Source organism: Virgibacillus sediminis, from assembly GCF_042643265.1.
GTDB lineage: Bacteria > Bacillota > Bacilli > Bacillales > Amphibacillaceae > Virgibacillus_O > Virgibacillus_O sediminis.
In genome coordinates, this window is sequence record NZ_JBHRRZ010000039.1 from 1 (window position 1) to 57,223 (window position 57,223).

The following is a 57,223-nucleotide window of genomic DNA, read 5'->3' on the forward strand; positions in this document are numbered from 1 at the left end:
ACCGAATGTCTTAGCTTTTGCAGAAGCAATGCTTCTGCTTGTTTATAAGAAAAAACGAGTTGTTTCTTCTTGACATACTGGTTGTTTTGTTCAGTTTTCAAAGAGCAAAGTGTTTTAGTCGTTTTTTTGAAGCGACCTAATTAATATATCATAACGAAAAGTTAATGTCAACAACTTTTTTATTTCGTTGTTTGTGTTGTTAAACTTTCCGGCCCACCTTCTTTATGGCGACCTAATTAATATATCATAAGTCTCATGCTACAGTCAAGAGAAATATTAACAGCCGAATTACGGCTTTCCCCAACTATTATACTCGGGCGCTTAAATAAAGTGCCTGTTTTCAAGAGCGATATCTATATTACATGCCTGTGCTCAAGAAGTCAATAGATATTTTAGGCATGATAATCCAACCAGGAAACAAGAAACACCATCCCTGTAGAAACTCAACAGTAGAAACGAATAACTCACCTCCTTCTTTGAAAAGGAATATTTCTTTCTAAACTACACCTTCCTCTCAGCACTTACCGTTTTCAAAGCTGTTGTGCATCCAGCTTGATGTAGAACAAAAACCAATTGCTTTACAGGCTTCCTGTAACGGTCTCATTTATTAGCCTATTATAAGTTTACATCATCATTTACGCGCCGGAATTATACTGTGATGGGCTACATCTTCCGTACAAACAAAAAATGATAAGCCGCTCTATATTCATATGATAAAAGCCCCAAAGGTTAGATTTTAAATCTAACCTTTGGGGCTGCTTCCATCATCTTATCTCTTTTGTTTTCCTCTTTAGACCGGGGTATCGATGAACAGGGTCAGTACCTGAGCTCCTTCATCATTCACAGGGATGAACAGGTGGGGCTTTGATCCCTGAAAATAAGCGCTATCCCCTTTTTCCATATAATGCTTATCGCCGTCGTAAGATAGATAGATAGACCCTTCCAATATGTAAATGAATTCATCGTGTGAATGGGTGTAGGACTCTTCCCTTAAGTTCGTATGCTTTGGTGTAACATGTACAATAGTAGGCTCTAATCCGCTGAATTGCGAACGGTTAGCCAGCAGTTCATACGAATACCCCATGTTTTCATCGCCGATCTTTGACTCCCGCCTGGATTTTGGAAGCAATACTAGATCTTGTTCATACTTGTCATCCAATACCCAGGAAAGCGGCACCTCCAGCACATCGCTTATCTTGGATAAGGTAGCGATGGCAGAAGCAGTCTGGCCATTTTCTATTTTTGATAACAAACTTTTAGAGATACCGCACGCATCGGCAATCTGTTGTTGTGTCTGTTTTTTCCGCAGCCGCATTTCCTTTATCTTTTTTCCGATATGATTTAGATCTATGGTAACTCTCCCCTATCCGTATAGTCGAATATAAAATAGCATAGAACAGAGTAACGTATCCGTCAAGGAGAGAGAAACCGCTTTAATTGCTGATTAAGCAGTGTGCTGATGACAAGCAAGCGATTTGCTTGGGAGCTTTACTCCCAGCTTATTCTGTATAAAGAAGGAAGCATCCCGAATTTTTTCCTCATTGATCCCTGTGTTTACCCCCAGGCCGTGCAATAGGTAAAGCACATCATTAGTAGCTACATTTCCCGCCGCCCCAGGTGCGTATGGACAGCCGCCAAGGCCTCCTATCGAGGTATCGAACCTGGTGACTCCTTGTTGCAAAGAGGTCATGATATTTGCAATGGCCATCCCTCTTGTATCATGGAAGTGCATGATTAGTTTTTCCTTTGGATAAAGGGCAATCATGGACTCTAATAGGCGTTCTACCTGAGAGGGAACTGCAGTGCCAATCGTATCACCGAGAGAAAGTTCATCAGCCCCCGCTTCCATTAGCCGCTCGCAGACTCGGACAACTTGTTCCGGATCAATACGCCCTTCGTATGGGCAGTCGAACACAGTGGATACATAACCAGTGACTCTTTTTCCTGCCTGCTTCGCCTCCGAAATTACCTTTTCCAGAACAGGGAAGGTCTGATCCAATGTTTTATTTATATTTCTCATATTGTGTGTTTCGCTTACAGACATAAATACGGAAGCACCGTCAATTCCCGTTTCGAGGGCATATTCTAAACCCTTGAGGTTTGGCACCAATGCGGAATAAAACACCTCCGGATTACGTTGGATCCGGCGCCCTACTTCGCGTGCATCTGACAGTGCCGGTATCATTTTAGGATTGACGAAAGAAGAGTATTCAATTTCCTTCACCCCAGAATTTGAAAGCATGTCGATCCAGGCTACCTTATCTTCAGTAGGAATCCATTTTGTTTCGTTCTGCAGACCATCTCGCGGCCCCACTTCTTTCAGTTCCACAAAATCCGGGTAATTGACCATTCTCATCCCTCCTATAGCTGACGCCTTCTTACAATACGAAATTAGACAATCCAATTACCTTTTTATTATTTGTTAGATAACAAAGTATATTCACCTTAGTATATTTATATTCAACATTGTTGAATTAAGTGTAGCGAATAAGGGAAATAATGTCAACGTTATTACAGTATTTTCTGAAAATAAAAAAGCAGGAGAAGATGATCTTCACCTGCTTTTTAGCGCAAATATTTAATTGAACGTGTAGAAGCTAACCTTACTACTAATCCCGTTACCACGCATATCCAAGAAAGGCAGCCAACACACTTATCAAGGCAGAGCTGAATACATAAGCGGATGCTACACCTATCCTTCCTGCACGGAGTAATGCAACCGTCTCTTGGCCAAAGGTAGAAAACGTAGTAAATGCTCCGCAAAACCCTGCCCCTGCTGCCATCCAATGCCAGTCTGACAACTGGCCTTGTGCATGAAAGTTTACCACCACACCCAATAATAGGGAACCCAGTATATTTACCAGCCAGGTACCTAAAGGGTAGTTGCCCCACTTGCCGTTAAATAAACTTCCAAGATAAAAGCGTGCTCCCGCTCCAAGAGAACCACCTATCCCCACCAAGAGAATCATTCGGAATCAGCCCCCTTCCCTACTTCTAATCTAAACCCAGCGTATGCAAGTAGCATACCTAGAATAATACTTAAACCTACATAAAGAACAGCAGTACCAATCGCCCCATCTTCAATTAATCCGACGGTTTCCACCGAAAAAGTGGAGAAAGTGGTAAACGATCCAAGAAACCCTGTACCAATCATCCATATGTATTTTTGCTGAACCTTCTTCTTTACAGAGGCAGTCATGAACCAACCAAGCAGGAAACAGCCTGACAGATTGATCAGAAACGTACCAAGTGGAAACCCGCCGCCAGCGTGTACCCACTCACCAAGAAAATACCTGATCATCGATCCCAAAAAACCGCCAGCCATTACCCAAACCATTCAATTGCCCCGCCTTTCCTAATTCTCTCCTGATAGTATAACATGTCCACGCTCCACGCATTCGCTAATGGAAAGGAACGGTTGTTTCCTATTCGTTTATCATAAAAAGGCCCTGCAGCGAATGCGACTCCGATTGTTGAGGAGATACAAACCTGCAAGGGCCCTTCCATTTATCTTATTTTTCCAACTCACTTAACCTGTTTTCAATATCTGTCATAATGCTCCCAGCTTCTTCCCAATTCCCACTTGAGAGTGCATTTTGGTAGGCATCAAACAGATCGGAAACCTCTCGCAGAATTTCTTCCGATTCCATGATTGGCTGAGTAGGTTCCGTTTCTGCATCAGACTCTCCTTCTTCCCCTTCTCCTGATTCCACATCCGAGTCAATTAATGTAAGCATCCGTTCAAGAGCTTGATCAAAAGTAGCTTCCATTACAATGTGATCTCCATAAGCGAGTATAATCTGTTTTACTTCTGGAAGCGATGTTTCATTCGATGACTCAATATAAATCGGCTCGACATACATCACCGTATCTTCAACAGGAATAGCCAACAGATTACCCCGAATTACTTCGGATCCTCCCTGTGACCAGAGGTTCAGTTGTTGGGAAATGGTGCTGTCCTGATTGATTCGATTTTCAATCTGCTGTGGCCCGTATACGTTACGCTGCTTAGGAAACCGGTAAACAAATGTTTCTCCATAACCCTCTCCGTCGTTACGGACTCCCATCCATGCAATCATATTCTGCCTGTTTCTTGGTGTGAATGGCATCATCAGCACAAATTCCTCTTCCTCGTATTCCGGAAGTCTCATGGTAATGTAATACGGCTCCATTTCTATGTCTTCATTGAAATACTTCTCCGTCGGGAATTCCCAGCGATCCTCCCTATTATAGAAAATTTCCAGATTTGTCATATGATAGGTTCCGTACATAGATGCCTGTGTCTTAAACAGTTCTACTGGGTAGCGGAAATGAGATCTGACATCTTCCGGTACATCATAAGTGAACAGGTCTGGGAAGATTTTCTCATAGGTCTGAAACAGTGGTTCTTCCGGTTCTGCTGGATAAAAATCCACCTCACCTGTATACGCGTCGACCGTTACCTTTACTGAATTCCTTATATAGCTTTCATCACCCTGGTGGGGCTCTGAATAAGGATAATGATCAGCTGTCAGATAAGCATCAATCATCCAGGCAAGACTTCCATCATCCCGGACAAAAATATATGGATCATCATCATAATCAAAGAATGGTGCAATCCGCTCCACCCTGTCCATGATATTACGCGTCTCCAACAGTTGGCTCTCACCTGTCACTTGGTCGGAGACAAACATGCGGAAAGATCCTTCATTCAGTGCAAACAGCAGACGATTTATTCCGGACAAGGGAATACCTGTTTCCGCTTCATACCTTGTCGACATATTTTCATCTCCGGAAGGATAGTCGAATTCATCTACCGAACTGTTGACAATCACACTATCGTAACTCTGTTCGCCAAAATAAATCTGCGGTCGGGTAATCTCTATATCTCCCTGGGGAGGCAGATTTTTCAGCATATATTCCGGCTGCCCCTGTGATGTTATTTCGTTTACGTCACTCATCGCAACTCCATATCCGTGAGTATAGCGGAGATTCTGGTTTACCCAGGTCTGTGCCTGGGATGGAAGATCAGCAGTATTCAGTTCTCTCGCACCAAGGAATACCTGCTGATACTCTCCATCCACTTCATATCTGTCAACGTCAATGTCGTTAAACTGATAATACGTACGGAATGTCTGCAGCTGATTATACACATCCAAGATCGGCCGTGCATCATTAATTCGCACATTATCAATTGTCAATTCATTACGTTCGACCATGTCAGCATTCAGTGACTGCAATCCAGGGTGCTCCCTCTCGTCAATACTGTCTAGATCATAGGCAGCACGTGTGAATGCAAGATTATGCTCCAAATAAGGTGTTTCCCTGGAAAATTCATTCGGAGATACCATGAAGTTCTGTACAACAACTGAAGCACCCTGGGCTATTATTACCAGGCCCACATAAGCAACAACTGGTGCAAGAATCATTCTCATCCTCCCGCGCACCAGGGAGACAATCATCCAGATGCTCCCGATGACAGCTGCGGCTGCCAATACGTAGGATGCCGGTATATTGATAATTCGATCCGTATAACTCAGCCCATGCACTACACTTTCTTGAAACAAATTGACCCGATTGGTCAGCAAGGTTCCATATGGCTCCAGAATATGTATGCCTGCAAGCAGCAGGCCGATGAAACCAAGCGTTACACCCATATGCAGCTGGGCGGTCCTGCTCATCCGGTACATATTGAAAGCCGAATAAAAGCCAATTTCCACCAACAGGAAGAAAACAGCCAGTCCAAGGAGAATGCCGAGAACCAGTTCCAAAAATGGGAGAACATACATATAGAAGGAAATGTCCATATTAAAGTACGGATCCACTTTCCCGAAAGAAGTATGGTTCCATAATTTCAGCCAAGGCTCCCAGCCTATGCCCTGCACTACACTGCTTCCGATGGCCCCGACAATGATCGAGAGGCCTAAAAGAATGGGCCGGCTCTTTTTGCGCTCTTCCAGAAATGGCGGCAGCTGGTTTCTATGAAAATGGCCGACATACGCATTACGGATCCAAGATAACGTAATATATGTCAGTGCCATAAATAGAATAAACCCGATTACCCCCAACAAAATTTTACTTCCCAGGATAGTAGTAAATACATTGGAAAATCCTAAGGTTTCCATCCATATGTAATCTGTAATCCAGTTGAATGACAAAAGAATAAGGATAAAAAATGCTAGTACAATCCCAGCAATAATTCCTGTCTTCTTACCAAAACGCTTCATTTTTTCCAATTGTTCCGGATTGATGTTTCCTGTATTGTCCAAAAATGACCCCCCTCAATGCATTCGCATTTTCTCTAAATCTATGATAACAGATATGGAATGCGGCTGCCTTCATTAATTATACGGGGAAAGGCCAAAAAAGTTTCATAGAATTTCACTTTTAGCCTGACCGGACTTCCAATGACCGGTCAAGCTTCATCACTGTTCCTCTTCTTCCACTGCATTATTTTCACTTTCGTCCTCTTCATCACTCTCCACGTTCTCAAGGTCCAGCCAGGACAGCATCTCCCTCACAACCGTGTTGATCTTTTCATTCACCATGTCGTCTCCATACTTTTTCTTGGCAAGTCCGATATTTTCCAGCACATCGTCTCCAAATTTAATAATCGGCTGATCATCTTCTAAGTTATTGAACAAATCTAAGATCTCATCTACCGCCTTATCAAAGCGCTGACGTTCTTCATCGTTTGCTTTCATAAATCATCACCCATTGTTATCCTGCCCACTTTCCTCGGTTTTTACTTACTGGATAAACCAAGGGAAATCAGCAAAATACATTCCCATATTCGGACAGGCCAAGCATATACTGAAAGAAGTACAGCATAGGAGGGGAAAGGAAAATGTTTACCTTATTGGAGAAAACAGTGGTCGCAATGGCACTTTTGAGACTATTATCCGGGTCGATTGAAATTTTCGCGGCTTTTCTGATGATAAAATTCAATGAGATTGAAAAAGCCCTCATCATCAATAGCTCCCTTGCTTTTACAGGGCCTCTGGTGCTGGTAGCCACGACCACCATCGGTCTATATGGCTTGGCAGATAAACTATCCATAGAAAAGGCGGTCTGGATTGTGCTGGGTGTAACTTTCATCCTGTACGGGGTAAAAAGTTGACCATACGAAAAAGTGAAGAATACATATTCCGTTATTCTTCACTTTTTCACCAATCAAACAAAATTATTATACCACTGTCTCAATACACCATTGCTGCATCGTGATAGTATTTGAATTCTAATAAGTTGTTGGCCGGATCAACCAGGAAAAAGGTCAGATGCTCTTCCCTCTTCCCTTCAAACCGAACCATTGGCTTTTTAAAGAAAGGAAGTTCTTCCTTGATTGCATATTCTAATGCTTGATCATACTCTTCCCTGTTTAAAAAGGTAATGCCGAAATGCCGCGGGTACATCCGTGGCTGTTCATCTATATGATTGGGGCTTAGATGGCATACTACCTGATCCCCAAAAAAATCGAAAGTCACCCGATCATCATACTTCCTTGCCAGTTTGCATCCAAGCTTCTGATAGAACTCTGCGGTTTCTTCCAGATCCTTGCATGGAATTGCCAAATGAAACACTTTATCCGTTTTTCTCATTCATATCTCCCCCTATTTTTTAAAGTGCGTCAGCAAAAAAATGTATCAGACCGTAATCCCAGCCGCAGTGTCTCCAAAGAGATCACATCCGATAGAGCAATATTGGCCAGATTCACTTGAGGACCTAGCCGGTTAATGAATAATGCTTGCATCCTCTTTGTAGGTGCCTCGAAAATCAATTTCTCCAAGGGAATTCTTGATGTTTCAATCCCTCCCAGCACATCTGCGCGCACTTCTCCATCCAAGCCACATATCCCACTGGTACCACTTTCCCTAGCTTCTGTTATTACTTTGTCAGCTCCTGCCTCCAGATCTTCCTCGATACATGCCAGCCATTCTGCCGACTCTAGTTCAGCAGCTGCCTCAGGATTTTTATCCCCTACTTCACTGAATACCGTGAAATCCTGGGAAAAGTCTTGGATGAATTGTGCCTTTTCATAATTGGATAGATTGATGGTCCCATTGGATATCTCCACATGGGTACAGTGGTATTCCTGACAATAGTTGTAATACTGGTCAATTTTATCTTGGCTTAAAAATTTCTCGAAAAGAGTGCCGCCGAAGAAAAATCCGATATTATTGTCTTTCAGGCATTCAATTTTTTGCTGTAGAAAATGCGTAACCAGTGATGTACCCCATCCGAACTTCACCATATCAATATAATCACTAGAACTATTAACAACATCCTTGAATGATTGGACAGGTGCGCCGTTGTCGATTAATATCGTCAATCCATTTTTTCTAGGTTTCGCTTCCCTGACCGGAAGCTCCAGTTCTGTTTTCTTCATAGATAAACCCTCTCTATCATTGGTATCTTTCGGGCCTTGTTGATCTTCATGACAAAATTAGTATCCAATTCATTTATACAATAGGAGATATCCTCACAACGAAAGGTAATATTGCTCGCATCCAAGAATTTTTCAGCCGCTTCCGACCGGATGATTCTGTCTCTTACCTGCCCGGAGGTAATGGAGGCATCCTGTTCAAACAGGCTCTTCATATATTCGGCACATGCAAGATCATCATCGCCGGTCGGATGGGAAGCGATAATATTAACTGTTTCCAGATCGCTCGCAAGATTCTCCTGAATATAATGCACCGTCTTCCGGGCGTTAGTGAAACCCGTCACGAAAACATGCCCGGACGCTAGAGAATTTAATGCTGCTCTTACCCCATTTGTAGTTTTCTGAATGAGTGTTTTTCCGTGAAGATCTCTTCTTGTAATTTGGTATGGAGAATTTTCCAAATCAAATCCTTCTATAGCTTCCCCCTTCACCTCTCCTGCCAAAAGATAATCTTTGTTCTCTTTTTGCATGTGAAATGCCTGTTCCACTGTCTCGGCAAGGTATATTCGCTCTGCCCCCTGCAGAAAAGCATAGTGGGCAACCGTAAAGGCTCGAATTACATCAATAACGATAGCCGCATCAGCAGCAGAAGGGGGGAACGCCCCCTGATAAATTGAAACTTGCAAAATGCTCTCCCCTCCTAATTTTCAACGGCATAAGCTTCATTCGTGTGTCCAGTGGAAAGGATCCTCTCTATATCAATCGCTCACCCTATGTATATTCGCCCAAAAAAATAGCGTGACAAAAACCAAAAATCCTAATTGTCTTACCATGCCCTGAAACGTTGTGTCACCGCTAGGGCTCCAACTTCACCTTTCTTTCACCGTAACACTCCACAAATTGATGAATACATTGATTTAAGGCAGACACCTAGACATTTACGTTAATTAGTACTTGTCAAAAAAAACGTAAAGCGGGGAGAAAATATGGAAAACAGACTGACTTTCTTCCAATGGAACGACCAACTACAGAAAGAGCTTAATACTGGATTCAGCGATTTCATGGATGTCATCAAATGGGCGTTCAGGGTCTACCAGGATAGGATTTTATACGCTTCAAGCTTTGGAGCAGAAAGTATGGTTCTGATTGACTTGATTTCCAAAGTGAATCCGGAAGCATCCATTGTATTTCTCGATACTAATCTGCATTTTAAAGAGACATACCAACTGATTGAAAAAACCAAGCGAAAATATCCAACCCTGAATATCCGTATGGTCCAGCCTTCTTATACACTGGAACAGCAGGCAGAGGAATTCGGAGATAGGCTATGGGAGCGGACTCCTGATAAATGTTGCGGCATTCGGAAAATTGAACCACTGAAAAAAGAACTCTCAAATGTAGATGCATGGATTTCCGGATTGCGTCGAGATCAATCGGCCACCAGAAAAAACACGGAATATGTAAATAAAGATAATAAATTCCAGAAGGTGAAAATCTGTCCGCTAATTCACTGGACTTGGGAGGATGTTTGGAACTATATCAAACTGAATAATTTGCCTTACAATCAACTCCATGACCAGAATTACCCTAGCATCGGCTGTGAAATGTGTACGCTGCCTGTAGGAACGGAAGGGGATTCGCGTAACGGACGTTGGGCCGGCTTTAGCAAAAAAGAGTGCGGTCTCCACCAGGACTAAGGGGTTAACGTGAGTATGATTACTGCTCTTGCATGTTTGATTGCATTCTTTTTCGCTATGAATATCGGAGCAAGTGGTGCTGCAGCCTCGATGGGAGTTGCTTACGGAACAGGTGCTGTTACATCCAGAAAGAAAGCCTTGTTTCTCTGCGGGATTGGCGTTTTCCTTGGTGCTGCTTTAGGCGGCAGCCATGTAGCAGAAACATTAGGGTCAGAAGTAGTTCCAGAGGAAATCATCACCATTCCAGTAGCTCTTATGATTCTCGTATCAGCATCCCTGTCACTATTTTTAGCCAACTTGAGCGGAATACCATTATCTACCAGTGAAGTGACAGTAGGAGCTGTCACAGGAGTTGGCATTGCCTATAATGCATTACACATTGATACACTAATGGTCATTGTGCTGTGCTGGATACTCGTACCAATACTGGGCTTTTCACTGGCTATTGCGGCGAATAAATGGATCAACGTGGCAGAAAGGAAGCTGCCCTTCCTTGAGAAAAGAAAATCGTTCAAGGCAATCGCAGCTATTGTTGTTCTCATCGGCTTCCTTGAAGCTATTTCTGCGGGCATGAATAATGTAGCAAATGCCGTCAGCCCTTTGATTGCTTCCGGGGTGATCGGGCTGGATCAAGGTATAATCGCCGGCGGCCTCATCATTGCCCTGGGAGCATTTGTGCTTGGTGCAAGAGTGATGGAGACAAACGGCAAAAAAATCACTAAATTAAGCCTCCTTCAGGGTGGAGCCGTCTCAGGTATTGGAGCGTCCATAGTCATCACAGCGTCTTTTTTCGGCATTCCAGTTCCACATACACAAATCACAACCTCAAGCATCCTTGGAATTGCAGTATCAGATCAAGGAAAGGAGATCTGGCGATCGAGTATTGTTACGAAACTGCTAAAGACATGGGTTCTTTCCCCTTTCTTCTCACTGGTTATCTCTTATAGCCTTGTTAAATTTTCACTTGGCTGGGACTGGACCGGGGCAGCCCTGGTCTTGCTGCTTTCCGGTATGATTTTTATATTGGGGTGGTGGGAACCATTAACCAAAACTCAGCCTTTATTAAAGAGAAGATATTAATATCAAAGAAAACTTTTATTAAAGCAGTCAGGAGGTTTTCATCATGCTTAATGCTCATGACAGCACCATGATCAACAAAGAGGAAACCGGTTATAAAGTCGATCCAAGTAATATCGAACCCAAAATAGTAAAGATGGATCTCCCAGGGGTTATACAAACACCACGGAATCCAGATACCTGTTCGGGAGAAACAATTAATCAGATATACAGACCTTATCGAGAGAGATTATCCGACCTGCACATGGGTTCAAAGGAAATTCAGGCTATTATGCCACCGTCCAAGGCGGGGTGGTCCTTTTGACAAGAAAACATATTGTATGGCATCCATCTGCTGTTAATAAGAAGGACCGCCAAAAATTGAATAACCATAAGAGCTGTGCCCTTTGGTTTACCGGCTTTTCTGGTTCTGGGAAATCAACTATTGCCAATGAACTCGATACACAGTTACACACAATGGGTATAAGAAGCTACGTACTGGACGGAGACAATATACGGCATGGCCTGAATAAGGGTCTTGGCTTCACTGCAGAAGACCGGATAGAAAATATCCGAAGAGTCGGTGAAGCTGCCAAACTCTTTGTAGACAGCGGCCAAATTGTCATTACCGCTTTTATCTCCCCTTTCCGTGAGGATCGCCAACGGGTTCGCCAGCTTTTTGAAGAAGGGGAATTCTTTGAAGTGTATATTGACTGTCCACTTGATATTTGTGAAGAAAGAGATCCAAAGGGACTTTACCGAAAGGCAAGAAACGGAGAAATCCGGGATTTCACCGGTATTGATTCGCCATACGAACCACCAGTCAACCCTGATTTGACTATCCAAACAGAAAACCGGACAGTCACCGAGTCAGCTAGTCTCCTTATCCGTTATCTTGAGGAGAAAGGTATCATTTGAGCGGTGATAGGGATCGGAATAATTCATCCAGTAACCAGTTCACCCATCTCCCTGCATCGCTGCTAGCCCGAGCCTTGCTCTTCCCAAACCAATACGGCACCAGAGTTTTATCATGTTTATTGAATGTCTTACCTGTACTCCTCCTAAAAACTTTGACATCATGTCAAAAATAGGTTACATTACAAATATACGAACGTTTAACTGTAATTTTTATAAATCATTCGTTTTTAGGAGTTGAAATAATGGATAATGTATTTGATTACGAGGATATACAATTAATTCCCGCAAAATGTGTGGTTAATAGTAGATCGGAATGTGAAACAAACGTTACATTGGGCGAGCACACCTTCAAATTGCCTGTTGTCCCGGCAAATATGCAGACGATCATCGATGAGCATATAGCCCGCTACCTGGCGGAAAACGGTTACTTTTATGTGATGCACCGGTTTGAACCAGAAAAAAGAATCTCTTTCATTAAGGATATGACTTCCCGAGGATTGCTTTCTTCCATCAGTGTCGGGGTAAAAGATGAGGAATATGAATTTATTGAACAACTGGCAGAGAAAAAACTTGCTCCTGAATATATCACGATTGATATTGCTCACGGACATTCCGAGGCGGTTATCCGTATGATTCATCATATTAAACAGCACTTGCCGCAAAGCTTTGTGATCGCAGGGAATGTCGGCACCCCGGAAGCTGTCCGTGAACTGGAGCATGCCGGGGCAGATGCTACAAAGGTTGGGATCGGCCCAGGAAAGGTTTGCATCACCAAAATCAAGACGGGTTTCGGTACGGGAGGCTGGCAACTCGCCGCCCTTCGCTGGTGTGCAAAAGCAGCAAGCAAACCGATTATCGCCGACGGAGGCATCCGGACCCATGGCGATATTGCAAAATCGATTCGTTTCGGTGCCACTATGGTAATGATCGGCTCCCTATTTGCAGGCCATGAAGAGTCCCCGGGTCAAACCGTGGAAAAGGACGGCAAGCTTTATAAAGAATATTTCGGTTCTGCATCCGAATTTCAAAAAGGCGAAAAGAAAAACGTGGAAGGCAAAAAGATGTACGTAGAGCATAAAGGCGCTTTACAGGACACACTGACGGAAATGGAACAGGATCTTCAGTCGGCTATCTCCTACGCAGGCGGAAGAAGATTGGAAGCCATTCGAAATGTGGATTATGTAGTTGTTAAGAATTCCATCTTTAATGGAGACAAAGTTTACTAATATATGGATGAAAGATGAACAGGAGCCCTCCTGTTCATCTTTTTTTACGTAAAGTTAACTAAATAATTTTCTCTATTTCAGGAAAACTAACTATACAAATAATCTCTAGGAGGTCATCTACATGGGCATTATGGGTGAAGCACCACAGAATGAGCCATTGCATTCCGGTGAGGTCTTCCATTTATGGTCCTATTTGCATTCAGCCAAAGAGGCGTTGGTTACTATGCAAGTACTTATCAATCACACGGGAGACCACGATTTGAAAATTCTTCTTGAGGATTTGCTGGAAAATGGATTCGTTCAGGAGGAACAGCAGGTGGAAGCTCTTTTGAAAGAAACAGGTATTCGTCTGCCCCCTGCCCCGCCTGACCGTCCAAATGTCGAACTGCAGGATATCCCGGCTGGTGCCCGGTTCAATGACCAGGAAATTGCCCGGCTGGTCCAAAAGGAACTTTTCAGCGGAAAAATGCTGTGCAGCTATGTAACAGGCATCTCCATCCGGGAGGACATTAAGGCAATGTTCGGGGAGTTCCATACGGAAAGAGAAGAGTATGAATTAAAGTTGTTGAAAGTGACCAAAGAAAAGGGATGGCTTACAGCCCCTCCCATTAATATTAAATAGAAACATTCTTGATCATGTAAAAGGAGTGGAGGAGAAGTGAAACAAAAAAATAAAAATATGGCCATCGCCGCCATTGGGTCCATACCATTAATGATGACACTGGGAAATTCCATGTTGATACCTATTTTCCCACAGATGAAATCTTCATTGGACCTCTCCCAGTTCCAGGTAAGTATGACTATTACTGTATTTTCCATTGCGGCGGCAATCTTCATTCCCATTATCGGCTATTTATCCGACAGGTTCTCCCGAAAGATTATCATTCTCCCCTCCCTAATTTTGTTTGGCCTTGGCGGTTTATTGGCCGGTTTCGGTGCTGCGGTATTTTCTAATTCCTATGTATGGATTTTGATAGGCAGGTCTCTGCAGGGAATTGGTGCAGCAGGAACTGCACCGATTGCCATGGCTTTAACGGGAGACTTGTTCAAAGGTGGAGAACAAAGTCGGGTGCTGGGTATCTTCGAGGCTTCTAATGGGCTGGGGAAGGTCTTATCCCCCATACTCGGTGCTTTAGTAGGCTTGATTGCCTGGTTTTCCGTATTCTTTGTCTTTCCTGCCTTCAGCCTTATATCGGCAATCCTTGTTTGGCTGTTCATAAAAGAAAAAAGCAACCGTCAGGCTCCTCCTCCCTTTCCAAAATATGTACGAGGCCTATTAAGTGTCTTCAAGCACGAGGGACGCTGGTTGTTCACCACGTACCTGGCTGGGGGGACCTGTCTGTTTACATTATTCGGCATCCTTTTTTTCCTATCGGATACATTGGAACAGAAATATTCTATAGATGGAGTCCTGAAAGGCTTTATTCTGGCCATCCCTTTGTTGGTCATGGTAACAACCGCTTATATAACCGGAACCCGGATCGGCAAGAATCTAGAAAGAATGAAAAAACTGGTGGTCACCGGATTAGCACTCATGACTCTTTCTTATGCACTGCTGGTGTTTTTTGAAAAAATTGTCCCTTTTCTTGCCGTTCTCGCAATCAGCAGTGTTGGTGCAGGGCTGGTGCTTCCCTGTGTAAACAGCATTATTACAGGAGCAGTCGGGAAGGAGCGTAGGGGCTTTGTCACTTCTTTATATGGTTCCGTCCGGTTCCTTGGGGTAGCACTGGGACCTCCTGTGTTTTCCAGACTTATGGACTGGTCGAAAGCCGGAATGTTTTTATCCATTGCAGCTTTTACACTGCTGGTTGGCCTTCTCGTGCTGTTCCTGCTTCATGTTAAGGGCAAGGATGGTAAAGAGAAAAAGAATACACCCGTTCGCTATAAATATTTATGAACAAGTTGCTATGTCTTTTTCCTGAATGCCAGGGTGTATACGGGTTGGAAATTGAGCTGGCAAATCAAATCAACCACCTTCGTCGAAATCCATTGGCTGATGAGGGCGAGGAAGATCAGTTTCAAGTCAATAATCAGGGCCGTTATCAAGAAAATGCAAGCATTCAGAAGAAACAGCGGTCTTCCCGGCAGTATATCCCTCCCAGAGGAAATCATTAGAGCAACCACACCTATTCCTCCATTGGAGACGCCCTGACGCATGAGAATCCCTACCCCCGTCCCTAAAAAGACCGATCCGATGATCAGGTCATAAATTAAATGCCGATTGGCAATAAGGTCTTGATGCTGAAAGAAGTTGATTGATAAGGACGTAACAGTAATGCCTACCACTGTCCATACAACAAACCTCTTACCGAAATAGTTGACAGCCAGCAGCAAAAATGAAAAGTTGACGATCCAAAGAGCGGCACCCATTCCCAAACCGAATAAATAATTCAGCAAAACAGCTATCCCTCCTGCACCCCCGGAGGGGATGAAATGAGGAAAAAGAAACAAGCCCATTCCGAATCCCTGTACAGCGCCGCCAAAAATAACTAGTCCACTTTTAAGTATGAATCGATTCATTAGGTCCCCCCTCCCCGTCCTGTGTATGGACAACCTCTGACCATTGTATGTCCGGGGAAGCAAAAACATGAATTAGCAGGGATACCGGAAGCAGGCAGAATGACCTGCGCAGTTAGAATCTTTTCCTTGGGTTTACCAGGGCTTTATCTACCAAATAAAAATGACCATGCACTTGGCGGTGTGGTCATTTTTAATATTCTTTATTTAACTTTCTTTTTCCGCCCCAGCATAAGCAAGAGCGTTCCTGCAGCCAATCCTCCTGCAATTAGCGGTTCTTTTTTCAGCTTATTATCTCTTGTGTAGAAGGTATCTTTTAGGACAAGGTTCATATTCTGCGGACGTTCGGCGAGACGGCGCATAAAATAGCCGAACCAGTCGGTGCCGAATGGAATATATGTGCAGAAATTATACCCTTCCTCTGCCAAGCCAAACTGCATATCGTTCCGGAAACCATAAAGCATTTGAAACTCAAACTTATCTTTAGAGACATTATTCTCTTTGATAAAATCCTTCAACTCACTGATAATCATATGGTCATGGGTCGCGATGGAGGTGAATGCATCTCCAAGCAAGCGCTGTTTGGCAATATTCAGGAAGTTTTTATCGATGTCCCGCTTGTCCTGATAGGCTACATCCGCACTCTCCTTGTAAGCACCCTTCACAAGACGAAGACGTACGTCTTTCAACTCCTCCAAATCTTCCTGGGTACGGAACAGATAGGATTGGATCACTGTCCCAACGTTTTTATATTCTTCCCTGAGCTGTTTCAGCACATCCAATGTCTGTTGATAGTGGGAGTAATCTTCCATATCAATATTGATGAACAAATCATAACGGTCAGCAACTGCGAGAATCTCTTTCATATTCTCCATACAGAATGACTGATCGATGTCCAGGCCGAGTTGGGTCAATTTCACCGACAAGTGACAATCAAGGCTGTCCTCATGAATTTTTTCCAGGATATGAATACATTCATCCTTTGCTTCCAATGCTTCTTTCTTTTCCGTGACAAACTCTCCCAGATGGTCTAATGTGCAGCAGATACCCTGCTTATTCAATTCTTTTACGGTATCAGCTACACTTTCCATATTCGTCCCAGCAACAAATTTATCAGCTCCCAGGCGAAATCCCCATTTTTTTGCATTTTCATTCAATATTCTATTATTTGATAAGCCTATAAAAAAGTTCTTTGTCAAATTAGACATATCCAGCAGCTCCTTTATCTAATTGCTTATAATTATACAAAAAAATGTATAAATACACAATGATATTGTAATAAAAATCCCACTTGCAGTCTCCTGCCAAGTTGGAATAGGCACTGCCAAAGCTGTAACCGCTTACCCAATCTGTATAATATATTAATAGTTGCAGCGGGTTGTTCCACGCCGCAACTATTCATTATCTTATTGTATGCAATTAGAATGCTTGGGAAAGCGTCTTAGCTTCCAGGAAGTGCTGCAGGTAATCTGGTCCGCCTGCTTTGGAATCTGTCCCGGACATCTTGAATCCGCCAAATGGCTGGTATCCAACAATAGCACCAGTACATCCACGGTTGAAATAAAGGTTACCAACATGGAAGTCATAGCGTGCACGGTTCAAGTGTTCACGATTATTGGAAATTACAGCGCCAGTTAAACCATATTCGGTATTGTTGGCAATGTCCAACAGCTCATCAAAGTCGTTTGCTTTCGTAAAAGCAACGACTGGCCCGAAGATTTCCTCCTGCATCAGGCGGGCCTCTGGATCAACATCTTTGAAGATCGTCGGATGGACAAAATAACCTTTCGAGTCGTCAGTTTCGCCACCGAAGACTAGTTCTCCTTCTTTCTTGCCAATCTCGGTATATTCTTTGATTTTGTCGAACTGCTTCTGGTTTACAACAGCCCCCATATATGCATTTTCTTCTGCCGGGTTGCCGACAGTGATTTCTTTTGCCTTGTCGATCGTTTTTTCAAGTACTTCATCATATACATCTTTGTGAATGACGGCCCTAGAACAGGCGGAGCATTTCTGACCGGAAAATCCGAATGCAGAGTAAACAATGGACTCAGCAGCAAGATCGAGATCTGCATTGTCATCAACAATGATCGTATCCTTACCGCCCATCTCAGCAATCACGCGTTTCAAATGCTTTTGTCCCTCCTGTACCTTGGAAGCACGCTCAATAATTCGTGTACCAGTGGCACGGGAACCAGTAAAGTTGATGAAGTGTGTGCTTGGATGATCTACCAGATAGTCTCCGATTTCTGCTGGATCCCCTGGCAAGAAGCTTACAACCCCTTTTGGAAGTCCCGCCTCTTCCAGAACTTCAACCAATTTATAAGCGATGACCGGTGTATTCTCGGATGGTTTCAAAAGAACTGGGTTACCGGCAACAATTGGTGCAACAGTAGTACCTGCAACAATAGCAAAGGCGAAATTCCATGGCGGAATAGTGACACCTGGCCCCATTGCTTGATAGAAGTAAGTGTTCTCTTCACCCACACGGTCATTGATTTCTTTGCCCTTAGCAAGTTCGATCATATGACGGGCATAATATTCCATGAAGTCGATTCCCTCTGCTGTGTCCGCGTCAGCCTGCCCCCATGGTTTGTTGCCGTCGTATACCAGCCATGCAGAGAACTCATGCTTGCGGCGGCGAACAATAGCAGCGGCTCTATATAAAATTTCAGCACGTTCTACAGCTGTCCATTTTCTCCAAGTTTTGAACGCTTCTTCAGCAGATTCCATAGCCTGATCGACATGTTGTTTGGTAGCTTTGGAAACTCTTCCTACGACCTCTTCTTTGTTACCAGGGTTATAGGATACTAGTTTATCATCCGTAAATATTTTCTCGCCATTGATGACCAATGGATAGTCCTGGCCAAGCTGCCCTTTGACTTGTTCCAGTGCTGCTTCAAACTCCTTACGGTTCTGCTCTACAGAGAAATCTGTGAATGGTTCGTGTTTGAATGGTAATACCAAAATAAAAACCTCCTATATTTTTTATGAAAATCCTTCTCACAATCAACTAAGATAAATTATACAAAGAAATTAAATTACCCCCACCACTTATATATAAGCAAAAAATATGCCAACCTCATGCATTTTAACTATTTTTTTCTAAAAAAAATTTGGAACCCCTTATTTGGTAAGGGCTTACAATTTATAAAAAATTTTTTCTAGAGAAAATTAAAGCACATTTATTTCCAATTAACTCGAGTTTTGTTTACAAAATTGTAAAACATCTTTACACTAAGGTTAACACATTAGTTAACAATGTTAACACTATACAAATAAAAGGAGGCCTCTGCCGATGACGAATATTCTTGCCTACTTGGAAGCCGTTCTGGCTGCTGAAGATGACGCTATAACTATAGTAGGGACTGATAAAAAGGTACTCTTCTGGAACGAAGCTGCGGTTCGGACCTACAACATAAATAGCGAGGATATTATTGGCCGCCCTATCCACGAATTCTTTGACAAAGATGATTTAATGATTTTCAAGGTGTTGGAAACAAGGGAACCGGTACAGAGCAATTACCACCGGCCACGCAAGGATAAACATGTCGTCCTGAATGCTTCGCCTATTTTTGATCAGCAGGAGGAACTGATCGGTGCCATTGCTGTAGAACGGGACATCACCCAAATTGTCAAATTGAATGACAATCTCCAGACAACCAACACGGAGTTGAATGAGCTTCGGCAAATAGTCTATACAAATAACGATGAAACGCCTTTTTCCAAACTGCGAGGGAAGAGTGAAGCACTGCAGCAGACCATTCAAATTGCCATGAAGGCGTCCAAGACGGATGCGACTACCTTGATATTGGGAGAAAGCGGAACAGGTAAAGAAGTATGTGCAAGGGCTATTCATGAAGCCAGCCCTCGCAGCGAAGGGCCATTCATCCCAGTCAACTGCGGTGCTATCCCTGCCGCTTTATTTGAAAGTGAGCTCTTTGGTTATGAAGGTGGAGCTTTTACTGGTGCAGAAAAGAAAGGGAAGAAAGGGAAAATCGAAATGGCTAACGGCGGGACCCTGTTCTTGGACGAAGTCGGGGAATTGCCTCTGGAAATGCAGGTAAAGCTCCTCCGAGTCCTTCAGGAAAGTGAGTTATACCGGGTGGGAAGTTCAACTGGTACCCCCGTTAATGTGCGTTTCATTGCCGCAACCAACCAGGATCTTGAATCCCGCATGGAACAAAAGCTGTTCCGGTCTGATCTGTTTTATCGCTTGAATGTCATTCAAATCACCATGCCTCCACTGCGTCAGCGGATCAATGACATTCCTGAGCTTACCCAGAATTTTTTGAAACACTTTGCTTCCCAATATCAGGTGCCTGCCCCTACTCTTGAGAAGGAAGCTATGGAGGCCATGCTGCAATATCATTGGCCCGGAAATGTAAGAGAGCTCCGTAATATAGTGGAACGGATACTCATCCTCTCCGATTCCTCTATCATTAGAAAACAGGATCTTCTCAGCTTTTTTCAACCGGCAAGCCAACAGGAAAGCAAACCTCTTCCGTTCCATGCACCATCCCTCCCTGCCGAAAAGGAAAACATAGAAAAAATGCGGCTGGAAGAAGCACTACAGCAGGCCGGAGGAAATAAAACAGCTGCCGCGCAGATGCTTGGTATCTCACGAGTAACGCTCTACAATAAAATGCGTAAATATGGTGTTATTAATTATTGATCGGTACAAAGCCGGAGTACTGCTAACCTGTACTCCGGCTTTTCATATGGAAAGCCGCTCGTCGAACCACTCCATACAGTAAATAATGCTAAGTATATAAAGAGCCCGACTAAGCACTGCAGCCATCGGATATCGGACTCCTGTATGATCACTTAATCATATGAATGGTTAATGGAATGCGATAATGTTCCCCTTGGTATGATTTTACTGCAGCAATAATGGTAAAAATAAGTGCGAGAATACCAAGAATTATGAGAAAAACGATACCCACCAATACCAGGACAAGTATGCCCGCAACAACGCTGTAAATAGTGTAGGAAATCAAAAAATTGAAATACTCCTTGCCATGATAATCAACGAACTCCGACTGATCACGTTTAACGAGCCAAATGATCAGAGGTCCGAGTACAGGAAAGAAAAAACTTACGAGATAAATAAGCATGGCAAACAATCTTTCGTCATTTGTCGGCAATTATAGCCACCTCCTTCATTTCATGCTCTATCAGTATATCTTATGTGGCAAGAACTGTGACATACTTAACTAATAAAAGCCCAGCAAATAATCATCTCTTCACCTTACATTCTGCCATATATATGACAAAGTGATAGGTCTTAGTGAACATGGATTAAACAGAATGAATGCCTGTTTTATAAATCCCATTTATAATTAGACTAAGAAATGGACAGTCAGTTGATGCCGGGAGGGAAATGAATGGAACCACTGATAAGATTGCTGACGGAAGAAGACTATCCGCTTGTGAAAGGAATGGTAACAGGACTGGAAGATGATTACGTGGTACGGATATTTGACAAACTGTCTCGTGACCAAAATCGGATGTTCGGCCTGTTTATGGAGGGACGGCTGGTTAGCCTAAGCGGCTATTCCATCTATGCTAATCGGTATGCCATGCTTGGCAGATTGCGCAGCCATACAGCATATAAAGGATATGGCTACTCTACTCAGCTAATGAAGCATATGCTGGATGAGGTCTTTAAACAAGAGGAGATTCAGTGGGTCGGTGCCAATACACAGGAACATAATTTCCCCGCCCAGCGTGTCATCGAAAAAGTCGGCTTGACACCTCAAATAGCATTGCATGGAGCTGTAACTGATCATGTCAATACCCTGCATGGCGGAAACACACCATGGGGAAAAGTGGACAGTCTGGATAGAAAAAAAGATTGGATAGAGAAGGCCTTTATACAGCCAGAAAGAATTTTCCCGTACGAATGTTACTACCCTTTTCCTAGTTCCTTTGATCTTTTCCCTGATGGCCTCCTCAAGCAATGGAACTTCTACGAGAATGAGGAAGGCACACGTATGTTGATTACGAAATATGATCAGAAAAAGAATCATTACCTGCATACCGTTTATCCGTGGAGCGACTTCATGAAACAGCCTGGATTATGGGAAACCATTTCCCTGGACTTCAATCAGCTAAAAGAGCAAACAGGAGGAGAGAGCACCTATATTTGGATGGATATGACAAAACAAGAAGCCAGCACCCTTCCAGACGATCATTCATTCAATCTTCCCTCTCCTTGGATTCTCTATGGAATCGATAGGCCAAAATGGCAAAGCATGAGAATTCATACCGGTATACCCAGCCGGTGAGTTCAGCATAAACGGACATCTTTTAGGGAATACCAGTTAATGGAATGCAGTTTTAATAAAAGGAGGACACCCTTTGCGTCTATGGCATGAACAGCTGATTCCCTATCTTCCACGACAGCAGCTCCTCGGGCAGCACCGGGAATGCTGCGCTCTGAGAGGTAAGGGTTGGGGAAAACCCCATGCTACCGTTAATTATATATTTAACCATTCTCCTTACAGGCTTTTTCTTTATCACCGGGAAATCATGATGGAGATGGACAAACGGGGCTATCGACATGATCCCCTATGGGATGATCCATATTATCGTGGGAAAAACTCTCCAAACCATACGGAAGCGAGCCTCTATCAAAAAGAGACAAAGTTGAAGATCAGCTTTCCAATCTACCCCGAGCATAATAAAAGCTACCTGGCAGAATGCCTCGCCAACCTTCACAGTAAGGGTGTTGAACTGCCGGCCTGCCTCTCTTCGCCTAATGAATAAGGATTTACCGCCCACCCTATCAGGAGGAAAAGGAAAACACTGTATATCGGCCCTGTTGGAAGAGGGTGGGACATAACGGAAGGCCATCACCTGTCCGTGAAAAGTGAATTAAATTTCCGAAGCTGTTATCTCCACGAAACAAATTTCTGTTCCATTCGTTTCCTCTTCTAACTAGACTCATTTTGCCCAACCTCTTCTCAAGTAAAATATTCCAGTTTTGCTTCCGGAAAGAATCGGTTAATGTAACTGCCTAGCGTGTCTTTAATATCCTCCTGTTCTTGATTGGTATATACATACTTTCCAATTCCATACCTTCCCCATTTCCATTTTCGCTTAGACTCATCCAACTCCAGCTTTGTCATCGGGTAGTTCTGTTCAATAACTCGCTTGGCTGGCTTCGTAAAACGATGCTGAATCATTTCGAACGTTAAATCTCTTTTGGCAAAGGCGGGAAGAGCCGCTTCCAACTTTTCAAACATTTCATGATATCCTTCCTTCCAGCCTTCATGCAAATAAATCGGAGCAACAATGAAGCCCAGCGGATAGCCGGCTTCCGCCACTTTGACCGCCGCTTCGATCCTTTCGGAGAGCCTGGAAGTTCCTGGCTCAAAGTATTTGATGATATAGTCATCATTGATACTGAAGCGGAAACGCGTATGGCCATTATGCTTTGCATCAAGCAGATGGTCGACGTGGGCAAACTTTGTTACGAAACGAAGCTGGCCATGTTCCGATTCTCCAAAATACTCAATTGCCCGCTTCAACGTATGAGTCAGATGGTCGACCCCTACGATATCAGAGGTGCAGGATGCCTCAAACCGTGTGGGTTCGGGCGCTCTCTCCCGCATATATCCCTCTGCGGCATCAAATATTTCTTCTACGTTCACATATGTTCGAATATATGGCTTGGAGCCCATGGTCGTTTGTAGGTAACAGTAATGGCAGTGACCCATACAACCAGTAGCAAATGGAATGGCATATTCAGCAGATGGCTTGGAGGTATCGAACTTCAGTGTCTTTCGCAGGCCAACCACTAAGGTGGATTTAGCCGTACGGTATTTCTGAAAATGGTTTTCGCCTGGAAGATTACGAATCTGGTTATGGGAAGTGGTTTGGCGAATTTCAATTCCCATTCCTTCAAATTTATCAACCAGCTGCTTTCCAAGCGGATACTCAAGTGCACGAGGTTCTACATAGACAAGCTGAGGGACGAATGGCTTAACCATAATAATCCTCTATTTCCGGAGAGCCGAATGCTTCCTGATAAGCCTGTTCCGCTTCCCTTTCCGAATGGAAAACTGCAAATTGGCCATCGAATGGAAAATAGGTCTCATGAGCAAAAAGCGCCAATTCTGACGGCTCTTCGGGGTTCTCGACCACAGCCGCTTGTTGTACATGGGCAACATCCTGTGCATGCGGATTGCGGATAATAATATAGACTACTTCTCCCGGTCTGAATTGTTGTTCCATTTTCTCACCTGACTTCCTATTGTTTGCTTTTTAGTCTGTACGGTTGAAAATGGTTTATGTATAGTTGAACCTTTTCGGTATTCTTTCTGTAACAAAAATGTAAATTTGTTGTTAATTCCAGTTTAGAAAAAGCTCGGAAGGGTACTTAACAATTAAAAGAAAAAAATACCAATGTGCAGGTGATGAATATGAGATATCAAACGTTGACCAATAAAAATTTGGTTATTGAAATAGAAGAACAGGAACTCGCTATGTTGGCTGAGGCTCTTGAAAAATCAAACCCGGACATGAAAATTCTCAGTGAATTGGATCAGATCCTTTTCGCCTATCATAGGGAACTGGAAGACAAAGTGAGTTGAACGCTTTGACAATTATGTGACATCAGCATGCCGGAAAATTTCTTATGTTCATTGGGGTTGTGTTTTTTTATTATTGCCATCATGAAAAATGACAGGAAAATATTGAGACCAGATCTATAACCAGTAAAGATTGCCGCTGCTTTTACTCTCAAAGAACAGTCTAACTCCTCTCACATTAAAACCCGCCTGGTATCAGCAGATTCACGCTATCCTTATTTCGCATTTTACCCTTTTGTCTTAAGATAATTTCTTCGCAAGGAGTGTGTCATAAGAAAATTAAACTCGAACTTATCATATCCAAATGTTCCTTATCGCTCCAAAGAAGAAAATAGTTATATATGTCTCCGGAAATATTTACCGGCTGCGGATATTGAACAATCAAAGCAGCTTGGTTGCGCATTTCAGCCGGTTGATCCGCCGACGGATAGATCAAGCAGGCTTCCTGTCCTTGGATGGAGCTGGAAATAATTTTTGGGGCGGAGCCATATGGCTGTAATGGATGGAAAGCCTCATTTCTACAGACAACGGGAAGCGGCTCTTCCGAACGGATCGCGGAGATCTGGAAAAAACCATCTACTCCTTCATACCTTAATTGGGTTACCCTTTCCCAGTGCCGTGGGTATTTCAATTGAATCAAATAATCTCGGTTGGTGTATATTCGCCAATCATCCAACTTTAATGCCGGCGACCATTGCAAAGAAACAATCGATTCAGCTTCCGTCAACCGAATTGGTACTGGATGCCCTCTTGCTATTTTCCATATAGCGGTTGCCCTGTCCTCGTTTCCGCAGTCTGATAGATAAGCAATTTCCATACTGTCCGGAGACCAAGTGACAGGAGTGGAATAGCAATCGGAAATAGCACGAGTCCTATCTTCCCTGCCGTATCTGTTGACCGTCCGAATTAAGGAATAATAACCGACAGATTCAAATGCAGTAGCACTATAGGTGATGTATAAGGAATCCGGAGACCAGACAGGATTGTAATTCTTCGAAAGCGGGCCTCCTGCCACTTCATACATATTACCGGTAGTGAGGTCTAGAAGATAAATTAACGAGATACTAACGCCAGGAGTAGTGTATAATACAGCAGTTCCGTCCGGTGATACCCTTACGTTATTATATCTTCCGCCTGTATTGCGGGTGATTTGGCGCTTGCCGGAGCCGTCAGGCCGAATTATGAACAGTTGGCTTATCCCTGCTGTGTCCGGAGCCTGGTACAACAGCTGTCTTCCATTGGGAAGCCATTGGACATCGGTGGCACCATGCTGGGGAATTCTTTCTGCATGATGAGTTCTTACATCGTACAAAATAATTTCTCCCTTTTTCACGTAGGTCAGCTTCCGGCTGTCCGGCGACCAGTCCAGATAAATGCCAAAGGTATCTTCAAGGAAGTCAATCTCAGCCGTTCGATCCTGAATCAAGTCAACTACATAAAGAACACCACTTCTACCTACAAAGGCAATCTTTGTTCCGTCTGGAGCCCAATAGGGAACAGAATAAACAGCACCCAAGCCGTTGGTTATTCTACGATCGCGTCCGTCCGCTAGTACATACACCCATAAATCATACCCGGTGCCACGTTCGGCAAAATAAGCTATTCCTCCCTTCCCACCAGGAGGAGCATATGGTATGATCAGCCGCATGCCAGGATAGATATTGTAGGAAGGGAGCTGGTTAATTCTGGCGATTAAATCATACCGGGCCTGATCACCAGTCCCGACATTAAAACGGTTTGCCAGCTGAAACAATGTGTCACCCGGACGGACGAAATAATAAGGAACACCCGGAGGAATCCTTAACAACTGGCCAACTTGTATGGTGTATGGCGGCTGCAGCCGATTTGCCTCGATAATGGTAGAAGAAGGCACACGGTAACGCTGGCTTAATGAATTAATCGTATCTCCAGCCTGAACTCGGTACCTTTCCACCCCTGGCGGTATAGATATCTGCTGACCTGGATGAATCATATACGGTGGCTCCATATTATTGGCTGCAATCACCGAATCCACCGGAAGTGCCCAACGGCTTGCTATCAGACTCACTGTATCTCCTGAACGGACAGTATAAAAGAACTGCATAGCTACTCCCCCATCCTTTAACTGCTCTCCCCGTTGTGAAATGGAGGGAGAATACTATAACGTATCACGGGAGGCAGCAAAACATGCATAAATGTATAAAAAGTCTTTACTCTTCCTTTGCCTTTTCAATTAAAATCCTCAAGGGTGCAGCAAATAGTAAGCCGGCTGCTGCCAGCCCGAGGAAGACAGCCGAATAATCCATCCAGACAATTTCTCCCCCTATAAGTGCATCTGTCAAAACACGGAGAGTGGTAAGAATCACAGGAAACCCCAATGTCCAAAACAGCGTTAATTTCCAGCCATAACTCACTCTTTGACCCCCTTTTACCTGATGCTGGCATATTTTTCTTAATTTTCATTCCATTATACCATAAAATCACTGTTCACGCTAAGTTCATAAGGAGAGAAGCTGAACTACCTACTATTTAACATAAGGGAATGTTTAAAGAGGAGGGCTATTTAGAACCAATAACTACAATCAAAAAAACGGACACTGCCCATGCCATGTCCGTTTTTTTGGCTGATATGTTTATTCACCTGCAAGCTGTAATGCTGTATCCATACTTTTCACGTCCACCTGCAATTGTTGATTAGGATTGTATGGATCATAATACCCTTTATCCTTCATGTAGTTGAATATCTGCTCATGGATATCGATAACTTCCTCCAGCTGCGCTTCAAGCAAATGCCTGATTTCCGGTGTACCTGATTCTGTTATCGCGAGAGCATAATTCCTGATCTCAGCCTTGGCAGCCACTAGAATATCTGTAGCAATCACTTGGTCGGTCATTGGTGCCATCCCGGTGATTTTCTCCAATATCTTATTCACTGGAAACCTCTCCCTCCGTCAAATTATCCCTCAACGCCTGCAAATGGCGTACATGCATATCTGCGTCTTGCTGCATGATTGCTTTTAAATGATCGTCTGATACGAGTCCTCTCATTAAAGAAGCTTTGGTCAGGCATAGACTTTTGAATGACAGAAGCTCCTGCAGTTCCAAGCTTTCATGTACTCCAAGTTTATTCTGCATTCCTATTCTCCTCCTGTCTGATTTATTGCCATGTCCGCATTCCTGACATCTTTTTCAATCTGTTTTGATATGTCGTAGGAATCATACAGTCCATGTTCCTGCATGAATGAATAAATCTGTTCCTGATGCTGGATTGCCGTCCGCAATTCCTCCCGCAGCAAGGAACGTATGTCCGAAGAGGTTGTCTCGGAGATTGCCGTTGCTATATCCTTGATGCCCGCTTTTGACTCAAACAGCATATCTGTTACGATGGTTTGATCCTTTTTGCTCAACTGATTCCCTTCCATGAATCATGCTCCTTTCAGGATTGCTTCAACTCGGGTGTAGCAGTTTCCATAAGTTCTTTCATTCGGCTGATACTTAGGTTTCCCTGTTTCATACTCTGCTCAACTATTGTCTGTAATTCTGGATGTTCGACCTGCTGGAGCCTTGCCTTTGACTGGGCATGGCATACCACCTTAAAACGGAGCAGTTCCTGAAGGTCGACCACTTCATGTACCCCATACTTTCCACTTTCCATCTTCCTCACCTCCAGAAGTTTTCGGTTTATTTTTTGTATGTCGTAAGAATCTATTCTCCTTCTCCTGAGATTTATTTTAGTTCAAGTGAGGCGAAAAGAAGCTGGATTGGAGAGTGCAGGCTGTGTCGAAGAATGTCAACTGGCAGAGAAAAGCTTTCCATAAACTCATATCTGCTGTCAAAAAGTATCGAGGCGTCCGCTTTCTCTATTTTTTGATAATATTAGACGTAATCCGCCAGTTATGTTTTAATAAGTGTATCCCTCGCATTTAAACTACAGCAGGTTCAATAAAGCCTTGATATATTCAGAGGAGGAACAATATGAAACAAGTAAAGGAAATACTGAAGATTGGAAGCGCTTTTATCGGGGTGCTTGTCGGAGCAGGATTCGCTTCCGGGCAGGAAGTTGTCCAGTATTTTACCAGCTTCGGACTCATGGGAATTGCTGGTGGAATACTCGCAACCGCCCTCTTCGCTTTCCTGGGGATGGCTTTAGCGAAGATAGGAAGCCGTATGCACACAACCTCCCATAAGGACGCAGTCTATGAAATCAGCGGGCCGTTCTTCGGAAGAATTATTGATTACGTCCTGATTTTCACTTTGTTTGGAGTCGGAGTGGTAATGCTCGCGGGAGCGGGATCCAACATTAGCCAGCAATTCGGACTCCCGGCATTCGTGGGAACTACTTTGATGGTAGTACTAGTATTTCTAACCGGTGTTCTGAGAGTGGATCGGGTGATTTCCGTAATCAGCAGTATCACGCCCTTCCTTATTCTATTCGTAATAATAATTTCTATCTATAGCCTATCTACTATAGATGGATCTCTTATAGAACTTGACTCGATTGCCAAAGAGCAGTACACCACATTGCCGAACTGGTTCATATCTGCTGTTAATTACGTTTCATTCAATACAGCTGTCGGTGCGTCCATGACGCTGGTAATGGGCGGCGCTGAAAGAAATGAGAAAACAGCGGCACTCGGGGGGCTTGCAGGAGGACTCGGACTTGGGGCTTTGATTGTGCTCAGCCATTTGGCTATTTTCTCCAAAATTGATACAGTAGGCGGTATGGAGATTCCGATGCTTGGCATAGTCGATCAGATATCCCCTATTCTCGGCAGCATTATGGCCATTGTCCTATTTGCCATGATTTTCAATACAGCCGTCAGCATGTTCTTTTCCTTTTCTGCACGCTTTATGGAAATCGGAACGAACAAATTTAAAATATTTTTAGCGGCAACACTAGCTGTCGGATATATTGCAAGCTTCATAGGATTTACCGATCTTCTAAGCATTTTCTATCCGCTTATCGGTTATCTCGGCCTATTCTTGTTTGTTGCATTGATTGTGGCTCTATTCCGGCTGGATACCCTGGCCAAAAGAAAATCTGACCAGAACAACCTGAGAAAGTCAGTTAAAAAAACCGCGAAGTAGTCATTGCAACACTGCTTCGCGGTTTTTTTGCCTATTTTGTGATTAAGCCTTTCTTTGAGGTTATCTCTCCATTTTTAATATAGATACGCGGCACCCTTTTACCGATCAGACAAACAGTCTCATAATGGATGGTTCCCATCAGATCGGCAATCTCGGCTAAGGGTACATACCCCTCTTTCTTCTCACCAAACAAGGTAACGATGGTCTCCCTGTCGACCCCGGACATCCCAGTTACGTCGATCATGGACTGATCCATACAGATTCTACCGACTATTCTTGCCCTTTTTCCATTTACCGTGACGTCTCCTCTGTTGGAAAGCAGCCGGGAGAAGCCATCCGCATACCCGACAGGAATAGTGGCGATCCTTGCATCCTGTTCGGGTTCATAGGTGCATCCATAACTGATCGGTTCTCCTGATTTCACTGTCTTGACCAGCACTGGCTTTGTCTTCACACTCATTGCCTGATGCAAACTGATTTTTTCCCGAAGATGCTCCTCCGGGTACAAACCGTATAAACTGATTCCGACACGCACCATATCCAGATGCATTTCTGGGTAGGCGATAGTGCCAGCACTGTTACAGCAATGCCTGATTGGAATTCGGCCGCCAACCTCTTCCAAAGCGTTCACCACGGACATAAACCGTCCAAACTGCTTGTTAGTATAAGATGGGTCTGTATTATCTGCATCAGCAAAATGGGTGAAGACCCCTTCCAGCTCAACATAGTCGGACTTAAGCATATTGGCGAGTTCGATGGCTTCCTCTTTCTCCTGAAGTCCAATCCTGTTCATCCCCGTGTCAATTTTAAGATGGACACGCACCTTTCGTTTTTGTTCCGCTGCCGTCTCTAAAATGCTTTTCGCCACCTCCTGTGTATAAACAGTAAGAGCGATATCATGCTTGACGGCCATATGAACAGCCTCCGGCGGTGTATAACCAAGCACAAGCAGAGGGAAATCTATTCCCGCTTCGCGTAGCACCAGTGCCTCATCAAGGATTGCGACACTCAAGTAGTCCGCCCCAGCCTCAATCGCCGTCTCTGCCACCTCGACGGAACCATGTCCGTAACCATCCCCTTTTACTACGGCCATCAGTTTTGTTCCCGGCTGAATATGATTTTTAAAAGCAGCGGTATTTCCGCTGATTGCATCCAAGGATATTTCTGCCCATGTCGGGCGGTAACTTCCGTATTCCATGTCTTTACCTCCACGCTATAAATTCAGTTGTGAATCCATTTGAATACCCTTAAAAGGACTGCTTACAACCAATCTATTTATTACTTTAACATGTTTACTATAATAGCGGGAAGCATGGAAAGATTTTCTGCAATGCTCAAAAACCCTTCTGCGTCAACAGAAGGGCATGATAATCTAACTACTCGAGGGATTTGATTGCTTCTTCGGCCGGAATATAGTTGTAGCCGAGATCCCTGGCAACTGACTCATATGTTATTTTTCCGCCGGCAACATTGACCCCTGTTCGGATAGGAGCACTTTCTTCCACCGCTCGGCGAACGCCTTTAGCAGCTATTTGCTGTGCATATGGAACAGTGACATTGGTAAGCCCGACTGTTGCAGTTCGAGGAACGGCGCCCGGAATGTTCGCAACAGCATAGTGCAGTATCCCATGCTTCTCATAAATCGGGTCATCATGTGTTGTCGGGTGATCGACCGTTTCAAAGTTACCTCCCTGGTCGATTGCTACATCCACTATTACAGACCCAGGTTTCATTGATTTGACCATATCTTCTGTCACCAGTTTCGGAGCTTTTGCCCCTGGTATGAGCACAGAACCAATGACCAAATCGGATTCCTTTACCGCTTCTGCAATATTATAAGGATTGGACATTATGGTCTGGATAGAAGAGCCAAATTGATCATCTAACTGGCGAAGTCTAGCTGGATTTAAATCGATGATGGTGACATCCGCCCCAAAACCGAGGGCAATTTTTGCAGCATTGGTTCCGACCACGCCACCGCCGATAATAGTAACTTTTCCGCGCTTCACTCCAGGTATGCCGCTTAGCAGGACTCCGCTCCCGCCTTCTGACTTTTGGAGATACTGTGCACCAATCTGAGCTGCCATTCTTCCTGCAACCTCACTCATCGGAGTAAGCAATGGAAGTGCATGATTGACAGTAATAGTTTCATAGGCAATTGCTGTAACTTCATGATCTACAAGTGCTTTCGCCAAGCTAGGTTCAGCAGCAAGATGAAGATAGGTAAATAGAATCAAACCTTTACGGAAGTATTGATATTCAGACTCCAGCGGTTCCTTCACCTTCATGATCATTTCTGATTTTCCCCATATGTCGGAAGGGCTTTCAAGGATTTCAGCGCCAGCTTCTCTGTATTCCTCATCTTTGAAATTGCTTCCAAGTCCGGCATTGGTTTCGACCAGTACAGTATTTCCCGATTCTACCAGGTTGACCACTCCAGCAGGCGTCATGGCCACGCGGTTTTCATTATTTTTTATCTCTCTAGGGACACCGATAATCATTCAATCCACTCCTCCATCAAAATATCTATAATATTATCGTATACGTTTTCATGTTTTCTGCATATAGGGAATTTCATAAAAATAGGGTCGTCTATTTGTGATTTTACACAAGTCAAAGACCCTCCTGCATACCTTCTATTTTCAAATCAAGATAGGCTGTCAATTTCTGATCGGGACTCTTAAGGTCGATCGCCCCTATCTCAGCTATCCTTTTCAGCCGGTAATTGAGTGTATTGGGATGAACATGGAGAGATTTCGCAGCTCTGTAGACGTTGCTGTCAAACTCCAAATATTTCTTTAAAGTCTGCAGTAAGGCAGTTTGATTCTTTTGGTCATATTTCCGCAGCCGCTCCAGCTTTTCATTCCTGTACTGGGTGCTCAACTGCATGTCATGAAGGTCTTCAATAAATTGGTAGATTCCTAGCTCCTGGTATAAACAGGTATCCGCCAGTTCGTCTGGAAACTTCCGTTTAAGCTCCAGAACATGCAGCGCTTCACTATAGCTTTTTGGTATTTGACGGACTGACTGGCAAATGTTCCCGCCGGTCCCATGGACAGTATCTATATGCAGGCGTGTGGAAATCAGCTGAATAAACTGTCCTATATATCCTTTCAAATATTGCCCGGTATCCTCTTCTGCTGGCAGTCGTACCAAAAGAAGCAGGTGGTTATGGTCAAACATCCTGCAAACTACCTGGATCTCTCCAAGAGTTTCTGCAAGGTAATTTGCATGCTTTTCAATTGTTTCTGTCACTTCCCCCGGAAATTCCATGATAACCATAGCAAGGCGCCCCTCCAGTTGAATCCCAAGCCTCCTTGCCTGATCTTTCATTTCCTTCATATCATCCAAGTCACCGGTGAGAAGCTGCCAAAAAAAGCCTTTATAACTGGCCGTTACAGTCCTTACTCTGCTGCGGTCTTTCAGCAGGAGATTTTTCACTAGTCGCACTGCTTCCTTTAATAGATGAATCTTATCCTCACTCATTTGCTGACCATCTGCGTGTACCCAAATGAAACCCAGTATTTCATTATTCCGGCGAATCGATACAGCGACACGGTTCCCCAGGCCGACTGATTTAATTTCCGGAATGGCGACAGGTTCGTCATTATCAAATAATTTGGTCATGTAGCCATTTTTCCAAAGGCTGCTGATTACCTTGTCCGGGACCCTCCTGCTCATGATGGTCGCTCGCCTGACGTCGTCAATATCTCCATGATGCTCACTGTAAGAAATTATTTGATGATTTGAATCCTCAATAGTTACTGGACATTCCAGTAATTCCCCAATCCTGTCAGCAAGACTATCCAGTGAATCAAATGCACCCGTCAGTCGTGTTTGCGGTCGATCGTTTGGAGATTTGCACATACCAGCTTCCCCTTCCGTTCTTATGCCTTCATTTTAGCATAAATAGGCAACGTAGCGCTTATATTTTTAGCCGGTCTGCAGGTGGCCTAACTCATGAACTCTTGTACTGAACATTTTGCCTAGTTGGTGTTTCAAGTTAAGCCTATAAATCCTTTGGAGATAGTAAAAAGCAGCCCTCCCATTAGGAGAGCTGCTTTCAATTTGTTAGCTGTATTGGCTGTCCGACTGCTGTGGAGCGGTATTTGTTCCAGTATAGGTTTCCAGCATTTGCTGGGCGTTTTGGTTCATTTGTCCGCCCTGGTTATTCTGATTATTTTGCAGCATATTTTGCAGTGGCTTAGCAATCTGCTGGACCTGCGGGTTATTCATGGCATTCGAAACAGTTTGCGGGAGGCGCTGAAATGTACCGTTTTGCACCCCTCTGGTAATGCCGTAGATTGCAGCCCCTGCCGCGCCTATGGTAAGCAAGGAGGTCATCATTCCTGGACGATTATTCATAGCAGCCTTCATCCTTTATTATTTAGTTTAGCTTCCATTTACAGTTTGAGGAAGCATTTATAGTCTTTTTAATATGGTCGGAAATATACCGTTCGATGATTTCCATTTTTCATGCTCCCATACGAGATCTGTGCTGTAAACAGCGCAAATACAATGCCGCCAGCAGTTAGTTTCTTAACAGGCTGGCAGCATCCCCCTAGCTTATTGAGTGTTGTTTTGTTGAGCTTGCTGCTGTGTCTGTTGTGCCTGCTGAATTTGCTGCTGAGCTTGCTGCAGCTGTTGCTGCGCCTGCTGGAATACCTGGCTTTGCTGACCATTTGTACCCGCCTGAGCCTGTACATTCTGCAAGCCTTGTTGTGCTTGTTGCAGTTGAGCCTGCGCCTGCTGAAGCTGTTGAGGATCTGCGCTTGCCTGAGCTTGTTGTACCGCTTGCTGGGCTTGTTGAACCTGCTGTGCAGCTTGCTGCATCTGCTGCTGTTGATTTTGCTGTGCCATAATGTAAAAACCTCCATCACGATGTTTTGAGCCGGAAGCTCTATCCTTTATAGTGGCGCAAGAGCTGGCTGATTATGTATATGTCTTACAAGAGCAGAGGGGGAGACAAGGCAGTTGCCGTTTACTGCCCAACCTCTTCCAACAACCATTGCTTAAAATCGACTACACGGGGATAGCGGGGTTTAGTGTGAATACCTGTAACAATGAGAGGAGTTACGGAATCCTTTTTATGCAGGGAGCCGTGTCCAGCACCTCCTAGATGAGTCGGCGAGTGTTCAGCGACAAACTCATACCCTGGCATGGCATCAACTATTAGAAAACGCCCCCGATGAGAATGCAGCGCACCGTATAGCCTTGCCAATGCATCCGGGTAATCACCATACTCAATGTCCCCTGTATCAGCTATTGATAGGTCCAATGCTGCCGGATTACCCTTAATATCCCAGTTCTGGCCATATTTATCGCTAAACGTCCCGTCTTGCTGAAAGATCAGCTTTTCCTGTGACTTACCTGCAAATACATGGTTTCCCCTATCATCTTTCCAGGCAATAAAACCTATACGTGGATCCTTTCTTAGAAAAAAGGCAATTTTTTCATAGGTAATCGACTCATCAAGTAAATAGATATAAGCCATCCGTTCATTAACACCTAAAATGACCTGATCTTCCTGTTGCACTTCCTTGCCCGCCTCAGCTACCTGAAACTCCTCCCCAAGCTCAGTAAGATCAATAACCGCCTCATTCTTTTCTTTCCCAATAAACGACTGGCCACTGTCCCCGTAGACAATCAGGCTGATTTCTTCCAAGGCTGCTTCCCAAGTTGGATAAGCGTTGAGAATTCGCTGGATCTGCTTATCTGCTGCTTCAATTCCCTTTAAATCCTCCGGTCCTTCTTCATGCAGATAATGGTCAAGATCGGGCAAATAAGCAAGCGTGAATGACGGCAGGCTGTTATTCTCAATCAAAAACCTTACTTCCTCCGCCGTAAAAGTATCATTGACGCCAAGTCCCTGCCATGGATTATTGTTTTTGACATTCTCAGGATTAAGCCGGGATACTATTCCCATGGACAAGATGGATGGCCCCTTCACCTGCAACGTATCCGGCAAAAGATTAAATGCAGTTGCAAGCCCTGGGATATGCAGCTGATGACTTTCTTTACCCCGGTATACCAGTCCATTGATAGAAGCTGAGGAAAGACCTATATCATAAAGCTCTTCATAAATGGTGGTCATTTCATTGCTTAAATGTTTTTCATTAAGGTTGTAGACACCATCCTGAACCACCTGCTTAATCCCTTGCTGGAGCACTTCCATTTTCCCCGCACCATAATTCACAAGCCTTTGTTCCTCTGGATGGAACCATACTAGTCCAGGCAGCTGGTGGCCATCAGCATATGACCCGGTCAAGAGAGTGCTGTCTATAGTTACAGACATGGTGGGATAGGAACTGACCACTTCTGGGATATAATCCCCCTGTTCCATTAGAAATTTTAGTGCCGGAGCCTTTCCTTCTTTAATTGCCTGTAGCATCGGCTCATCCATCAAAGAATCCACAATGAGAAACACCGTCGGTTTAGAAGTGTTATTGATATCTTCTTCTATGTCTTTAGTTGGAGTTAAAAGTCCATACCAAGTTGCAGCTCCCAAAAAAATAAGTATCCCTGCTGATATGAGCAACCATTTTGGTATCATGTTACATCCATCCTTCTACTTGTTTCGGCCTAATCGTAGTATGGCTGTAATAGCTAAGGTATATTTACAAGTCTTGGACAGCAAGGAAGCGAAGTACAGGTAGCGGCGTATGATTGTACTAAGCAACTGTGAATTATTTGCATGGCCACCGGAAGCAGCAAACTTAAAGAAACATTTCCTCGCAGATAGGAAAACTCGCCTATCCGAGTTTTGCCGGACTTTTATAACACTTCAAATCGATGCTGAATGATCACACCGGCTAAAAGATACTCTTTCATGGAAGCTACACTTGTTCATCATAGTTCTATAAACAAAAAATGGCCGCTTGCTCGGCATAACAGCCTTCCAAGCGGTTCCTCATCTTCTTTTCCGTTCATTTGATTTTTTTATTTTAATGCTCTTATGAGGCGGCTGTTTACGAATCCAACTGATAAACCTGGATAGTTGCTCATCTTCCCTAAGCTTTTTTAACGTTGAAAGCCTGCTGTGAATTTCCTGATTGCTGTATAGAGCGTGAATTTGCCTATGACAGGGTCTGCATAAATCAGCAGTGGGTCCGAATGTCCCTCCCATCTGCTTTGGCACTAAATGATGTACTGTCGTTTCTACATTCCGCCGTCCGCAAAGCTCACAAAAACCCATTATACAGCACCTCCTAACAAGACGGATTAGCCTAAAAACAAAATTATCAGTTTCTCTTCCATTTCAAAAAGTAAACTTTTCCTCCAACTTCTATAATAAAACCCCCGGCGGCCGGCCGGGGGTTCATATCCTAAATTCAGCGGGAGTCCCCACCGCTCAGTGTGCTGACATCTCGCTGCTTATTGACATATTGACGGGAGTGCTCTTTAATGCCGGACAGGCAGATAGGTGCCGGATCTGCATCAATATCCAATTCAATGGACGATCCATCAGAAGGGAGCGTTTCCTCAAACATGTTTTCATACTCTTCCACGGATATTTCTTTGCGTGTTCCGAAGAGTTCATCATGCTTCTCCGTAAACAAATGGTCCCGGTAGTTCGGCTGTAGCCGTCCCGCAAAAAATTCACCGACTGCCCCTGATCCATAACTGAATAGTCCGATCAACGAACCATCTGCAAGATCTTCTTTTTCCTCCAACAAAGAAAGAAGACTTAGATAAAGGGAGCCTGTGTAGATGTTGCCGACATTCCGGTTATACTCCGTGCTGACTTGGTAATTGTCCATGAGGCGCTCCTGGACACTTTGAGAAGCTTCTTCGATTACCGCACGCAGGGCCTTTTTCCCCATTTTTGTATATGGCAAATGGAAACAGATTGCTTCAAAGTCTTCCAATGACAGTCCTGCCTTCTCCTTATATTGCTTCCATACCTTGGTAAAGAAGGAGATATACTGTTCATTAGAGAACTTGCCATCCACCATTGCCTTGTCCGAGTATACTGGACGCCAGAAATCCATGATATCATCAGAGTAGAAGGCACTTGGCCCTTCGAATCTCATGACACGCGGCTCCGCACTGATCACCATGGCTACAGCACCTGCTCCCTGAGTCGCTTCCCCACCAGTTTTTAAGCCATACCTGGCAATATCCGAGCCAAGTACAAGCACCTTGCTCTCCGGATTCAATGCGATATGCCCTTTCGCCATCTGAATTGCTGCAGTAGCTCCATAGCATGCCTGTTTCACTTCCACAGCACGGGCGTTTGGATTGATACCCAATAGCCGATGTACATAAACTGCCCCCGACTTGGAATGATCAATCCCGGTTTCTGTTCCAAACAGAACAAAATCGATTTTCTCCTTATCTTCCTCATCCAAAATATTCAGTGCTGCATTGGCAGCCAATGTCACCGAGTCCTGAGTGATTGGTGCAATGGCCATTTTCTCTTGTCCGATTCCTATCGTAAACTTTTCAGGTTCTACATTCCGCTCCACGGCCAGCTTGTTCATATCCAGATACATATGGGGTGCATAAAAGCCTATTTTATCGATTCCTATTTCCACTTATAAGCGCTCCTTTATAATCCTTGTAATATCCATGTTGAGCAGGACTCCAGCCCCGCTTATGTAAAGGGTTGATTTCATCGTTGACAATACTCTATCCAATCTATAATGATAGTACAAACTTTATGTAAACACAAAGGAAGTGTCTTGTCATCTCCCAAGGTCTCTCAAGAACTAATACCCGTTTTTTAAGTGTCCTAGATAGCCCTCCGAAGCATTGTAGGTTTTATCCTCTAATAGGCAGTGCAGTATCCTCTTTAACGAAAGACCACTTATAAATGCTGCAGCAATACTCCTCCCGCCATTATTGATGTCTGTTTGGTTCTCTTATTTCCCGGGCAATGTACTGCCTCCACTATTTCCAATGAAAACTCATATTTTTTCATCGTAGAATACATGCTCCGCTCTTATCTCCGGTCCCAGATGCAGGACAGCAAACGAATAATAGGGAGTTGTCCGCTTATCCATGGGAGATCCTGGATTGAGCAGCAATCTTCTTTTGGAATACCGTAATAATGGAATATGGGAATGGCCAAAGATGATGATATCCAAATCCTCTCCATCAAATGCTTCGATTGCCCGCCTTTCGGTCGTCTTCCTCTCTCCATGGCCATGGACGACACCGATTCGGTATCCCTCCAGTTCGAGCACCAGCTTCTCCGGAAATTTTCTGCAAATATCCTCTCCATCTACATTTCCGAAAACGCCACGTACTTCGCCAAACTCGGAGAGCATATGATACATATCCATGGTCTGCCAGTCTCCGGTATGAATGATTAGGTTGGCTGTTTTCAACTCCTGCTCCAGCCGAGCTGGCAGCTGGGTCCCTCTCCTCGGCATATGCGTATCCCCTGTAATAACAAGTTTCATGGCAAAGCTCCTTTCCGGCTCCTACTAGTTTAACATTAGAAAATACACCGAAAAAACCAGAGCAATAGCAATGACCAGGATGCCTATCGAAATCAACGTCACTTTTGAGCTACGGAAGGTCTGATCATTGATGGACTTTGTTTTCTTTGTGTAACTTGCTAAAGCCAAAAGCACAGTTAAAATTCCTAAGGCTACAGACGCTAGACCAATGATATTTGCCAGCATATCCGCATTCGGTGTATGCGGGGCATCCGTAGCATAATGCATATTGGCAACAAGAAAGCCCACCCCCATAATGGCTATGGCTGGCCGCACCCAAGCCAAGAAGGTCCGCTCATTGGCCAGATGCTGTTGAATATACTTGGATTCTTTTGTTTCCGTTTCTTTTTTTTATTTGATTCTGTGTCTGGTTGCTCATTGAATCACCCTATTACATTCCTCCATCTGTTTCACTTCCATTCTCCAGTCTTCGTCAACAAAACTCATACAGCTTTACACAAGCCGTACACTTAGTGTTCCAAAAAAAACACGGAATTCCCTAGGAAATTCCGCTGCTATCTTTTTACGCCTAGCTCCTTTACAGAAAGGGGACACATGCTCCCAATGTCTGCTATTCCATTTCCTCTAGACGTTCCACCATCATATCGTAATTCATAGCCCCCATCATCCGCGATTGAATCCGGCCCTCCGAATCAATCATATAGGTGGTGGGATATGCCTGGACTTTATATTTATCCGCTACAGCAGAAGTCTCATCCAGCAAGATGGGGAAGGATAATTCCAATTCTTCCACGAAATCGGCCACATCTGCTTCGCTCTTTTCAGTATCCAACAGGTCTACCGCCAATACTTCCACCTCGTGATTATCGTAAAGCTTCTGCATATCCGGCATCTCATCGCGGCATGGCGGACACCAGGTTGCCCAAAAATTCAGCATGACCCGCTTCCCTCTGTAGTCCGACAATTTCACTGTCTCCCCATCCAGGGTAGTCAACTCAAAATCTGGCGCCAAATAGCCTGGTAGTACCCCCTCTTCATCTTTTTCCTCCACATCTGTTTGCCCTGCTGTGACCGTTGCAGCATCATCCTCCACCACGTTCTCCTCTATCTCCTCAGATCCTTCTCCTGAGGATGCAAAGTCATATATTGCCCAGCCCACCATGCCAAGCATTAAAATCATGATAATTAAACCGTTTTTCATTGGATATCACATCCTCTACCCTAATTTTGCCAACCACGTATCCTGTACTAAATCAAGGATAAACCCTGATATGTGTGGCATCAACCCAAAGAACAATACCAATCCCATGATGATCATGATAATTGCGCCCACTTTCATGATCGTCTGGCTATACCGAGTCAGCCATCTGGTCGACCCGAGGAAAAAGGTCAAAGTAATGAAAGGCAGAGCAAACCCGATGACATACATAACAGTGTAAAACACGCCTTGACCAGGATGACTTGCCGAAAGCAGCAGGATCGAACCAAATATAGGGCCGATACATGGAGTCCATCCCGCAGCAAATCCCAGGCCAACAAAGAATGTACCTAGATATCCTGCCGGTTTCTTGGAATAATGAAACCGTTTTTCTTTCATAAACCCAGTAATATTGATCCAACCGCCGATAAACAGGCCCATGAAAATGATGAAAACACCAGCAATACGCTGCAGAAGGAGGCCGGAGTCACCAAGCAGCATATCCTGAATCCATTGTCCCAAGAATGAGGCACCTGCGCCCAAACTAATGAAGACTAGCGATACCCCTAACAAGAAAAATGCCGAATGACCCAGTAGCTGTCCACGCATTCTCGAGCTTTGGCTTCCCTGCAATTCTTTCACACTTATGCCAGTAATATACGACAAATACGCCGGGAATATCGGCAATACACATGGCGATAGAAAAGAAATAGCCCCAGCTCCGATTGCAAGCAGCATTCCGGCAAGTAATATCGTATCTGCTTCAATTCCCATTATAGCCCCTCTTTCTTTGATAAAAAATATGTAACCCCAAGCTGATCATATAAAAAAGTAAAATGAACCAGACTTCCACCATATAGCCAAAAACTGCAACAAACGGCTGCAGGGTGGAAAGAATCAATATACCTGCTGTCCAGCCAGTAAGCATCACAATAATCAATCGGTCTCTACCGATACGTCCATGGATAAGGAAGTATACAGCCAACAATACGGCCAATACACTTACGTAACCAAACGCATATTCATCTCCATTCCAGACCAGCTGGAAGAATTCATACACAAATGAAGCCACTAAAAACGTATGCAAAGAAGTTTCCATAAATGAACGCATGTCCAGCTGTTTTCGCTTTGCCTTATAAAACAGCAGTAAAGCACTTAATAGAACGGCCAGATAGAAAGCATTCGACGATGCCGGGTATGCCAATACGACTAGAGGATCGGTGATAAACACCCCAACGTTCAGAATAATTTTTGCCAGCCATATAAAGATGACAAAATTGACCAGTTGTGAAATGACTTCTTCTACATGCTTTTTCTTTTGCTTCTCCGATTGATCGTTCATAAGATAATAAGATAACAGTCCTAATGCAACACTGAAAACAATGATGCCCAGGGATGTCAATTTGCTGGCCACTGCCATACTTGGATATACCTCCATTATAATATCTTTCTGCCTATAACTTACATCTCCTATGTGAAAGTTTAATGAAAGTATGAATAAAAATCCACGACTATCATTTTTTATACTTTAAAACACATTATTATCACCAATGCAATAACACAGGCTTATTCCTCTTGATTTATTTAGGAGATATTGCCCCTCACCTCTTCTCCTCGATTCTCCGGAGATATCCTTTTCATTCGACAATTGTATCCTGACAATTGTATCCTGTATAATTCATACATTGCTTCCAATTTTTATTAGGACGAGCTGTGAATAGCGCCCCCCCTTTTACTAAGACTAATGACCAAACACAGCCTTGCCCTTACCGGGTTAAAAAAACGTTTAACAGCTTCTGTAAAAGGGAATTAACCGTAAATGGCTCATTAGATATGTCCCCCATACGAACAGAGCCGTAAGTACATACACTAGCAATAACCACCTTGCTTCATTTAAAATGGACTTTTAATTACATAGAACATAAAAAACAACAGCAGTTTCGCTTAAGAGGAGGCGGACAACGATGAAACTGACACAGCTGCTAAATGGACTGGAAAAGAAAAACCAAATATCCGTAGATACAGAACAGCTGAAAATTAAAGGGTTGGCTGACAGTTCTGCTGATGTAGCAGCCAATTATATATTTGTAGCAATAAGTGGATTTCGTTCGGACGGCCATGACTTTATCAACGATGCCATCGATAAAGGGGCGTGCCTGATTATAGGAGAGCAGGGTCTGTCCGGTTTGCCTGTTCCCTATATTCAAGTAGAGAACAGCAGAAAGGCATTAGGGATTCTGGCGAAAAACTTCTACGGAGACCCTGCGGAAAAGAAATGGATGATAGGTGTGACGGGCACCAATGGGAAAACCACTACGAGTTACCTTTTAAAACATATCCTGGAGGATAATGGGCACTCCTGTGCTGTTATAGGCACCATACAGAATATTATCAACGGGGAAGCCAGGAAGAGCTCAAATACAACACCCAGTTCACTGGAGATGCACAGAATGCTGGCGGAAAGCAGAGACGACACCGCCATCGTAGAAGTATCATCGCATGGTTTGTCCCAATTCAGGGTGGAAGGTGTCCAGTTTGATCTATGCCTGTTCACCAATCTCCATCCCGAACATCTTGATTACCACCGTACAATGGATAATTACTTTCAAGCAAAGAAGTCTTTGTTTGACCACCTGAAAGTTAATGGCTGTGCAATCGTAAACACGGATAATGAATGGGGCAGCAAACTTGCCAATCTCCTTGAGGAACAAGGCAAAACTGTCTATGCTACCGGTAAATCGGCACAAAGCTCTATAAGGATACATGGCTTCAACACGGATGCATCTACCATTACTTTGGAAGAGAATGGGAAAACCGATTTGATCTGCTCCCCTATCCTGGGAGTCCATAATATGTATAACACCATTTCAGCATATACAGCGGCCATCCTCTCTGGGATATCAAAGGAAGATGTAAGGGAGTCTCTTCTGCGATTCGACGGAATCGACGGCAGGTTTGAAATCAACACTCTTCCAGAGGGACAGAAAATTATCATCGATTACGCCCATACACCAGACGCTATTGACAACTGTTTAAATACCGCCAAAGATTGTGGAGCGAAAAGAATTATCCATGTATTCGGCTTCAGGGGCGACAGGGATATAAGTAAGCGGGAAGAAATGCTTCGCTTAAGCGCTTCATTGAGCGATCAATACGTTTTGACCCTGGATGACCTTAATAGTGTTTCCTATAATGAAATGGTGGATACTTTAAGACAACTTCAAAGTGATCAGGGCAATCAGAAAGGAACTGTATTGCCCGACCGTACCCTCGCCATTAAACAAGCCATTGAACAAAGCGAACCCGGAGATTGGGTGATTATAACCGGCAAGGGACATGAAGCTTATCAACAATCATACTCCATGAATACAACTTCTGATAAGGAGACGGTCTGCCATATCACTAGAACGCTGGATAACATACGGCTGGATGCCGTTTATTAAACATTATATAAGCTGTACAGGTACACGTAGATAAGGAGTGCACCTGTACAGCTTTTTAATTTATACTGTATGGAATCTGTGCCCCGTCCCGATTAAGGTAAGCGACAAACAGAAGTATTCCAAGGGTTAATGGCCTCAAGTGCAATACCTTGCTTAGACAGCTGCTAGCTTCTTTGTGCGTTTCGAGATATTCATGCACCCTCTACTAAACATCATTCAATATTCGACCAATGACAAGGCAGCAAATTAATGCTAAAATACAAACAATTCTTATAACCCAATAGAATATATGGCTAGAAGGAGATGCATGTTTTGAACCGACAGAATTTAGATTTGGCAATACAACTTCGTCATGAACTGCACCAGCATCCGGAATTGTCCAACCAGGAAATATGGACAAAGCAACATTTAATAGCATTTCTACAAAAACACACAAAACTTAAAATCGTTGATAAAGGGCGGTGGTTCTATGCAGTCTACCAAGCAGGAGACAATAAAAAGAACATAGCGTTTCGCGCTGACATGGATGCTCTGCCCATGGAAGAAGCCATTGACCTGCCATATGCTTCCCAATTTGCCAATGTAGCACATAAATGCGGCCATGACGGCCACTCTTCAACATTGGCTGCATTCGCCTTAGAAATTGATCAGAATGGCTCCGATCAAAATATCTTCTTCCTTTTCCAGCATGCAGAGGAAACTGGCGACGGGGCTGCTGAATGTGTCTCTCTCCTGGAAGAAAATAATATTGAGGAAATTTTCGGCTATCATAATATGAGCGGCTTGCCTTACAAATCAGTCAACATCATTGACGGAACTGCACACTATGCATCCAAGGGCATGATTATTGAAATGGAAGGATCGCCCGCCCATGCCAGCCAGCCGGAAGATGGAGTAAACCCAGCCTTTGCAGCAGCTAAAATTATCGACTCCATCCCTGAGTTCACCTCTCCGGACAATAATAAAGGCACTGTCCTCTGCACGGTAGTACAGGTAAACATCGGGGAAAAGGCATTCGGCATGTCTGCAAGCAAGGGGGAGTTATGCCTCACCATCCGTGCTCAATATGAAGAGGAACTGGACCAGCTCCAGAAAAACTTAGAAAACCTAGCACAAGAACAGGCCGGGGAATATGAGTTACAGGTAAACATTTCCTATAATGATACTTTCCCAGAAACAGCAAACCATAAAGCAAGTGCAGACAAAGTGCGGAAAGTGGCTGAGGAAAAAGACTACCAGCTGATTGAAATGAAAGAAGCCTACCGCGCTTCCGAGGATTTTGGCCACTATACAAAGAAAACAAAAGGGGCCTATTTCTTTATCGGGAATGGAGAAGATTACCCACCTATCCATACTTCCGAATATGACTTCCGCGATGAACTCATCGAAGTTGGCGTGGAGATGTTCAAGGGCTTGCTTGAACAATAAAATCACCCGGAAGTTCGCCATAATTCTTACATACTTATTTTTTTTCGGGGCGCGGTTTCTTATGAAGTTGCGTCCTGTTAATTTCGTTCGGGAGCAAGGGGACACAAGACCTTGGCAGGATATGTATTCAGCAGTTTCTTACAGAGGTGGCGATATGAAAGCATACATGTTTTCTCTATGTAAAAAAAGGAATGCTGATCATTACATCAACATTCCCAATTAACAAGGGTATTCTTAGATTAATTGCTATCCGAAAAAGGCCTCAGCCTTTTCCAGCTGTTCTTCCTGCTCAGGCGACAAATCATGCTCATCTACAATCGCATTTACTGGACAAGTAGCAACACAGGCACCACAGTCAATACATGCATTTGGATCGATAAAAAATTGGTCCGGACCTTCTTCTATACAATCCACGGGGCAAATACCGACACATTCTGCTGCCTTTTCATTACTGCACGCGTCTGTTATTACAAATGCCAAAATAATCCTCTCCTTTTATTTCTCAGTCATTAATCTTTTGGTGTATTCCTCTTTCCTTACATTTAAGAATTTCAAGGCATTCAGCCCATGAATTCTTTCTTTCTCCTCATCGCTCAGCGACTTTAATCGATCTACGACTTTTCCGGATGGCGCCTCGCGCAGGAGGAATGGGTAGTCCGAACCGGCGATGATCTGATCTACTCCAAACCTATCAATCATGAATTGGAGATTATTTTCATCGTATACCAATGAATCATAGTATAGCTGTTTCGCATAATGGCTCGGCGGATGTTCCGTTTTTCTAATCTGTGGCCAAACGTTCCAGCCTTTATCCATTCTTGGTAGAAGATATGGCAATGACCCTCCGCCATGGGCGAAGCAGATTTTCAGATCCGGGTATTTATCCAGCATCCCACTCATAATAATGCTTCCAGCCGCCAATGCCGTCTCAGAAGGCATTCCGACCATATACATGAAATTATGGCGTGGCATACGATCCTTCCCTACGGTCTGCCATGGGTGGACAAACAATGGGATTCCTTTGTCATTTGCAGCTTTGAAGAAACGCTCCAATTCAGGATCATCCAAGTTCTTGCCATTTACATTGCTTCCGATCTCTATCCCTTTCAACCCGAGTTCATTGACCGCCCGCTCCATTTCTTTTATGGCTGCATCTACATCCTGCAACGGCACCGTTCCAATCCCCATCAGTCTTGTTGGATGCTCTGCTACTGTGGAGGAGATGAAATCATTTTGAAACCTTGCCATTTCCAACCCTTTTTCAGCGTCGGCCCAATAGCTGAAGGTTACGGGGATAGGAGAAAGCACTTGGACATCGATTCCTTCTTTATCCATATCTTTCACCCGTTCATTGGCATCCCAAGCATGGTTGGTGATTTCACGGAAATTTTTACCCTTAATCATGATCTTGGCACCGCAGTCACAAGTTTTTTCCAAGACCGGCCAGCGGTCATCTCCGTATTTCTCCGCCAGATTCAAAAATTCTTCTGAAATGATATGTGTGTGAAAATCAATTTTCAATGGTTGTGGCACAACGACCTCTCCCAGCTTTCATGTATTTTTGAAGAGAAGAGACAGGCCCCTTCTTGGCCTATCTCTTCCGATTCTAATTTTATCTATAGACCTTACTCGCCAAGCTTCGTACCATAAGTAAAGTATGACTCAGGCGGCGTGCTTCCCCACATTTCCAGACCAAGCTGTCCTACTTCCGATACCCACTCGATTGGCTCCCAATCTGGGGAGAAGATGAGGAATCCACCAGTCCAGATTTCTATGCGGTGACCGGATGGCTCGAACACATAAAGGAATTGTGCCCCGCTCGTGCCATGTTTACCTGGACCCCATTCGATTTTGATATCATTCTCTGCCATTAGGTTGGCAGCGCGGAGCAATTCATCACCTGTATCCAAGAAATAGGCAAGATGGTGGAAGGCTGCGCCATTCTGATTAGCATTGCGCATCAGGGCAACTTCATGGGCGATATTCGTTCTGCTGAGCCATGAGCCTAGACGTTCGTTTTCCTTGTTCTGGATGTAATAGCGGTGATGGATGCCTAACAGATCAGTCCACCACTCTTGTTCCTTCTTCACGTCGTCGACGATGATGTTTACATGATCGAAACGGCGCGGTGCAACCCCTTTAGCTGTATATTTGCTTGGATGGCTCGGAAGCTTGGATTTTACCTGTGGGTCATCTGTAACGAACTTTTCTTTCTCCCAGTACAACTCGATTGGCAGACCGGAAGGGGATTTGAAATGCAGGGCATCACCCAGTGCCTTCTTCGTCCCGCCTTCTACCCAGGTATAATCGATATTCATCAGCTTGAGCTGCTTTTCGAATAATTTCAAGGACTCGTCTGAGCTTACGCGCCAGGCCATGCGGTTCACTTCTGATTTATCCGATGCCCGAAGCACCAAGGTATGATGGTCAAAGTCCTGCCAAGCTCTCAGGTATGCAGTATCTCCGTCTGTTTCAGTCAAGGCCAAGCCAAGCACTTCAGTATAGAACCATAGGGACTTATCAAAGTTATTGACACTGATCTCTACGTGCCCCAAGTGAGCCACCGCTCTCAAATAGCTTTCCAGTCTTTCCTGTGCACTTGCACCTGTATAAATTTCGTCTGTAGTTTTAGCCATATTAATAACCTCCAGAATTTTTTAATAGATATGTGTATGTTGTTGGGCAGCACCGCTTAACTGCCCTGTCTTCTAATTAGCGGTTACTGCCTTCTTCTTCTTTTTCTTCTCCCTGCTCATAATGGACGTACTGTGCGCCGTTTCGAGGGACTCATTCGGATCGATATAGACTTTCGCATTGCTGACAGCTATAGGGGCTTCCCCAAAGCCGGTAGCCATAAGTTTTACTTTCCCAGGGTAAGTCGATATATCTCCAACTGCATAAATACCAGGTATATTCGTCTCTGCTCTGGAATTTACCACGATGGAATTCTTCTCAATTTCCAGACCCCAGTTATTAATCGGTCCTAAATTGGAAATGAAGCCATAATTCACCAAGTATACATCTGCCTCGAGATCCACAGTGGCATCTCCTTTAGCCTGCTTACAGCTGATACAATCAATTTTGGACTCTCCGACAATATCTTTCGGAACAAAAGGTGTCATGACATTTACTGATGACGCTTTCAATTGCTCCACGCTGTGCTCATGTGCCCGGAAGCGATCCCGGCGATGGACAAGAGTTACGTTCGATGCCAGCTTCTCCAGCATCAACGCCCAGTCCACGGCGGAGTCGCCGCCACCAAATACACAAACTTCCTTATCTTTAAAATCATTGATATCATCTATCTTATAGTGCAGGTTATTGCCTTCAAATTTTGCTTCATTCTCCAAGTTCATTTTCCTTGGTTTGAAAGCACCGTTACCTGCCGTTATAATAATCGTTTTGGAATAATGGACCTGTTTCGGTGTCCTGATCTCAAAAATGCCGTCTTCCTTGATCACTTCCTGAACTTCCTCGCCCAGGCAGACTTCATTTTCAAATTGATTCATCTGTTCGGTCAGGCTCTTTACTAAATCCTTGGCTTTTAATTTCGGAAATCCAGCTACATCGTACACATACTTATCGGGATAAAGCGCTGCCAGCTGTCCACCTAATTCCGGCAGACTTTCGATAATTTTTACACTTGCCTGCCGCATTCCTGCATAGAATGCAGTGAACATACCGATCGGTCCGCCACCAATTATCGTAATGTCGTAAATTTCCGTGTCCTTACTCATCCATACACCACCTTTTAAACATTGTTAGCAATTACAGAATCAAGCTGATTTTTCCATGAGGCCGCAGACTGTCCAGGTGCAGGACCGCTTTTTTATTTTTGATGGCAAGACCATCGCCCTGCTGCACAATATCATAGTAGGACTTGCCGATGAATGTATCGATGACTTCCCGTTTGGTCCGGTAAGTCGTAAAGTTGCATTCTACTTTAATCACCTCGGAATCAAGGTCATCTACTAGTATATTGGTATAGTTTCTTAGTGTAGTAGAGTGCGGATATTCCACATGGGCCTCTTTCTTCAATAGTCTCTCCGCCCTCTCCTGCAGTCGGGAACGGCTGTCATGGATATAAAACAGAGATTCGGTTGGCGACGCCTCAGGGTGTCCGATCGGCGGAACCATATAGGTGCCATCATCTGTGAATAAATCGGCCCATTCGAGCAATCTCCATTCATCCAATATTTTGGCTTCCTTATAAAGAAAATCGACGACACTCTGATGGGTTACCGCTGTTACCGTCATTTATAAGCAACCTCCCTATCCTGATTCAAGACTTTTTCAATCCTTTTCTTATACTGCCTCCAGAAACTTCTCATCTGAAGTTCATCGGTTGCAAGGGTATTGTCTTCACCCCTGACCATACCTTTGGAAATATCGTTCCATTCCACCTCAGAGTTATTGGTGTAAGCTTCCTGGCATAGTTCCAAAGCCTCGTTATCATCCGGTGTAGCAAAGCCGCCTGGTCCGAGGAACTCCAAGAAGTTATTATTCCTTGCCAACCGGTGTTCCGGATCTTCACCCTTTGGTGCGAGGGAATAACCCTGGACCTCAATATACCCCGGAGAGGTCGGATAGAAAGTTCTCGCAGTAATCGCCATAATGTCATTGATAACCAAGTTCGGGAAGATGATAATATTCCGGTTGTAGCTGGTAATCCGCTCTGCACGTTCTGCACCGTGCTTTTCTGTCAATTTTTCTTTCATTTTCTCCATGTCGCGTTTTAAATCTTCGCTCCATATCGGTGTCCACTGGGCAACCGGCCTTCCCCAAGGAGCAACATATTCCATAACCGCATGGCCATTACCCAGGTCAATACCTCTACCTTCAAGCTGTACCTTTTTCAAATTAGGATCCTGGCTCTGCTTGATGTCAAAATAAGTTTTATGAGTCGGCATGCCGTGGTATAGATCGACACTGTTTTCAGCCAGCAGCTTCCAGTTGGCTCTTACGCTGTATTCCTGAACTCCCCCAAGTACTTCCAATCCAGCATCGGACTGATCTGCAACAAGATCGATGTACTCCTTTGCTCCTGCCAGATATTCATCAAGAGAAATGGCGTCATCGTCAAAGTTGACAAACATGAATCCACGGTAGCTGTCTACACAGTTAACCGCTTTCATGTTTTTCGAGCCATCATCATTGAAATCATCAGGGAAACCGTCTTTGCCAGGCATACCGGCCAATGTACCGTCATTCTTAAAGCTCCAAGCATGATAGAAGCAGCGGAATGCACGTTGGTTTCCCTCATTCTCCCGACAGACAAGTGCTCCTCGGTGCGGACAGGTATTATACAAAACTCTGATTTCTCCGTCCTGGCTATGAACGAGCAGCAGGTTTCGTCCCCCTACTTTTTTCCGTTTAAAATCACCTGGGTTGGGAACTTCTGTTTCGTGGCCGATAAACAACCAGCACTTATTAAAGATTTCTGCTCTTTCCCATGCGAGAATTTCTTTATCGGCAAATACGCTGCGATGAACAAGAAATTCATTTTTTTCTGGATAGTCACGAACTATTTCGTTCATTTAGCACCCTCCATTTAAGTATTATGACACTAAAGCATGTTGGTTCCGCAATTGGCGAGCTCTATAGTCCCTCTCATATTGCTTATGCATTTACATCGGAAAGATCTCCGGCAAACTGCCACGGTTCTGTTAGCGCTTGCATTTGTTCGGCAGTCTCATGTCTGCAATCATTATTTGGACTGTTAATCCAAAATCACTCGCCTCATAATTTGCAAGCTGCATTGCAATTGCTCTGCCGATACCTAGTGCGGATCCTGTTACGGTTGCAACTCTTCCCTCTAAAGTTCCACTGATTCGTTTATCATCCAATTCAGAGCACTTCCCCCTCTAATCTTGGATTGTAAACACTTTCAACTTTCAGCAGAAGCTTGGCTGTTTGTCGACCAAAATCGAAAATTTGGTGAACTGCCTGGGATTTCCTTGCTTAATTCCATTATAAGTGTCCGACAATTCAGATTCCAATCGAACATTTCTTTGTTTTCGCAATTTAATTAAAAAATATTTTATACACATTTTTTAAAAATTATTATATAATAAAATTATTGTTGAAAAATGGACAAATTTGCCACCCATCCTATATAAAGCTTTGATTCTATATACATGGGGAGCATGCACCACGTATCTTGGTGACTTTATAGATTCATATAATTAGGATAAGATTTAGTTTATAGTTGGTTACAATTATTTTGTAACCGCTTACTATCATTCTTTGATACATATGAAACCATTCTAACAGGAGGGATAAGATGAATGAAAGTCAATTACAGACTTTTTTGACTGTAGCGGAACATAGAAGCTTCTCCAAGGCAGCAGTGATTCTCAACGTCACCCAGCCGACAATAACATCCCGAATTAAAGCGCTAGAAGAAATTTTACAATGCAGCCTGTTTAAAAGGATCGGGCATGAAATCTACCTGACAGAAGAAGGCAATATGTTCATTGATTATGCAAAAAATATCTTAATATATATTAAGCATTCTAAAGAGATTACAAATATAGTGAAAGAGCCGGTCATCAAAGTCGGTTTTTCCCCCGGCTACTCCTACTCTTTCATTATAGAATTATTAAAAACCATTAAATCCATGGGCAATATAGAAATCCAAGTGATAGAAGCCCATGATTCCGTGAGCCTAAATGAAAGGGCTTTATCAGGGGAAGTAGACTTGATCTTCACCAGAGAGATCCTGCCACATAACCATGACATCGTATCGGAATATCTGTTTGACAATGACCTGGTTGTTGTCCTGCCAAAAGACCATCCACTTGCCGATAAGGAAGTACTTGAACTTGAAGACCTGAGTGGCGAGACAATTATCAGCTATCGAAGAAACTCGAAATTATGGCGGCTGATAGACCAGCAGCTGATAGGGGCACAGCAACTCACCCGTATAGACCTGGAAAACAATGAAATGATGATGCGGGCCGTCACAAATAATATAGGTATCGGGATCCTGCCGGAGCTCGGCATTGATAAAAGATACCAGACAGAAGTAAAAGTAAAGAAAGTAAAAGAAATTCAAAGCATACCGAATAAAGTTTATGTCCAATACCGGAAGAATTCACATATCAAGAATATGGCAAAGAAGATCATCTATTCTATCATCAACCATAAATATACTGAAGTGAACTAAAGAAGCGCAGAGATGAGAAACTCCTTCACCGTCCTATCAGACGGTTTGAGGAGAATCGTCCCTGCGCTTTCTTCATTACCTACCTAGTTTTTCTGCGGTCGTTCCACCGATGGACCAATGGCTTTTTGGTACTTCCGTAACGATGATACGAACATTTTCCTTAGGGGCATCCAGTGATTCACTGATTGTATCGGTTACATTTTTCATCATGGTTTCAATTTTTTCCTGGGATCTGCCTTCCATAATCTGTACATTTACAAGCGGCAATTTCTGCACCTCCGACTGAAGAGATTTATTCGGTAATCCTATTATTCCTTAACAAAGAAAGAAACATCGCCAAGCCCACCGTATTTGGCTGTGACAAAATCACCAGGAGACAACCGTACCGCTGCAGTGATGCCGCCAGTCAAGATAGGCTGACCTGCTTTTACCTTCCCGCCTTTTTTGCTCAGCATGTTGGCAAGGCGCGCTACAGATTTGGCCGGATGTCCAAGAACGGCTGCACCGGCTCCCAATGACTGGATCTCTCCATTCAAGGACAATGTCACACCTACGACATCCAGTTCCAGTTCCTCAGGTTTTCTCATATAGGTCCCAAACACTGCTCCAGCTGCAGACGTATTATCTGCAATAACATCCGGCAGGGTGAAATTGAAATTCTCGTAGCGGCTGTCAATGATCTCAATGGCTGGGAAGACGTATTCGGTCGCCCGGATGACATCCAAAGTTGTAACACCAGGACCTTCCAAGTCCCTGCTTAGAATAAAGCCGATTTCCGGCTCTACTTTCGGGTGGATATAATCGGAAATCGAAATGGCCTCCCCTTCTTCAACGACCATATTATCGAAGACATAGCCATAGATTGGGTCATCCACGTTCATCTGCTTCATTTTGGCCTCACTGGTAATCCCCATTTTCGGTCCGATAATTTTATGCCCTTCGTCCAGCTTTTGACGAATCAGCTCTTCCTGAACCAAATAGGAATTTTCAATAGTGAGATCCGGATATAGCTCTGCTGTGATTTTTGTAATTTCCCGTTTCTCTTTTTCTGCATGGTGTACATAGTCGGCAAGTTCTTTAATTAAATTTTTATCCATCTTCTTCCTCCAGTTCCAAGCAATCGATAAGTATAGGTAAAACAGTAAGCATGCTTAAAGCATAATATTTATAAATATTATACGCCTTGTCTCTACTCCCCGAAGGAAATATGCACTTCTCCGAGATCGGCAAACTTTGCATAAAAATGGTCGCCAGGTTCAGCTTCCATTGCAGCTGATAAGGCACCAGATAGAATCACTTCTCCCGCTTTCAGAGAAATTCCATAGTCTGATAGCTTATTGGCAAGCCAAGCTACACATTTCACTGGATCTCCCAGTGCTGCTGCTCCAACACCTGTGTTCAGCAACTGATTGTTTTTGTAGAGTGCCATCCCCATTTGTTTGAGGTCAACATCTGCAATTTTTTTCGGCCTGCCACCAAGAACATATAGCCCGGAAGAGGCATTATCAGCCACCGTATCAGCCAAGGTTATTTTCCAGTCCTTTACTCGGCTGTCTACAATCTCCAATGCAGGGACAACTGCATCGGTTGCTTTTAAAACATCCAGTGATGTCACATTCGGGCCGGCCAGATCTTCTTTCAGAATAAAGGCAATCTCACCTTCCACTCTTGGCTGCAAAACTTTTCCTCTAGGAATTTCTGCACCATTTTCATATTCCATCTGATCAAGCAGATGACCATAGTCCGGCTCGCCTACACCGAGCGATTCCTGCATCGCTTTGGAAGTAAGGCCGATTTTCTTTCCGGTAACCCGCTGGCCATCCTTTACATTTTGGTCAATAGTATGCAACTGCACCTGATAGGCTTCATCCAGAGTAAGATCAGGATCCAGCTCTTTCAAAGGCTGGACCCCTTCCCCTGTACGCCAAGCTTCTGCAAGGTGCTTCGCATGGCTTTGCGTTTTTGTTGTATCTTTCGTTTGCATAGATATCCCCCTAAAGCTTGACTGTAATATTTGTCAGCTCTGAATAGAAATCAAAACTATGTGCTCCACCTTCACGTCCAATACCGCTCCGCTTCATTCCGCCGAATGGAGTACGCAGATCGCGCAGGAACCATGTATTGATCCAGACAATGCCGGCTTCAATCTGTGCACTTACACGGGTAGCGCGCTTGATGTCGCTGGTCCAGAGACTTGCACTCAGGCCGTAGTGTGTATCGTTCACTTGCTCTAGCACTTCTTCTTCTGTGTCAAATGGCACTACGGTTACAACCGGCCCGAAAATTTCTTCACGGACACAGCGGGACTCGCTTCCCAGCCCAGTAATAATGGTAGGCTCCACAAAGTAACCCTTGTCGAATCCTTCTGCCGCTTTGCCGCCGGTCAGGAAGGTACCGCCTTCTTCTTTAGCAATATCCAGGTAGCTGAGAACTTTCTCATAATGCTCTTTACTTACCAATGCTCCTACCTTTGTATCTTTATCAAAAGGATCTCCAACTTTCAACTCTCTTGCTTTGGCAGCAAACCGCTCCAGGAATTCATCATATGCGGAGCGCTCCACGTAAATCCTGGAACCGCATAGGCAAACTTCCCCTTGATTGATAAAGCTGGAACGAAGTGTCGTATCAATCACATCATCCATGTCAGCGTCAGCAAAAATCACGTTCGGATTCTTGCCGCCCAGCTCAAAGGAAAGCTTCTTCAGTGTAGGAGCAGCAGCTTTCATGATGGCGGTGCCAGTAACAGTTTCTCCAGTAAAGGCGATGGCATCTACGTCCTCATGAGTACTTAGGGCAGCCCCTGTTTCTCCAAATCCGTGCACCATATTCACCACACCATCCGGAACACCGGCATCTGTGCAAATTTGCGCAAGAACTGTAGCAGTCATCGGAGTTACTTCGGATGGCTTCATTACCACAGTATTACCTGCCGCAAGAGCTGGAGCAAGCTTCCAAGTCATCAGGAACAATGGAAGGTTCCATGGATTGATCAGGCCGACAACACCTGTCGGACGGCGTATTGCATAGTGGATGGCTTTGTCATCCTGCTGGTAGGATTCTGTGCCTAACGTAGTCATATAGTCGGCAAAGAAATGGAAATTGTAGGCAGCACGGTCAATATCAACTCCAGTTGACAACCATAGCGGCTTCCCTGTATCTAGTGATTCCAGCTCTGCAAGTTCATCTTTTCTCTCCAGAATCAAATCACCAATTTTACGGACAATAGCTGACCTTTCTCTAAGCGGCATGTTCCCCCACTCACTTTTCAGCGCTTTTCTGGCAACGCTTACTGCTTGGTCAACCTCTTCCTTCCCGCCTTCTGCTACATAACCTAGAATCTCTTCTGTCGCAGGGTTAACATTTTCAAACGTCTTGGCATTCTCCGGCTTCACATATTGGCCGTTAATGTAGTGTGAGCAATTCATTACCTCTGTTTTCGTGGTTTGCATCGGTAATTCCTCCTTATATATGAATAAATAATCGACTGATATATGCTGAAACTCTCTCCCATCAGCATATTCTCATTATAAATAGACAGAAAATAGATAAAAAGGTGTTTGTTCCTCTATGCGCAACGAATTTAAAAAATTTTATGTTTTTTTGAGCACTTCCTAATTGTATCCGTTAACAATTACTTATAATTAAGGTATGATTACAAATAAACATAAAAATATTTGTTCTTTTATATAGAACCATATTACCAAGGAGAGTTGAAAATCAATGACAAAGAAAAAAAGTGACCCACAAGTGCTTTCTTCCGTTCACAATGCGCTGCGGATCCTTAAGAGCTTTTCCACCTTCGAACCGACAAAGAAAGTCAGCGAGCTTGCTGTCTCGCTTGGTTTGGCAAAAAGTACGGTCAGCAGATTGATGTCCACCCTGGCCAGTGAAGGTTTTGTCATTAAGGATCCAAAAACCAATGCATATCGGCTGGGAATCTCTGTGCTTACTCTAGGCGGAATTGTCACTAACAACTTGGAAATTCATAAAGAGGCGGCCCCTGTTCTCAATAGGCTCGTCAATGTCACCGGAGAGACTGCACATTTAGCTATCATGGATGGGTTGGACACCATATATATCCACAAAGAGGAATGTCATCACCCGGTCCGTATTCTTACCCATGTCGGCAGGAGGAACCCGTCCTACTGCACCAGTTCCGGGAAAGTTCTGTTGGCTTTCGGCGATGAGCAGATTGTTGAGGAGGTTATTCAACAAGGCCTGGTTTCCTATACGAAAAACAGTATTACCGACCCAGAGGAACTTCGGAAGGAATTAAAGAGGATTCGAGAACAGCAATATGCTGTAAGTACGGAGGAACTGACCGAAGGAACCAAATCAGTAGCAGCTCCCATAAAGGATCATACAGGAAAAGTTGTGAGCGCCATCACCGTCGTAGGCCCTATCCAGCGTATGAAGGATTATAAAATATCAGATATAGCAAAAAAAGTGATAGATGCCGGAAAAGAAGCATCCGAGCGACTTGGATATGATGATAGGTACTTTAGGAGATTGTAAAAAGGATATTAGTCATTTATCGATGATATACTTTTATGAAATCTAGGATTAAGCCCCGGCCGGTGACGTACTGACTATGCTTTGGGCATCGCGGAAGAATCAACTCTTCATCGCAGAGCCACGTTCAGTTCTGGTCGCGGCCGGCTTATTACAAGGTTTGCTGCTGATTATTTGCATCGCCAACCTCCCTTGCTTCTTAGCATCCACATTTAAAACAGCTGGGACAAAATGACAGTTTTGACTCACATGATACAAAGAATCAGTACTATCACTAGAAAAACGGCCTAAGCCTTAAGATGAACGTTTCCGACTTCAGAGCTACTTAAGTATTTATTGTGACCCACCAACCCGACTATTTTCCTCCATTATTTCCCGATCCTCCACACCAAGCAGTATTTCCGAATAGCTTGTGGCATACCGAACAACCACCATACAAAAAAATTCTCCCATGATCACTGAGTCCAATTGCATTTGGACCACCTTGATTATAAGACAGTAATATGTAGAAACTGTTAAGCAGAGGTGAAATATTGGTAATGTTTATATCAGTAGTAGTCTTCCCGTTATGATATACTACAAAATAATCTAAAAACGAATGGTGGTACTGGTCAATGCAGAATTATT

General features: G+C 43.9%; 64 protein-coding genes (1 of these 64 cut by a window edge). 18 read left to right on the top strand and 46 right to left on the bottom strand.

Annotated features, from left to right (window positions below):
• Positions 1-790: 790 nt before the first annotated feature.
• The 6 genes from ACFODW_RS15735 to ACFODW_RS15760 form a co-directional block, all read right to left on the bottom strand.
• Complete coding sequence (locus tag ACFODW_RS15735) at positions 791-1,351, bottom strand: helix-turn-helix domain-containing protein (RefSeq protein WP_390307945.1); 561 nt, start codon at positions 1,349-1,351, stop codon at positions 791-793.
• 93 nt (positions 1,352-1,444) lie between these two features.
• Entirely contained in the window at positions 1,445-2,350 is a 906-nt protein-coding gene (locus ACFODW_RS15740; RefSeq protein ID WP_390307748.1) for a hydroxymethylglutaryl-CoA lyase, read from the bottom strand.
• Between the two features lie 268 nt (positions 2,351-2,618).
• A complete protein-coding gene (gene crcB, locus ACFODW_RS15745) occupies positions 2,619-2,969 on the bottom strand; it encodes a fluoride efflux transporter CrcB (RefSeq protein ID WP_390307749.1) in 351 nt (116 codons plus the stop codon).
• Positions 2,966-3,337 carry a fluoride efflux transporter CrcB gene (gene crcB, locus ACFODW_RS15750; protein WP_390307750.1) on the bottom strand — a complete coding sequence of 124 codons (372 nt, stop codon included), beginning with the start codon at positions 3,335-3,337 and terminating at the stop codon, positions 2,966-2,968. The genes crcB (ACFODW_RS15745) and crcB (ACFODW_RS15750) overlap by 4 nt, the downstream gene beginning before the upstream one ends.
• Before the next feature lie 175 nt (positions 3,338-3,512).
• Positions 3,513-6,248: a UPF0182 family membrane protein gene (locus tag ACFODW_RS15755; protein WP_390307751.1), complete on the bottom strand. Its 2,736-nt coding sequence runs from the start codon at positions 6,246-6,248 to the stop codon at positions 3,513-3,515.
• Between the two features lie 156 nt (positions 6,249-6,404).
• Positions 6,405-6,683 carry a hypothetical protein gene (locus tag ACFODW_RS15760; RefSeq protein ID WP_390307752.1) on the bottom strand — a complete coding sequence of 93 codons (279 nt, stop codon included), beginning with the start codon at positions 6,681-6,683 and terminating at the stop codon, positions 6,405-6,407.
• A 143-nt stretch (positions 6,684-6,826) separates the two neighbouring features.
• Between ACFODW_RS15760 and ACFODW_RS15765 the strand changes: the two genes are divergently transcribed.
• Positions 6,827-7,099: a YqhV family protein gene (locus ACFODW_RS15765; RefSeq protein WP_390307753.1), complete on the top strand. Its 273-nt coding sequence runs from the start codon at positions 6,827-6,829 to the stop codon at positions 7,097-7,099.
• A 79-nt stretch (positions 7,100-7,178) separates the two neighbouring features.
• Here ACFODW_RS15765 and ACFODW_RS15770 read toward each other — a convergent pair whose 3' ends face one another.
• Genes ACFODW_RS15770 through ACFODW_RS15780 form a run of 3 tightly spaced genes read right to left on the bottom strand, consistent with a single transcriptional unit; the run spans position 7,179 to position 9,048 of the window.
• Positions 7,179-7,577 (bottom strand): VOC family protein, encoded by a 399-nt coding sequence (locus tag ACFODW_RS15770; RefSeq protein WP_390307754.1) that lies wholly within the window; start codon positions 7,575-7,577, stop codon positions 7,179-7,181.
• 29 nt (positions 7,578-7,606) lie between these two features.
• On the bottom strand, positions 7,607-8,365 hold the full coding sequence (locus tag ACFODW_RS15775; protein ID WP_390307755.1) for a phosphosulfolactate synthase: 759 nt from the start codon (positions 8,363-8,365) through the stop codon (positions 7,607-7,609).
• Positions 8,362-9,048 carry a 2-phosphosulfolactate phosphatase gene (locus tag ACFODW_RS15780; protein ID WP_390307756.1) on the bottom strand — a complete coding sequence of 229 codons (687 nt, stop codon included), beginning with the start codon at positions 9,046-9,048 and terminating at the stop codon, positions 8,362-8,364. Before ACFODW_RS15780 ends, ACFODW_RS15775 begins: the two co-directional genes overlap by 4 nt.
• 300 nt (positions 9,049-9,348) lie before the next feature.
• On the opposite strand from ACFODW_RS15780, the gene ACFODW_RS15785 reads away from it, so the two are divergent.
• The 7 genes from ACFODW_RS15785 to ACFODW_RS15815 all read left to right on the top strand — a co-directional run bounded on the left by ACFODW_RS15785 (position 9,349) and on the right by ACFODW_RS15815 (position 15,156).
• Positions 9,349-10,059 carry a phosphoadenylyl-sulfate reductase gene (locus ACFODW_RS15785; protein WP_390307757.1) on the top strand — a complete coding sequence of 237 codons (711 nt, stop codon included), beginning with the start codon at positions 9,349-9,351 and terminating at the stop codon, positions 10,057-10,059.
• 15 nt (positions 10,060-10,074) lie between these two features.
• Complete coding sequence (locus ACFODW_RS15790) at positions 10,075-11,139, top strand: inorganic phosphate transporter (protein ID WP_390307946.1); 1,065 nt, start codon at positions 10,075-10,077, stop codon at positions 11,137-11,139.
• A 43-nt stretch (positions 11,140-11,182) separates the two neighbouring features.
• Complete coding sequence (locus ACFODW_RS15795) at positions 11,183-11,440, top strand: hypothetical protein (RefSeq protein WP_390307758.1); 258 nt, start codon at positions 11,183-11,185, stop codon at positions 11,438-11,440.
• On the top strand, positions 11,437-12,033 hold the full coding sequence (gene cysC / locus ACFODW_RS15800; RefSeq protein ID WP_390307759.1) for an adenylyl-sulfate kinase: 597 nt from the start codon (positions 11,437-11,439) through the stop codon (positions 12,031-12,033). Before ACFODW_RS15795 ends, cysC begins: the two co-directional genes overlap by 4 nt.
• Positions 12,034-12,275: 242 nt before the next feature.
• Complete coding sequence (guaC, locus tag ACFODW_RS15805; RefSeq protein WP_390307760.1) at positions 12,276-13,259, top strand: GMP reductase; 984 nt, start codon at positions 12,276-12,278, stop codon at positions 13,257-13,259.
• A gap of 121 nt (positions 13,260-13,380) precedes the next feature.
• Positions 13,381-13,881 (top strand): DUF3231 family protein, encoded by a 501-nt coding sequence (locus ACFODW_RS15810; protein WP_390307761.1) that lies wholly within the window; start codon positions 13,381-13,383, stop codon positions 13,879-13,881.
• Between the two features lie 57 nt (positions 13,882-13,938).
• Positions 13,939-15,156, top strand: a complete 1,218-nt coding sequence (locus tag ACFODW_RS15815) for an MFS transporter (RefSeq protein ID WP_390307947.1) — start codon at positions 13,939-13,941, stop codon at positions 15,154-15,156.
• Positions 15,157-15,164: 8 nt separating this feature from the next.
• Here ACFODW_RS15815 and ACFODW_RS15820 read toward each other — a convergent pair whose 3' ends face one another.
• The 3 genes from ACFODW_RS15820 to pruA all read right to left on the bottom strand — a co-directional run bounded on the left by ACFODW_RS15820 (position 15,165) and on the right by pruA (position 18,743).
• Positions 15,165-15,779, bottom strand: coding sequence for a YitT family protein (locus ACFODW_RS15820; protein ID WP_390307762.1), 615 nt, complete (start codon positions 15,777-15,779; stop codon positions 15,165-15,167).
• A 200-nt stretch (positions 15,780-15,979) separates the two neighbouring features.
• A complete protein-coding gene (locus tag ACFODW_RS15825; protein WP_390307763.1) occupies positions 15,980-16,984 on the bottom strand; it encodes a proline dehydrogenase family protein in 1,005 nt (334 codons plus the stop codon).
• Between the two features lie 211 nt (positions 16,985-17,195).
• Positions 17,196-18,743, bottom strand: coding sequence for an L-glutamate gamma-semialdehyde dehydrogenase (gene pruA, locus ACFODW_RS15830; RefSeq protein ID WP_390307764.1), 1,548 nt, complete (start codon positions 18,741-18,743; stop codon positions 17,196-17,198).
• Positions 18,744-19,074: 331 nt separating this feature from the next.
• Here pruA and ACFODW_RS15835 point away from each other — a divergent pair, with 331 nt between their 5' ends.
• On the top strand, positions 19,075-20,451 hold the full coding sequence (locus ACFODW_RS15835) for a sigma-54 interaction domain-containing protein (RefSeq protein WP_390307765.1): 1,377 nt from the start codon (positions 19,075-19,077) through the stop codon (positions 20,449-20,451).
• A 148-nt stretch (positions 20,452-20,599) separates the two neighbouring features.
• On the opposite strand, the gene ACFODW_RS15840 is transcribed toward ACFODW_RS15835, so the two are convergent.
• Complete coding sequence (locus ACFODW_RS15840) at positions 20,600-20,923, bottom strand: DUF4870 domain-containing protein (RefSeq protein ID WP_390307766.1); 324 nt, start codon at positions 20,921-20,923, stop codon at positions 20,600-20,602.
• 240 nt (positions 20,924-21,163) lie between these two features.
• Here ACFODW_RS15840 and ACFODW_RS15845 point away from each other — a divergent pair, with 240 nt between their 5' ends.
• Positions 21,164-22,066 carry a GNAT family N-acetyltransferase gene (locus ACFODW_RS15845; RefSeq protein ID WP_390307767.1) on the top strand — a complete coding sequence of 301 codons (903 nt, stop codon included), beginning with the start codon at positions 21,164-21,166 and terminating at the stop codon, positions 22,064-22,066.
• A gap of 73 nt (positions 22,067-22,139) precedes the next feature.
• Positions 22,140-22,547: a TIGR02328 family protein gene (locus tag ACFODW_RS15850; protein WP_390307768.1), complete on the top strand. Its 408-nt coding sequence runs from the start codon at positions 22,140-22,142 to the stop codon at positions 22,545-22,547.
• A gap of 197 nt (positions 22,548-22,744) precedes the next feature.
• Here the strand turns inward: ACFODW_RS15850 and splB are convergent, their stop codons facing one another.
• Positions 22,745-23,773 carry a spore photoproduct lyase gene (gene splB, locus ACFODW_RS15855; RefSeq protein ID WP_390307769.1) on the bottom strand — a complete coding sequence of 343 codons (1,029 nt, stop codon included), beginning with the start codon at positions 23,771-23,773 and terminating at the stop codon, positions 22,745-22,747.
• Positions 23,766-24,017, bottom strand: a complete 252-nt coding sequence (locus ACFODW_RS15860) for a transcriptional regulator SplA domain-containing protein (protein ID WP_390307770.1) — start codon at positions 24,015-24,017, stop codon at positions 23,766-23,768. The genes splB and ACFODW_RS15860 overlap by 8 nt, the downstream gene beginning before the upstream one ends.
• 188 nt (positions 24,018-24,205) lie before the next feature.
• On the opposite strand from ACFODW_RS15860, the gene ACFODW_RS15865 reads away from it, so the two are divergent.
• The gene (locus ACFODW_RS15865) at positions 24,206-24,376 is read left to right on the top strand and encodes a hypothetical protein (protein ID WP_390307771.1); all 171 of its coding nucleotides are present in this window, start codon (positions 24,206-24,208) and stop codon (positions 24,374-24,376) included.
• 265 nt (positions 24,377-24,641) lie between these two features.
• On the opposite strand, the gene ACFODW_RS15870 is transcribed toward ACFODW_RS15865, so the two are convergent.
• The 6 genes from ACFODW_RS15870 to ACFODW_RS15895 form a co-directional block, all read right to left on the bottom strand.
• The gene (locus tag ACFODW_RS15870) at positions 24,642-26,456 is read right to left on the bottom strand and encodes a LysM peptidoglycan-binding domain-containing protein (RefSeq protein WP_390307772.1); all 1,815 of its coding nucleotides are present in this window, start codon (positions 26,454-26,456) and stop codon (positions 24,642-24,644) included.
• A gap of 106 nt (positions 26,457-26,562) precedes the next feature.
• A complete protein-coding gene (locus ACFODW_RS15875; RefSeq protein ID WP_390307773.1) occupies positions 26,563-26,766 on the bottom strand; it encodes a hypothetical protein in 204 nt (67 codons plus the stop codon).
• A gap of 219 nt (positions 26,767-26,985) precedes the next feature.
• Positions 26,986-27,285, bottom strand: a complete 300-nt coding sequence (locus ACFODW_RS15880) for a spore coat protein (protein WP_390307774.1) — start codon at positions 27,283-27,285, stop codon at positions 26,986-26,988.
• Positions 27,278-27,487, bottom strand: a complete 210-nt coding sequence (locus tag ACFODW_RS15885; RefSeq protein ID WP_390307775.1) for a hypothetical protein — start codon at positions 27,485-27,487, stop codon at positions 27,278-27,280. Before ACFODW_RS15885 ends, ACFODW_RS15880 begins: the two co-directional genes overlap by 8 nt.
• 2 nt (positions 27,488-27,489) lie before the next feature.
• The gene (locus ACFODW_RS15890) at positions 27,490-27,774 is read right to left on the bottom strand and encodes a spore coat protein (protein WP_390307776.1); all 285 of its coding nucleotides are present in this window, start codon (positions 27,772-27,774) and stop codon (positions 27,490-27,492) included.
• Positions 27,775-27,788: 14 nt separating this feature from the next.
• Positions 27,789-28,007: a hypothetical protein gene (locus tag ACFODW_RS15895; RefSeq protein WP_390307777.1), complete on the bottom strand. Its 219-nt coding sequence runs from the start codon at positions 28,005-28,007 to the stop codon at positions 27,789-27,791.
• A 320-nt stretch (positions 28,008-28,327) separates the two neighbouring features.
• Between ACFODW_RS15895 and ACFODW_RS15900 the strand changes: the two genes are divergently transcribed.
• On the top strand, positions 28,328-29,440 hold the full coding sequence (locus tag ACFODW_RS15900; protein WP_390307778.1) for a YkvI family membrane protein: 1,113 nt from the start codon (positions 28,328-28,330) through the stop codon (positions 29,438-29,440).
• A gap of 31 nt (positions 29,441-29,471) precedes the next feature.
• Here ACFODW_RS15900 and alr read toward each other — a convergent pair whose 3' ends face one another.
• The 13 genes from alr to ACFODW_RS15965 all read right to left on the bottom strand — a co-directional run bounded on the left by alr (position 29,472) and on the right by ACFODW_RS15965 (position 41,465).
• A complete protein-coding gene (alr, locus tag ACFODW_RS15905; RefSeq protein WP_390307779.1) occupies positions 29,472-30,638 on the bottom strand; it encodes an alanine racemase in 1,167 nt (388 codons plus the stop codon).
• Between the two features lie 178 nt (positions 30,639-30,816).
• Positions 30,817-31,941, bottom strand: a complete 1,125-nt coding sequence (gene ald / locus ACFODW_RS15910; RefSeq protein ID WP_390307780.1) for an alanine dehydrogenase — start codon at positions 31,939-31,941, stop codon at positions 30,817-30,819.
• 112 nt (positions 31,942-32,053) lie between these two features.
• Positions 32,054-33,307, bottom strand: a complete 1,254-nt coding sequence (locus tag ACFODW_RS15915) for a PucR family transcriptional regulator (protein WP_390307781.1) — start codon at positions 33,305-33,307, stop codon at positions 32,054-32,056.
• A 204-nt stretch (positions 33,308-33,511) separates the two neighbouring features.
• A complete protein-coding gene (locus tag ACFODW_RS15920; protein ID WP_390307782.1) occupies positions 33,512-33,805 on the bottom strand; it encodes a hypothetical protein in 294 nt (97 codons plus the stop codon).
• Positions 33,806-34,006: 201 nt separating this feature from the next.
• The gene (locus tag ACFODW_RS15925; protein WP_390307783.1) at positions 34,007-34,300 is read right to left on the bottom strand and encodes a hypothetical protein; all 294 of its coding nucleotides are present in this window, start codon (positions 34,298-34,300) and stop codon (positions 34,007-34,009) included.
• Between the two features lie 121 nt (positions 34,301-34,421).
• The gene (locus tag ACFODW_RS15930; RefSeq protein ID WP_390307784.1) at positions 34,422-35,993 is read right to left on the bottom strand and encodes an alkaline phosphatase family protein; all 1,572 of its coding nucleotides are present in this window, start codon (positions 35,991-35,993) and stop codon (positions 34,422-34,424) included.
• Positions 35,994-36,350: 357 nt separating this feature from the next.
• Positions 36,351-36,635: an HNH endonuclease gene (locus ACFODW_RS15935; RefSeq protein ID WP_390307785.1), complete on the bottom strand. Its 285-nt coding sequence runs from the start codon at positions 36,633-36,635 to the stop codon at positions 36,351-36,353.
• Between the two features lie 136 nt (positions 36,636-36,771).
• Positions 36,772-37,977 (bottom strand): hydroxymethylglutaryl-CoA synthase, encoded by a 1,206-nt coding sequence (locus tag ACFODW_RS15940; RefSeq protein ID WP_390307786.1) that lies wholly within the window; start codon positions 37,975-37,977, stop codon positions 36,772-36,774.
• Positions 37,978-38,349: 372 nt separating this feature from the next.
• A complete protein-coding gene (locus tag ACFODW_RS15945) occupies positions 38,350-38,847 on the bottom strand; it encodes a metallophosphoesterase family protein (RefSeq protein ID WP_390307787.1) in 498 nt (165 codons plus the stop codon).
• A gap of 24 nt (positions 38,848-38,871) precedes the next feature.
• Positions 38,872-39,204: a YidH family protein gene (locus ACFODW_RS15950; protein ID WP_390307948.1), complete on the bottom strand. Its 333-nt coding sequence runs from the start codon at positions 39,202-39,204 to the stop codon at positions 38,872-38,874.
• 253 nt (positions 39,205-39,457) lie between these two features.
• Positions 39,458-40,048, bottom strand: a complete 591-nt coding sequence (locus tag ACFODW_RS15955) for a peroxiredoxin family protein (protein ID WP_390307788.1) — start codon at positions 40,046-40,048, stop codon at positions 39,458-39,460.
• Positions 40,049-40,063: 15 nt separating this feature from the next.
• On the bottom strand, positions 40,064-40,819 hold the full coding sequence (locus tag ACFODW_RS15960; RefSeq protein ID WP_390307789.1) for a cytochrome c biogenesis CcdA family protein: 756 nt from the start codon (positions 40,817-40,819) through the stop codon (positions 40,064-40,066).
• Positions 40,809-41,465, bottom strand: a complete 657-nt coding sequence (locus ACFODW_RS15965; protein WP_390307790.1) for a hypothetical protein — start codon at positions 41,463-41,465, stop codon at positions 40,809-40,811. Before ACFODW_RS15965 ends, ACFODW_RS15960 begins: the two co-directional genes overlap by 11 nt.
• A 544-nt stretch (positions 41,466-42,009) precedes the next feature.
• On the opposite strand from ACFODW_RS15965, the gene ACFODW_RS15970 reads away from it, so the two are divergent.
• A complete protein-coding gene (locus ACFODW_RS15970; protein WP_390307791.1) occupies positions 42,010-43,488 on the top strand; it encodes a UDP-N-acetylmuramoyl-L-alanyl-D-glutamate--2,6-diaminopimelate ligase in 1,479 nt (492 codons plus the stop codon).
• Between the two features lie 312 nt (positions 43,489-43,800).
• Positions 43,801-44,916, top strand: coding sequence for a M20 metallopeptidase family protein (locus tag ACFODW_RS15975; protein ID WP_390307792.1), 1,116 nt, complete (start codon positions 43,801-43,803; stop codon positions 44,914-44,916).
• Between the two features lie 246 nt (positions 44,917-45,162).
• Here the strand turns inward: ACFODW_RS15975 and ACFODW_RS15980 are convergent, their stop codons facing one another.
• From ACFODW_RS15980 to ACFODW_RS16010, 7 genes are all read right to left on the bottom strand, one after another.
• Positions 45,163-45,396 carry an indolepyruvate ferredoxin oxidoreductase subunit alpha gene (locus ACFODW_RS15980; RefSeq protein ID WP_390307793.1) on the bottom strand — a complete coding sequence of 78 codons (234 nt, stop codon included), beginning with the start codon at positions 45,394-45,396 and terminating at the stop codon, positions 45,163-45,165.
• Positions 45,397-45,411: 15 nt separating this feature from the next.
• On the bottom strand, positions 45,412-46,437 hold the full coding sequence (locus ACFODW_RS15985) for an amidohydrolase family protein (protein WP_390307949.1): 1,026 nt from the start codon (positions 46,435-46,437) through the stop codon (positions 45,412-45,414).
• A 104-nt stretch (positions 46,438-46,541) separates the two neighbouring features.
• The gene (locus tag ACFODW_RS15990; protein WP_390307794.1) at positions 46,542-47,552 is read right to left on the bottom strand and encodes a VOC family protein; all 1,011 of its coding nucleotides are present in this window, start codon (positions 47,550-47,552) and stop codon (positions 46,542-46,544) included.
• A gap of 72 nt (positions 47,553-47,624) precedes the next feature.
• Positions 47,625-48,653 carry an NAD(P)/FAD-dependent oxidoreductase gene (locus ACFODW_RS15995; RefSeq protein WP_390307795.1) on the bottom strand — a complete coding sequence of 343 codons (1,029 nt, stop codon included), beginning with the start codon at positions 48,651-48,653 and terminating at the stop codon, positions 47,625-47,627.
• 31 nt (positions 48,654-48,684) lie between these two features.
• Positions 48,685-49,173 (bottom strand): aromatic-ring-hydroxylating dioxygenase subunit beta, encoded by a 489-nt coding sequence (locus ACFODW_RS16000; RefSeq protein WP_390307796.1) that lies wholly within the window; start codon positions 49,171-49,173, stop codon positions 48,685-48,687.
• A complete protein-coding gene (locus ACFODW_RS16005; protein WP_390307797.1) occupies positions 49,170-50,453 on the bottom strand; it encodes an aromatic ring-hydroxylating oxygenase subunit alpha in 1,284 nt (427 codons plus the stop codon). The genes ACFODW_RS16000 and ACFODW_RS16005 overlap by 4 nt, the downstream gene beginning before the upstream one ends.
• A gap of 129 nt (positions 50,454-50,582) precedes the next feature.
• Positions 50,583-50,762: a hypothetical protein gene (locus ACFODW_RS16010; protein ID WP_390307798.1), complete on the bottom strand. Its 180-nt coding sequence runs from the start codon at positions 50,760-50,762 to the stop codon at positions 50,583-50,585.
• A gap of 437 nt (positions 50,763-51,199) precedes the next feature.
• Here ACFODW_RS16010 and ACFODW_RS16015 point away from each other — a divergent pair, with 437 nt between their 5' ends.
• Positions 51,200-52,084: a LysR family transcriptional regulator gene (locus tag ACFODW_RS16015; protein ID WP_390307799.1), complete on the top strand. Its 885-nt coding sequence runs from the start codon at positions 51,200-51,202 to the stop codon at positions 52,082-52,084.
• Positions 52,085-52,159: 75 nt separating this feature from the next.
• On the opposite strand, the gene ACFODW_RS16020 is transcribed toward ACFODW_RS16015, so the two are convergent.
• The 4 genes from ACFODW_RS16020 to ACFODW_RS16035 all read right to left on the bottom strand — a co-directional run bounded on the left by ACFODW_RS16020 (position 52,160) and on the right by ACFODW_RS16035 (position 55,533).
• Entirely contained in the window at positions 52,160-52,351 is a 192-nt protein-coding gene (locus ACFODW_RS16020; RefSeq protein ID WP_390307800.1) for a 4-oxalocrotonate tautomerase, read from the bottom strand.
• A gap of 41 nt (positions 52,352-52,392) precedes the next feature.
• Positions 52,393-53,181 (bottom strand): 2-keto-4-pentenoate hydratase, encoded by a 789-nt coding sequence (locus ACFODW_RS16025; protein WP_390307801.1) that lies wholly within the window; start codon positions 53,179-53,181, stop codon positions 52,393-52,395.
• A gap of 92 nt (positions 53,182-53,273) precedes the next feature.
• On the bottom strand, positions 53,274-54,068 hold the full coding sequence (locus tag ACFODW_RS16030; protein WP_390307802.1) for a 2-keto-4-pentenoate hydratase: 795 nt from the start codon (positions 54,066-54,068) through the stop codon (positions 53,274-53,276).
• 10 nt (positions 54,069-54,078) lie between these two features.
• Positions 54,079-55,533 (bottom strand): aldehyde dehydrogenase, encoded by a 1,455-nt coding sequence (locus tag ACFODW_RS16035; protein ID WP_390307803.1) that lies wholly within the window; start codon positions 55,531-55,533, stop codon positions 54,079-54,081.
• 271 nt (positions 55,534-55,804) lie between these two features.
• On the opposite strand from ACFODW_RS16035, the gene ACFODW_RS16040 reads away from it, so the two are divergent.
• Complete coding sequence (locus tag ACFODW_RS16040; RefSeq protein WP_390307804.1) at positions 55,805-56,599, top strand: IclR family transcriptional regulator; 795 nt, start codon at positions 55,805-55,807, stop codon at positions 56,597-56,599.
• Positions 56,600-56,929: 330 nt separating this feature from the next.
• Here the strand turns inward: ACFODW_RS16040 and ACFODW_RS16045 are convergent, their stop codons facing one another.
• A complete protein-coding gene (locus tag ACFODW_RS16045) occupies positions 56,930-57,070 on the bottom strand; it encodes a hypothetical protein (protein ID WP_390307805.1) in 141 nt (46 codons plus the stop codon).
• Between the two features lie 140 nt (positions 57,071-57,210).
• Here ACFODW_RS16045 and ACFODW_RS16050 point away from each other — a divergent pair, with 140 nt between their 5' ends.
• Positions 57,211-57,223 carry the beginning of a Ppx/GppA phosphatase family protein gene (locus ACFODW_RS16050; RefSeq protein ID WP_390307806.1) on the top strand. 1,514 nt of this gene lie beyond the right edge of the window, so 13 of the gene's 1,527 nt are visible here — the first part of the coding sequence; it begins with the start codon at positions 57,211-57,213; the stop codon falls past the right edge of the window.

Bases quoted from the DNA above. Each gene is read 5' to 3' on its own strand.
- ACFODW_RS15785 (WP_390307757.1), top strand. From the start codon at position 9,349: ATGGAAAACAGACTGACTTTCTTCCAATGGAACGACCAACTACAGAAA.
- ACFODW_RS15865 (WP_390307771.1), top strand. From the start codon at position 24,206: ATGAGATATCAAACGTTGACCAATAAAAATTTGGTTATTGAAATAGAA.
- alr (WP_390307779.1), bottom strand. From the start codon at position 30,638: ATGGAATACGGAAGTTACCGCCCGACATGGGCAGAAATATCCTTGGAT.
- ACFODW_RS15990 (WP_390307794.1), bottom strand. From the start codon at position 47,552: ATGGCTAAAACTACAGACGAAATTTATACAGGTGCAAGTGCACAGGAA.
- ACFODW_RS15870 (WP_390307772.1), bottom strand. From the start codon at position 26,456: ATGCAGTTCTTTTATACTGTCCGTTCAGGAGATACAGTGAGTCTGATA.
- ACFODW_RS15775 (WP_390307755.1), bottom strand. From the start codon at position 8,365: ATGAAGAAAACAGAACTGGAGCTTCCGGTCAGGGAAGCGAAACCTAGA.
- ACFODW_RS15845 (WP_390307767.1), top strand. From the start codon at position 21,164: ATGGAACCACTGATAAGATTGCTGACGGAAGAAGACTATCCGCTTGTG.
- ACFODW_RS15955 (WP_390307788.1), bottom strand. From the start codon at position 40,048: ATGAAAAACGGTTTAATTATCATGATTTTAATGCTTGGCATGGTGGGC.
- ACFODW_RS15860 (WP_390307770.1), bottom strand. From the start codon at position 24,017: ATGGAACAACAATTCAGACCGGGAGAAGTAGTCTATATTATTATCCGC.
- ACFODW_RS15945 (WP_390307787.1), bottom strand. From the start codon at position 38,847: ATGAAACTTGTTATTACAGGGGATACGCATATGCCGAGGAGAGGGACC.
- ACFODW_RS15765 (WP_390307753.1), top strand. From the start codon at position 6,827: ATGTTTACCTTATTGGAGAAAACAGTGGTCGCAATGGCACTTTTGAGA.
- guaC (WP_390307760.1), top strand. From the start codon at position 12,276: ATGGATAATGTATTTGATTACGAGGATATACAATTAATTCCCGCAAAA.
- ACFODW_RS15790 (WP_390307946.1), top strand. From the start codon at position 10,075: ATGATTACTGCTCTTGCATGTTTGATTGCATTCTTTTTCGCTATGAAT.
- splB (WP_390307769.1), bottom strand. From the start codon at position 23,773: ATGGTTAAGCCATTCGTCCCTCAGCTTGTCTATGTAGAACCTCGTGCA.
- ACFODW_RS16035 (WP_390307803.1), bottom strand. From the start codon at position 55,533: ATGCAAACCACGAAAACAGAGGTAATGAATTGCTCACACTACATTAAC.
- ACFODW_RS15925 (WP_390307783.1), bottom strand. From the start codon at position 34,300: ATGGCACAGCAAAATCAACAGCAGCAGATGCAGCAAGCTGCACAGCAG.
- ACFODW_RS15935 (WP_390307785.1), bottom strand. From the start codon at position 36,635: ATGGGTTTTTGTGAGCTTTGCGGACGGCGGAATGTAGAAACGACAGTA.
- ACFODW_RS15960 (WP_390307789.1), bottom strand. From the start codon at position 40,819: ATGGGAATTGAAGCAGATACGATATTACTTGCCGGAATGCTGCTTGCA.
- ACFODW_RS15895 (WP_390307777.1), bottom strand. From the start codon at position 28,007: ATGGAAAGTGGAAAGTATGGGGTACATGAAGTGGTCGACCTTCAGGAA.
- ACFODW_RS16030 (WP_390307802.1), bottom strand. From the start codon at position 54,068: ATGCAAACGAAAGATACAACAAAAACGCAAAGCCATGCGAAGCACCTT.
- ACFODW_RS15810 (WP_390307761.1), top strand. From the start codon at position 13,381: ATGGGCATTATGGGTGAAGCACCACAGAATGAGCCATTGCATTCCGGT.
- ACFODW_RS15815 (WP_390307947.1), top strand. From the start codon at position 13,939: ATGGCCATCGCCGCCATTGGGTCCATACCATTAATGATGACACTGGGA.
- ACFODW_RS15915 (WP_390307781.1), bottom strand. From the start codon at position 33,307: ATGTGCAAATCTCCAAACGATCGACCGCAAACACGACTGACGGGTGCA.
- ACFODW_RS15970 (WP_390307791.1), top strand. From the start codon at position 42,010: ATGAAACTGACACAGCTGCTAAATGGACTGGAAAAGAAAAACCAAATA.
- ACFODW_RS15770 (WP_390307754.1), bottom strand. From the start codon at position 7,577: ATGAGAAAAACGGATAAAGTGTTTCATTTGGCAATTCCATGCAAGGAT.
- ACFODW_RS15920 (WP_390307782.1), bottom strand. From the start codon at position 33,805: ATGAATAATCGTCCAGGAATGATGACCTCCTTGCTTACCATAGGCGCG.
- ACFODW_RS15835 (WP_390307765.1), top strand. From the start codon at position 19,075: ATGACGAATATTCTTGCCTACTTGGAAGCCGTTCTGGCTGCTGAAGAT.
- ACFODW_RS16005 (WP_390307797.1), bottom strand. From the start codon at position 50,453: ATGAACGAAATAGTTCGTGACTATCCAGAAAAAAATGAATTTCTTGTT.
- ACFODW_RS16015 (WP_390307799.1), top strand. From the start codon at position 51,200: ATGAATGAAAGTCAATTACAGACTTTTTTGACTGTAGCGGAACATAGA.
- ACFODW_RS15740 (WP_390307748.1), bottom strand. From the start codon at position 2,350: ATGGTCAATTACCCGGATTTTGTGGAACTGAAAGAAGTGGGGCCGCGA.
- ACFODW_RS15900 (WP_390307778.1), top strand. From the start codon at position 28,328: ATGAAACAAGTAAAGGAAATACTGAAGATTGGAAGCGCTTTTATCGGG.
- ACFODW_RS15795 (WP_390307758.1), top strand. From the start codon at position 11,183: ATGCTTAATGCTCATGACAGCACCATGATCAACAAAGAGGAAACCGGT.
- ACFODW_RS16000 (WP_390307796.1), bottom strand. From the start codon at position 49,173: ATGACGGTAACAGCGGTAACCCATCAGAGTGTCGTCGATTTTCTTTAT.
- ACFODW_RS15885 (WP_390307775.1), bottom strand. From the start codon at position 27,487: ATGCAGAATAAACTTGGAGTACATGAAAGCTTGGAACTGCAGGAGCTT.
- crcB (WP_390307749.1), bottom strand. From the start codon at position 2,969: ATGATTCTCTTGGTGGGGATAGGTGGTTCTCTTGGAGCGGGAGCACGC.
- ACFODW_RS15825 (WP_390307763.1), bottom strand. From the start codon at position 16,984: ATGTCTAATTTGACAAAGAACTTTTTTATAGGCTTATCAAATAATAGA.
- ACFODW_RS16040 (WP_390307804.1), top strand. From the start codon at position 55,805: ATGACAAAGAAAAAAAGTGACCCACAAGTGCTTTCTTCCGTTCACAAT.
- ald (WP_390307780.1), bottom strand. From the start codon at position 31,941: ATGATTATCGGTGTCCCTAGAGAGATAAAAAATAATGAAAACCGCGTG.
- ACFODW_RS16025 (WP_390307801.1), bottom strand. From the start codon at position 53,181: ATGGATAAAAATTTAATTAAAGAACTTGCCGACTATGTACACCATGCA.
- crcB (WP_390307750.1), bottom strand. From the start codon at position 3,337: ATGGTTTGGGTAATGGCTGGCGGTTTTTTGGGATCGATGATCAGGTAT.
- ACFODW_RS15930 (WP_390307784.1), bottom strand. From the start codon at position 35,993: ATGATACCAAAATGGTTGCTCATATCAGCAGGGATACTTATTTTTTTG.
- ACFODW_RS15890 (WP_390307776.1), bottom strand. From the start codon at position 27,774: ATGGAAGGGAATCAGTTGAGCAAAAAGGATCAAACCATCGTAACAGAT.
- ACFODW_RS15995 (WP_390307795.1), bottom strand. From the start codon at position 48,653: ATGAGTAAGGACACGGAAATTTACGACATTACGATAATTGGTGGCGGA.
- ACFODW_RS15760 (WP_390307752.1), bottom strand. From the start codon at position 6,683: ATGAAAGCAAACGATGAAGAACGTCAGCGCTTTGATAAGGCGGTAGAT.
- ACFODW_RS16045 (WP_390307805.1), bottom strand. From the start codon at position 57,070: ATGCAATTGGACTCAGTGATCATGGGAGAATTTTTTTGTATGGTGGTT.
- ACFODW_RS15965 (WP_390307790.1), bottom strand. From the start codon at position 41,465: ATGGCAGTGGCCAGCAAATTGACATCCCTGGGCATCATTGTTTTCAGT.
- ACFODW_RS15820 (WP_390307762.1), bottom strand. From the start codon at position 15,779: ATGAATCGATTCATACTTAAAAGTGGACTAGTTATTTTTGGCGGCGCT.